54 protein-coding genes and 1 pseudogene (1 of these 55 only partly in view) are annotated in these 56,148 nt (G+C 66.1%); 28 read left to right on the forward strand and 27 right to left on the reverse strand.

The window, feature by feature from the left end; all coding sequences use genetic code 11:
• The 3 genes from FXF75_RS14095 to FXF75_RS23345 all read right to left on the reverse strand — a co-directional run.
• Window positions 1-1,783: the 5' portion of an LLM class flavin-dependent oxidoreductase gene (locus FXF75_RS14095; RefSeq protein WP_163522489.1), read on the reverse strand. Its footprint begins 1,127 nt before the window's first position; 1,783 of the gene's 2,910 nt are visible here — the first part of the coding sequence; the start codon lies at window positions 1,781-1,783; the stop codon falls past the left edge of the window.
• Window positions 1,784-1,908: 125 nt separating this feature from the next.
• Entirely contained in the window at window positions 1,909-2,721 is an 813-nt protein-coding gene (locus FXF75_RS14100; RefSeq protein WP_163522490.1) for a biotin/lipoate A/B protein ligase family protein, read from the reverse strand.
• 120 nt (window positions 2,722-2,841) lie between these two features.
• Complete coding sequence (locus FXF75_RS23345) at window positions 2,842-5,769, reverse strand: MEDS domain-containing protein (RefSeq protein ID WP_163522491.1); 2,928 nt, start codon at window positions 5,767-5,769, stop codon at window positions 2,842-2,844.
• 452 nt (window positions 5,770-6,221) lie between these two features.
• Here FXF75_RS23345 and FXF75_RS14110 point away from each other — a divergent pair, with 452 nt between their 5' ends.
• Window positions 6,222-6,698, forward strand: a complete 477-nt coding sequence (locus FXF75_RS14110; RefSeq protein ID WP_163522492.1) for a YbhB/YbcL family Raf kinase inhibitor-like protein — start codon at window positions 6,222-6,224, stop codon at window positions 6,696-6,698.
• 54 nt (window positions 6,699-6,752) lie between these two features.
• On the opposite strand, the gene FXF75_RS14115 is transcribed toward FXF75_RS14110, so the two are convergent.
• Window positions 6,753-8,582: an ABC transporter substrate-binding protein gene (locus tag FXF75_RS14115; protein WP_240334653.1), complete on the reverse strand. Its 1,830-nt coding sequence runs from the start codon at window positions 8,580-8,582 to the stop codon at window positions 6,753-6,755.
• A 275-nt stretch (window positions 8,583-8,857) separates the two neighbouring features.
• On the opposite strand from FXF75_RS14115, the gene FXF75_RS14120 reads away from it, so the two are divergent.
• Complete coding sequence (locus FXF75_RS14120) at window positions 8,858-9,772, forward strand: serine/threonine-protein kinase RIO2 (RefSeq protein WP_163522493.1); 915 nt, start codon at window positions 8,858-8,860, stop codon at window positions 9,770-9,772.
• Here FXF75_RS14120 and FXF75_RS14125 read toward each other — a convergent pair.
• Window positions 9,761-9,907: a DUF1328 family protein gene (locus FXF75_RS14125; RefSeq protein WP_163522663.1), complete on the reverse strand. Its 147-nt coding sequence runs from the start codon at window positions 9,905-9,907 to the stop codon at window positions 9,761-9,763. The two genes, FXF75_RS14120 and FXF75_RS14125, sit on opposite strands and share 12 nt — an antisense overlap.
• 335 nt (window positions 9,908-10,242) lie before the next feature.
• On the opposite strand from FXF75_RS14125, the gene FXF75_RS14130 reads away from it, so the two are divergent.
• Both FXF75_RS14130 and FXF75_RS14135 read left to right on the forward strand, forming a co-directional pair.
• Window positions 10,243-11,682, forward strand: a complete 1,440-nt coding sequence (locus FXF75_RS14130; RefSeq protein ID WP_309221824.1) for an Hvo_1808 family surface protein — start codon at window positions 10,243-10,245, stop codon at window positions 11,680-11,682.
• Window positions 11,683-11,848: 166 nt separating this feature from the next.
• On the forward strand, window positions 11,849-12,439 hold the full coding sequence (locus tag FXF75_RS14135; protein WP_163522494.1) for a 50S ribosomal protein L15e: 591 nt from the start codon (window positions 11,849-11,851) through the stop codon (window positions 12,437-12,439).
• Window positions 12,440-12,846: 407 nt separating this feature from the next.
• Here FXF75_RS14135 and FXF75_RS14140 read toward each other — a convergent pair whose 3' ends face one another.
• On the reverse strand, window positions 12,847-16,119 hold the full coding sequence (locus FXF75_RS14140; protein ID WP_163522495.1) for a type 2 lanthipeptide synthetase LanM family protein: 3,273 nt from the start codon (window positions 16,117-16,119) through the stop codon (window positions 12,847-12,849).
• Between the two features lie 226 nt (window positions 16,120-16,345).
• Here FXF75_RS14140 and FXF75_RS14145 point away from each other — a divergent pair, with 226 nt between their 5' ends.
• Both FXF75_RS14145 and FXF75_RS14150 read left to right on the forward strand, forming a co-directional pair.
• Entirely contained in the window at window positions 16,346-17,179 is an 834-nt protein-coding gene (locus tag FXF75_RS14145) for a molybdopterin-synthase adenylyltransferase MoeB (RefSeq protein WP_163522496.1), read from the forward strand.
• A gap of 112 nt (window positions 17,180-17,291) precedes the next feature.
• On the forward strand, window positions 17,292-17,861 hold the full coding sequence (locus FXF75_RS14150; RefSeq protein ID WP_163522497.1) for a DoxX family membrane protein: 570 nt from the start codon (window positions 17,292-17,294) through the stop codon (window positions 17,859-17,861).
• 30 nt (window positions 17,862-17,891) lie between these two features.
• On the opposite strand, the gene FXF75_RS14155 is transcribed toward FXF75_RS14150, so the two are convergent.
• A complete protein-coding gene (locus FXF75_RS14155; protein WP_163522498.1) occupies window positions 17,892-18,509 on the reverse strand; it encodes a hypothetical protein in 618 nt (205 codons plus the stop codon).
• A gap of 106 nt (window positions 18,510-18,615) precedes the next feature.
• Between FXF75_RS14155 and FXF75_RS14160 the strand changes: the two genes are divergently transcribed.
• Complete coding sequence (locus FXF75_RS14160) at window positions 18,616-19,011, forward strand: twin-arginine translocation signal domain-containing protein (RefSeq protein ID WP_163522499.1); 396 nt, start codon at window positions 18,616-18,618, stop codon at window positions 19,009-19,011.
• Window positions 19,008-20,291, forward strand: coding sequence for a hypothetical protein (locus FXF75_RS14165; protein ID WP_163522500.1), 1,284 nt, complete (start codon window positions 19,008-19,010; stop codon window positions 20,289-20,291). Before FXF75_RS14160 ends, FXF75_RS14165 begins: the two co-directional genes overlap by 4 nt.
• Before the next feature lie 11 nt (window positions 20,292-20,302).
• On the opposite strand, the gene gfo6 is transcribed toward FXF75_RS14165, so the two are convergent.
• On the reverse strand, window positions 20,303-21,394 hold the full coding sequence (gfo6, locus tag FXF75_RS14170) for a D-xylose 1-dehydrogenase Gfo6 (protein WP_163522501.1): 1,092 nt from the start codon (window positions 21,392-21,394) through the stop codon (window positions 20,303-20,305).
• A gap of 194 nt (window positions 21,395-21,588) precedes the next feature.
• Between gfo6 and FXF75_RS14175 the strand changes: the two genes are divergently transcribed.
• From FXF75_RS14175 to FXF75_RS14185, 3 genes are all read left to right on the forward strand, one after another.
• Complete coding sequence (locus FXF75_RS14175) at window positions 21,589-22,899, forward strand: alpha-amylase domain-containing protein (RefSeq protein WP_163522502.1); 1,311 nt, start codon at window positions 21,589-21,591, stop codon at window positions 22,897-22,899.
• A gap of 101 nt (window positions 22,900-23,000) precedes the next feature.
• Window positions 23,001-23,738 (forward strand): NAD(P)/FAD-dependent oxidoreductase, encoded by a 738-nt coding sequence (locus tag FXF75_RS14180; RefSeq protein WP_163522503.1) that lies wholly within the window; start codon window positions 23,001-23,003, stop codon window positions 23,736-23,738.
• 221 nt (window positions 23,739-23,959) lie between these two features.
• The gene (locus FXF75_RS14185; RefSeq protein WP_163522504.1) at window positions 23,960-24,964 is read left to right on the forward strand and encodes a hypothetical protein; all 1,005 of its coding nucleotides are present in this window, start codon (window positions 23,960-23,962) and stop codon (window positions 24,962-24,964) included.
• A 106-nt stretch (window positions 24,965-25,070) separates the two neighbouring features.
• On the opposite strand, the gene FXF75_RS14190 is transcribed toward FXF75_RS14185, so the two are convergent.
• Together FXF75_RS14190 and FXF75_RS14195 are read right to left on the reverse strand one after the other, a co-directional pair.
• Window positions 25,071-27,380 (reverse strand): amino acid permease, encoded by a 2,310-nt coding sequence (locus FXF75_RS14190; RefSeq protein WP_163522505.1) that lies wholly within the window; start codon window positions 27,378-27,380, stop codon window positions 25,071-25,073.
• Window positions 27,377-27,820 (reverse strand): universal stress protein, encoded by a 444-nt coding sequence (locus tag FXF75_RS14195; protein WP_163522506.1) that lies wholly within the window; start codon window positions 27,818-27,820, stop codon window positions 27,377-27,379. Before FXF75_RS14195 ends, FXF75_RS14190 begins: the two co-directional genes overlap by 4 nt.
• 209 nt (window positions 27,821-28,029) lie before the next feature.
• Between FXF75_RS14195 and FXF75_RS14200 the strand changes: the two genes are divergently transcribed.
• From FXF75_RS14200 to FXF75_RS14215, 4 genes are all read left to right on the forward strand, one after another.
• Window positions 28,030-28,773, forward strand: coding sequence for a winged helix-turn-helix transcriptional regulator (locus tag FXF75_RS14200; RefSeq protein ID WP_163522507.1), 744 nt, complete (start codon window positions 28,030-28,032; stop codon window positions 28,771-28,773).
• Window positions 28,774-28,996: 223 nt separating this feature from the next.
• Window positions 28,997-29,176: a hypothetical protein gene (locus FXF75_RS14205; RefSeq protein ID WP_163522508.1), complete on the forward strand. Its 180-nt coding sequence runs from the start codon at window positions 28,997-28,999 to the stop codon at window positions 29,174-29,176.
• A 33-nt stretch (window positions 29,177-29,209) separates the two neighbouring features.
• A complete protein-coding gene (locus tag FXF75_RS14210) occupies window positions 29,210-30,814 on the forward strand; it encodes a TrkH family potassium uptake protein (RefSeq protein WP_163522509.1) in 1,605 nt (534 codons plus the stop codon).
• Window positions 30,811-31,017 (forward strand): hypothetical protein, encoded by a 207-nt coding sequence (locus FXF75_RS14215; RefSeq protein WP_163522510.1) that lies wholly within the window; start codon window positions 30,811-30,813, stop codon window positions 31,015-31,017. Before FXF75_RS14210 ends, FXF75_RS14215 begins: the two co-directional genes overlap by 4 nt.
• Window positions 31,018-31,069: 52 nt before the next feature.
• Here FXF75_RS14215 and FXF75_RS14220 read toward each other — a convergent pair whose 3' ends face one another.
• Window positions 31,070-31,417, reverse strand: coding sequence for a hypothetical protein (locus tag FXF75_RS14220; RefSeq protein WP_163522511.1), 348 nt, complete (start codon window positions 31,415-31,417; stop codon window positions 31,070-31,072).
• Window positions 31,418-31,501: 84 nt separating this feature from the next.
• Between FXF75_RS14220 and FXF75_RS14225 the strand changes: the two genes are divergently transcribed.
• Entirely contained in the window at window positions 31,502-32,191 is a 690-nt protein-coding gene (locus tag FXF75_RS14225) for a TrkA family potassium uptake protein (protein WP_163522512.1), read from the forward strand.
• Between the two features lie 49 nt (window positions 32,192-32,240).
• Here the strand turns inward: FXF75_RS14225 and FXF75_RS14230 are convergent, their stop codons facing one another.
• Together FXF75_RS14230 and FXF75_RS14235 are read right to left on the reverse strand one after the other, a co-directional pair.
• The gene (locus FXF75_RS14230; RefSeq protein ID WP_163522513.1) at window positions 32,241-32,543 is read right to left on the reverse strand and encodes a hypothetical protein; all 303 of its coding nucleotides are present in this window, start codon (window positions 32,541-32,543) and stop codon (window positions 32,241-32,243) included.
• A 162-nt stretch (window positions 32,544-32,705) separates the two neighbouring features.
• Window positions 32,706-33,059, reverse strand: coding sequence for a co-chaperone YbbN (locus tag FXF75_RS14235; protein WP_163522514.1), 354 nt, complete (start codon window positions 33,057-33,059; stop codon window positions 32,706-32,708).
• Window positions 33,060-33,303: 244 nt separating this feature from the next.
• On the opposite strand from FXF75_RS14235, the gene mutS reads away from it, so the two are divergent.
• The gene (gene mutS / locus FXF75_RS14240) at window positions 33,304-35,916 is read left to right on the forward strand and encodes a DNA mismatch repair protein MutS (protein WP_163522515.1); all 2,613 of its coding nucleotides are present in this window, start codon (window positions 33,304-33,306) and stop codon (window positions 35,914-35,916) included.
• 54 nt (window positions 35,917-35,970) lie between these two features.
• Here the strand turns inward: mutS and FXF75_RS14245 are convergent, their stop codons facing one another.
• Window positions 35,971-36,768 (reverse strand): DNA polymerase sliding clamp, encoded by a 798-nt coding sequence (locus FXF75_RS14245; protein ID WP_163522516.1) that lies wholly within the window; start codon window positions 36,766-36,768, stop codon window positions 35,971-35,973.
• A gap of 120 nt (window positions 36,769-36,888) precedes the next feature.
• Between FXF75_RS14245 and FXF75_RS14250 the strand changes: the two genes are divergently transcribed.
• On the forward strand, window positions 36,889-37,458 hold the full coding sequence (locus FXF75_RS14250; RefSeq protein ID WP_163522517.1) for a hypothetical protein: 570 nt from the start codon (window positions 36,889-36,891) through the stop codon (window positions 37,456-37,458).
• A 15-nt stretch (window positions 37,459-37,473) separates the two neighbouring features.
• Here FXF75_RS14250 and FXF75_RS14255 read toward each other — a convergent pair whose 3' ends face one another.
• The gene (locus FXF75_RS14255; protein ID WP_163522664.1) at window positions 37,474-38,454 is read right to left on the reverse strand and encodes a DMT family transporter; all 981 of its coding nucleotides are present in this window, start codon (window positions 38,452-38,454) and stop codon (window positions 37,474-37,476) included.
• A 218-nt stretch (window positions 38,455-38,672) separates the two neighbouring features.
• On the opposite strand from FXF75_RS14255, the gene FXF75_RS14260 reads away from it, so the two are divergent.
• Window positions 38,673-39,467, forward strand: a complete 795-nt coding sequence (locus FXF75_RS14260; protein WP_163522518.1) for a winged helix-turn-helix domain-containing protein — start codon at window positions 38,673-38,675, stop codon at window positions 39,465-39,467.
• A 6-nt stretch (window positions 39,468-39,473) separates the two neighbouring features.
• On the opposite strand, the gene nucS is transcribed toward FXF75_RS14260, so the two are convergent.
• Window positions 39,474-40,208: an endonuclease NucS gene (nucS, locus tag FXF75_RS14265; protein WP_163522519.1), complete on the reverse strand. Its 735-nt coding sequence runs from the start codon at window positions 40,206-40,208 to the stop codon at window positions 39,474-39,476.
• Between the two features lie 90 nt (window positions 40,209-40,298).
• The gene (locus FXF75_RS14270; RefSeq protein ID WP_163522520.1) at window positions 40,299-40,889 is read right to left on the reverse strand and encodes a DUF6735 family protein; all 591 of its coding nucleotides are present in this window, start codon (window positions 40,887-40,889) and stop codon (window positions 40,299-40,301) included.
• Window positions 40,890-41,220: 331 nt separating this feature from the next.
• Between FXF75_RS14270 and FXF75_RS14275 the strand changes: the two genes are divergently transcribed.
• The 3 genes from FXF75_RS14275 (at window position 41,221) to FXF75_RS14285 (ending at window position 44,034) form a co-directional block, all read left to right on the forward strand.
• Window positions 41,221-42,597: a PQQ-binding-like beta-propeller repeat protein gene (locus FXF75_RS14275; RefSeq protein ID WP_163522521.1), complete on the forward strand. Its 1,377-nt coding sequence runs from the start codon at window positions 41,221-41,223 to the stop codon at window positions 42,595-42,597.
• Window positions 42,598-42,599: 2 nt separating this feature from the next.
• Window positions 42,600-43,247 (forward strand): PH domain-containing protein, encoded by a 648-nt coding sequence (locus tag FXF75_RS14280; protein ID WP_163522522.1) that lies wholly within the window; start codon window positions 42,600-42,602, stop codon window positions 43,245-43,247.
• A 154-nt stretch (window positions 43,248-43,401) separates the two neighbouring features.
• A complete protein-coding gene (locus FXF75_RS14285; protein WP_163522523.1) occupies window positions 43,402-44,034 on the forward strand; it encodes a hypothetical protein in 633 nt (210 codons plus the stop codon).
• Window positions 44,035-44,068: 34 nt separating this feature from the next.
• Here the strand turns inward: FXF75_RS14285 and FXF75_RS14290 are convergent, their stop codons facing one another.
• Entirely contained in the window at window positions 44,069-44,449 is a 381-nt protein-coding gene (locus FXF75_RS14290; protein ID WP_163522524.1) for a helix-turn-helix domain-containing protein, read from the reverse strand.
• A gap of 199 nt (window positions 44,450-44,648) precedes the next feature.
• Between FXF75_RS14290 and FXF75_RS14295 the strand changes: the two are divergent.
• The 3 genes and pseudogenes from FXF75_RS14295 to FXF75_RS14305 all read left to right on the forward strand — a co-directional run bounded on the left by FXF75_RS14295 (window position 44,649) and on the right by FXF75_RS14305 (window position 46,514).
• Window positions 44,649-45,668 (forward strand): annotated as a pseudogene (locus FXF75_RS14295) (AIR synthase family protein).
• 104 nt (window positions 45,669-45,772) lie between these two features.
• On the forward strand, window positions 45,773-46,099 hold the full coding sequence (locus tag FXF75_RS14300; protein WP_375335543.1) for a DUF5518 domain-containing protein: 327 nt from the start codon (window positions 45,773-45,775) through the stop codon (window positions 46,097-46,099).
• A gap of 100 nt (window positions 46,100-46,199) precedes the next feature.
• Complete coding sequence (locus FXF75_RS14305) at window positions 46,200-46,514, forward strand: ASCH domain-containing protein (protein WP_163522526.1); 315 nt, start codon at window positions 46,200-46,202, stop codon at window positions 46,512-46,514.
• Between the two features lie 302 nt (window positions 46,515-46,816).
• On the opposite strand, the gene hisE is transcribed toward FXF75_RS14305, so the two are convergent.
• The 5 genes from hisE to FXF75_RS14330 all read right to left on the reverse strand — a co-directional run bounded on the left by hisE (window position 46,817) and on the right by FXF75_RS14330 (window position 49,206).
• A complete protein-coding gene (hisE, locus tag FXF75_RS14310; protein ID WP_240334654.1) occupies window positions 46,817-47,164 on the reverse strand; it encodes a phosphoribosyl-ATP diphosphatase in 348 nt (115 codons plus the stop codon).
• Window positions 47,161-47,613, reverse strand: a complete 453-nt coding sequence (locus FXF75_RS14315; protein ID WP_163522527.1) for a bifunctional nuclease family protein — start codon at window positions 47,611-47,613, stop codon at window positions 47,161-47,163. The genes hisE and FXF75_RS14315 overlap by 4 nt, the downstream gene beginning before the upstream one ends.
• Window positions 47,614-47,649: 36 nt before the next feature.
• Window positions 47,650-48,267: a pyridoxal 5'-phosphate synthase glutaminase subunit PdxT gene (pdxT, locus tag FXF75_RS14320; RefSeq protein ID WP_163522528.1), complete on the reverse strand. Its 618-nt coding sequence runs from the start codon at window positions 48,265-48,267 to the stop codon at window positions 47,650-47,652.
• A gap of 52 nt (window positions 48,268-48,319) precedes the next feature.
• A complete protein-coding gene (locus FXF75_RS14325; protein WP_163522529.1) occupies window positions 48,320-48,916 on the reverse strand; it encodes a hypothetical protein in 597 nt (198 codons plus the stop codon).
• Window positions 48,917-49,041: 125 nt separating this feature from the next.
• Window positions 49,042-49,206 (reverse strand): preprotein translocase subunit Sec61beta, encoded by a 165-nt coding sequence (locus FXF75_RS14330; protein ID WP_163522530.1) that lies wholly within the window; start codon window positions 49,204-49,206, stop codon window positions 49,042-49,044.
• A gap of 198 nt (window positions 49,207-49,404) precedes the next feature.
• Here FXF75_RS14330 and FXF75_RS14335 point away from each other — a divergent pair, with 198 nt between their 5' ends.
• Window positions 49,405-49,671: a co-chaperone YbbN gene (locus FXF75_RS14335; protein ID WP_163522531.1), complete on the forward strand. Its 267-nt coding sequence runs from the start codon at window positions 49,405-49,407 to the stop codon at window positions 49,669-49,671.
• Between the two features lie 117 nt (window positions 49,672-49,788).
• On the opposite strand, the gene FXF75_RS14340 is transcribed toward FXF75_RS14335, so the two are convergent.
• Window positions 49,789-50,544: a YqjF family protein gene (locus FXF75_RS14340; protein ID WP_240334655.1), complete on the reverse strand. Its 756-nt coding sequence runs from the start codon at window positions 50,542-50,544 to the stop codon at window positions 49,789-49,791.
• Between the two features lie 132 nt (window positions 50,545-50,676).
• On the opposite strand from FXF75_RS14340, the gene FXF75_RS14345 reads away from it, so the two are divergent.
• Complete coding sequence (locus tag FXF75_RS14345) at window positions 50,677-51,120, forward strand: RDD family protein (protein ID WP_163522533.1); 444 nt, start codon at window positions 50,677-50,679, stop codon at window positions 51,118-51,120.
• A gap of 22 nt (window positions 51,121-51,142) precedes the next feature.
• On the opposite strand, the gene FXF75_RS14350 is transcribed toward FXF75_RS14345, so the two are convergent.
• Complete coding sequence (locus FXF75_RS14350) at window positions 51,143-52,624, reverse strand: carboxypeptidase M32 (RefSeq protein WP_240334656.1); 1,482 nt, start codon at window positions 52,622-52,624, stop codon at window positions 51,143-51,145.
• A 117-nt stretch (window positions 52,625-52,741) separates the two neighbouring features.
• Here FXF75_RS14350 and FXF75_RS14355 point away from each other — a divergent pair, with 117 nt between their 5' ends.
• Window positions 52,742-53,299 (forward strand): hypothetical protein, encoded by a 558-nt coding sequence (locus FXF75_RS14355; protein WP_163522535.1) that lies wholly within the window; start codon window positions 52,742-52,744, stop codon window positions 53,297-53,299.
• Between the two features lie 4 nt (window positions 53,300-53,303).
• Here the strand turns inward: FXF75_RS14355 and FXF75_RS14360 are convergent, their stop codons facing one another.
• Window positions 53,304-54,836: a carboxypeptidase M32 gene (locus FXF75_RS14360; protein ID WP_163522536.1), complete on the reverse strand. Its 1,533-nt coding sequence runs from the start codon at window positions 54,834-54,836 to the stop codon at window positions 53,304-53,306.
• A 61-nt stretch (window positions 54,837-54,897) separates the two neighbouring features.
• The gene (locus FXF75_RS14365) at window positions 54,898-56,040 is read right to left on the reverse strand and encodes a M20 family metallopeptidase (RefSeq protein ID WP_163522537.1); all 1,143 of its coding nucleotides are present in this window, start codon (window positions 56,038-56,040) and stop codon (window positions 54,898-54,900) included.
• Window positions 56,041-56,148: the final 108 nt, after the last annotated feature.

A 56,148-nucleotide genomic window follows, 5' to 3' on the forward strand; every position in this document is an offset into this window, starting at 1 on the left:
CGCGCTCCACGACGCCGACCGACGGGGCGTCCCGGAGGTCGGCCAGCGTCCCCTCGACCTGTCGTTTCACCTTGTAGACTTTGTCGGAGACGTTGCCGATAGCGGTGTCCTCCACGGCGGCGCGCGCGACCGGTTCGACGTTGTCGTCCCGATACGCCGCCCACCCGACCGCCCGGACCAGTTCGTCGGTCGCGGACTGGTCGTAGTCGGCGATGGCGTCCATCGCTCGCTCGGCCCGGGCGACGACCCCGGCCACGAGGTCGTCGGCGTCGAGCGACGCGTCCGCGTCGGCCGGAGCGTTGGGTCGGTCGGACGCCGAATCGGCAGACGCGGCCGACCGCTCCGGACTGCTCTCGGTGGACGCAGTGGACGCGCTCGCCGTCTCGACGCTCCCGCCGTCGGCGGCCGCGGCGCTCCCGGTCGTCGTCTCCTCGGTCGGTCCGGGGAACTGCTCGCGGAGGTACGGCGCGACGTCCTCGCCGAACGCGCGCAACTGGTCGTCCACCGCCTCGCCGCCGACGCCGTTGACCTCGAACGCCGGTTGGAAGTTCAGGCCGTCGAGTCCGCACTCCTCGACGATGCTCGACACCTCGTCCCTGATGTGGTCGGCGTCACCGACGATGGCGACGCCCTTCTCCACGAACAGGTCCGCCCCGTGTTCGCGCAGCGCCGCCGTCGCTTCCTCGTAGTCGAGTCCGGAGACCGCCCCGAGCAGGCCCAGCGGCGCGTAGTAGTTCCACTGGTTCTCCAGTCCGCGCTTCCAGCGGTCGAGCGTCTCCGCGTCGGCGGCGTCGGTGTTGAACACGTAGCGGGTGAGCGCGACGCCGCGGTTCCGTCGCTCGTCCCACCCGAAGGCGAAGGGTTCGCCGTCGTACTCCGGGCGGTGGTCGGGCCACCCCGCCTGCTCGGCGAACTGGTAGTAGGCACCGATGGCGTCTTCGAGCGCGTCGTTCGGCAGGCCGATGTAGAAGCCGTTGATACCGCGCTCGGCCGCGAACTTCATCGAGCGCGGCGAGAACGCGGGTTGCCAGAGTTGTGGGTGCGGTGACTGTTCGGGTTGCGGGTAGACCGACACCGCGTCGAGCGTCGAACCGCCCGAGACGACCTCGTTCGCCCCGTCGCTGGCGTAGAGGTCCGAGTCGGTCCAGTCGATGACGTCGTCGAGGTCGTACTCGCAGGCGTCGCTCTCGTAGTAGGCCTTCTCCTGTTCGTGATGCCACTTGGTCCCCTTCGGCGGGACGCTGTGGTACTCGCCGTCGTGGGAGAACACGTCCTCGGTCCACGCCTTCCGGACGATTTCGTACTTCTCCTCGAACGACTCGTAGTTCTGTGGCTGGTTCTGGACGCCGCCGCCCCAGTACTGCCCCATGAGTTCGGCTTCCCGGGGCTGGTACCCCCGCCCGATGCCGATTTCGGCGCGCCCGTCGCTGACCACGTCGAGGAGGGCGGCCTGTTCGGCGAACCGGACCGGTTCGTACCACGGTAGGATGCACGACGCCTGCCCGAGACGCAGCGAGTCGGTCCGGGCCGCGATTGCGGTCAGGGTCTGGAGCGGGTTGGTGCTGACCTCTTGGCCCATCGTCTGGCCGTGATGCTCCGAGAGGAACAGCGAGTCGTAGCCGAGGTCGTCGGCCAGCACGCCGTGGCGAATCTGGTCGCGCATGGCCTGCTTGGCGGCCTCGTGTATCTCTTCGACCGAGGCGTCGGGGACGAGGTGCCCCTCGTCGGTCCGTTCGAGCGGAAGACTGGTCGTCGCGTTGTGGAAGGTGCCGAGATGAACCACGATACGCGAACATCAAATCAGAGAGACTTATAATTTAGTATTAATTATATTACCAACCACGCTACCGTTAACCGTCGCCGTGATACGGTTACGGTTCTCCGACGCCCGACGCACCGAGCGGGCGGTCACTCGGTCGGGTCCTCGCGGTCTCGAACCCACGCCTCGCTCTCGAACTTCGCCTCGGCGCGGTCCCGGGCACGCTCCAGTTCGTCGTCGGTCCAACTCCCCTCGTCGGCGTCGGCCCACGATTGGAGGGCGTCCTCGACCGCACCGACCGCCTCGTCCCGGTCCGCGCCGGACTGTTCGGCGATGCTGGTCACGCGCTCGCGAAACTCCTCGGGCGCGGTGTCGGGTGCCGAGAAGGTCGAGAGGTGACGGTCGGCGTCGAGGTCGAACTTGAGCGACCCATGCTGGACGACCGCGTCTTTCCGGCGGTACTGGGCGTTGCCCGAGATTTTTCGCCCGCCGCCCGCGACCACGTCGTGGGCAGGGTGGAGTTCTCGCAGGTAACAGGCCGGTTGGTGAATCTCGGGGAGTTTCTCGTCGGTGAACCGCGCGTCGATGCCGAGTCGCTCGAAGGCGTCGAAGACGGGTTCGCAGAGCAGTTCGTACGTCTCCATCAGGTCGCCCGGCAGTTCGTCGGCGGGCGCGACGATGGAGTAGGAGATGTCGGCGTACCGGTCGTGGTAGATGCCGCCGCCGCCCGTGGGTCTGCGGGTGACGGTGATGCCCTCGCGGTCGCAGTAGTCCCACGCCACGGTATCGGAGTCCTGCCGGTAGCCCAGCGAGAGCGTGCTGGGGTCCCACTGGTAGACCCGAACGGTTCGAATCCCTTCCTCGGCCGCGGTCTGCGCGGCGATTTCGTCGAGAGCCATGTTCGTCGGGCCGCGTCTTGACTCCTCTCGAATCAGCCGCCACTCGCGGTCGGACAGCGCCATACCGGGGGTTCGCGCGAGGGGGCCAAGTGCGTTGCGAAGGCCCAGCGGTCGGTAATCGAGAGTCCACGAGGAGCGGAGTTCGTCCCGACGGGAACGGTCGGCGGTCGTGGTCAGTCGGCGTTACGTGACGTTCCGGAACTCGAACCGCGCACCGCCCTCGTCGCTCTCGGTGACGGCGCAGTCCCACTCGTAAATCTCGGCGAGTTTCTGGACGAACGCCAGTCCCAATCCCATCCCGCCGTTGCTGGCCGCCGACGTGTACCCCTCCTCGAACACGGCGTTCTTGTCGTCGTCGGGGATACCGGAACCGTCGTCCGCGACGTAGAATCCTGTCGGGAGTTCGCCGACGGTAACGGTGACGTCCGCGCCTCCGTGCTCGACGGCGTCCTCAGAACGCTGCGCGTTCTGATGGGCTGCATCAGACTCCGTCTGATGAACGTCATCGTCCCGAGGACGATTGCCCGTGGAGCCGTGCTCCACGGCGTCTTCGTGAGCCTGCGAGCGAGGACTCGTCGAACCGTGTTCGGCGGCGTTATCGTCCTGCGGACGATTGCCAGTGGAGCCATGCTCCACGGCGTTCTCGAAGAGATTCCGGAACAGGTGTTGTACGTACGTCTCGTCGGCCTCTATCGTGGAGTCGATGGCTACCTCCGAGGTCGCTCCGCGAGTGTCTATGTCGTCCCAGACATCGCGCGCGACGGTCCCGAGGTCGACAGCGCTGTGTTCACCGACCGCGTCGCGACCCCGGGTCAGCATCAGCATCACGTCGATGATGTCCTCGATGCGGTCGAACGCCTCGGTGATGTAGCCGACGGCCTCGGCGTTCCCGTCAGCCGGGAGCTGCTGGCCGTATATCTGGCCGATGTTGACCGGGTTCCGAAGTTCGTGGGCGAGCATGCTGGCGAAGTTCTCCAACCGCGCGTTCTTCTCTTCGAGTTGCACCTCGCGGTGGTTCCGGTTGAGTTCGTAGCTCACGCACTGGCCCATCAAATCGAGGAACGTCCGCTCGGCGTCCGTGTACGCCCGGTCTCGCGGCATCTCGGACGCGAAGCACAGCGTCCCGTACTCGTCGCCGCCGACCTCCACGGTCGTCGCGAAGTACGCGTCCAGTCCGAACCGTTCGTACGCGGCGTCGTCCGTCCACCCCTCCTCGGCGGCGTCCGTCACCGAAACCGCCCCGGACGAAGCGAGCAACTTCTCGCAGTAGGTGTCACACAGCGAGTCAGTGACACCCGACTGTATCAGGTCGTGGTCGCCAATCGCTTCCACGATTTCGAACGTGTCGTCGTCGTTCGTTCGGGTGAAGTACCCGATGTCGAAGTCGAAACGCTCGCTCCCCAGTTCGAGCAGGTTCTCGACCTTGTCTCCGAACGACACCCGTGGGTCTGCGATGATATCGTACAGTTCACGCTGGTACTGTTCGTGCTCTTTGCGCTCGGTGATGTCGCGGACGATAGCGAGCATCAGCTCCCGGTCGTCGAGTTCGATAGTCGACGCCGATATCTCCGCCGGAATCGCCCGGCCGTCCTTAGTCAGACACGACAGTTCGTCCGTCCAGCCGTGGCCGTTCGCGAACACGCCGTCGACGAACGCCCGGAATCGGCCCATCTCGTCGGGGTGGCAGTCGGACGGGCCGCGCGCCAGCAACTCCTCGCGCTCGTAGCCGAGCATCTCCAGTCCGGCGGGGTTCGCGTCGACGATTTCGTCGCCGAAGGGGTCGTTGACGAAGATGGCGTCGTTGCTGTTCTCGAACACCGCCTCGAACTGGTCTTTCGCCCGCCGAAGCTCTCGCTCGCGGTGCTGGCGTTCGAGTTCGTACTCTACCCACTGGCCCATCAGGCGGTGGAACGTGCGCTCCGCCTCCGAGAACTCGCTCTCACGCGGTTCGGTCGAGACGAACCAAAACGTCCGGTCGTCGGTCCCGTCGAGCGTGAGGTACGTGCCGAGGTACGTCCGGACGCCGAACTGTTCGTAGCAGCGTTTACCTTCGAACCCCTCGCCGACGGGGTCGGTGACCGCGACCGGGTCGGCGATTGCATCTCTCGAATTGAAGTCGGTGGTGACCTCGCAGTAGGTCTCCGAGAGGTCGGCGTTCGCTCCGGGGACGAGGAAGTCGTGGTCGTCGCTGACCGCCTCGACTTCGAAGAAGTCGGTCTCCGGGTCGACCTTGGCCAGTCCGCCGATGTCGAGATTGAACCGCTCGCACCCGAGGTCGAACAGCGCGTCGAGTTTCTCCTCGAAGCCGAGGTCCGGGTCGGACGTGATATCGTACAGTTCGCGCTCGTACCGCTCGCGGGTCCCGAGCGAGGCCTGCCCCTCGGTTCGGTCGAGGAGCGTCTCTAGTTTCCGTTCGTTCTCGCGGGCCAGATTGTCGGGGGCGAAGTACTCCTCGGGAGGGGTGTAGAAGTCGTTCGGACAGGCGGTCTCGTCGTAGACGAGGTACGGGTGCGTGTTGATGACGTCCTCGATGACCGTCGGCGGGAGTTCGGTTCGGTCGTACTGGCACAGCGCCATCCCCGCCTCCCCGTCGAGGAGTTCGTTCACGTGGGCCTCGCAGGCCATGAACTTCCGCTGGGCGGCGTCGTCGCCGACGAGCCACGTCTCCTCGGCGGTGACGCGGAACCCCTCGTACTCGTCCTGTGCCGCCTCCGCGACGGTTCCGAGACTGTCACGAGCGCGCTCGACGTCGAACTCGCCGTCACTGAGGTACATCTCCTCGACGGAGTGGAACGAGAGCTGTCCTGCGTCGAGCGCGTCCTCGACGTCGACACCGTCGGACCGTAGGGCGTCGATTATCTCCTCCCGCGAGCTATCGTCGACGATGTACATGCACCGCTCGTCCCGCGCGAGACCGTCTGCGACGAACGGCACCACGGTCGCTAACTGCTCGGCGCGGTCTTCGTAGACGAGTGCGAGGTGGTCGGCGTGTTCGTGTCCGTCGAGCGGTTCGACGGGGCCGCGGAACCCGGCGGTGGACTGGAGGGCTTCGAATCCCGCGTCGGAGGCTGTCGACGGCTTGCGGTCGGACCTCCCGATGTGCTTGCTCACGTTCCACCCTCCGGATGGAGACGTCGCGTCGTCGGCCGGACCGTGTTCTGGCGGCCGCACGTCGTGGTAGAGTAGTCGAGGTAATCTCTCGTAGTGTGGACCCTTACGGGCGTTCGTGCCGCTGTCCCGTTATCCGCCCATGTCCCATCCATTACTCGTGGGGATGCACGCGAAAAGTAAAAGCTCACTGCACGCCAATCATCTGTCGTTACGCCGAGTCCGGATGCCGTCGCCGCTTCCTCGCACCGGATATCCCGACAGGAAGAATTAAGTGTTTTAGGCCCGCCTAAACTCATATGGGACGGAAGCGAAACGGACGAACGAAGACGTGGGCGTACGTGTGTGCCACGCTGTTCGGGGCGAGCGGAGACGACGACGCCGACGGCTCCGACGCGCGGTAGGCCACCACGGCTATCACTACCGACGCCGAGATACCGACGGAGGAGACAGCTATGGCGGACCTCTCGTTTCGAACCTCGGCGTTCACCCACGGCGAATCGATTCCCGAGAAGTACACCTGCGAGGGCGAGGACGTTTCCCCGGAGTTGACAGTCGGCGGCGCGCCCGACGACGCGGCGGCGCTCGCGGTCGTCGTGGACGACCCCGACGCGCCCGCCGGGACATTCACCCACTGGTTGCTCTGGAACCTGCCTCCTGACACGGTCGAAATCGAAGAGGGCGTCGAACCGCGCGAGGAACTGCCGGACCTCGGCGGCGCGCGGCAGGGGGAGAACGACTTCGGCGACGTCGGCTACCGCGGTCCCTGTCCGCCGGAGGGCGACGGTCCCCACGAGTATCGGTTCACACTGTACGCGCTGGACGAGGAGTTGGACGCGGAGGGTGGCGCGCTCCGCCCCGAAGTACAAGACGAACTCGACGCGAAGACCATCGACTCCGACCAGTTCACCGGGACGTTCTCGCGGGAGTGAGACCGCGTCGAACACCGGGCCGGGACGAAAGAAGTGGTCCCACCGACGCGACCGCTACTGTCCGCCGTTCGGTTCGTTCACCGTCGCGTCGTTGAACATCTGGCGACTCGTTCCGGCCGCGCCGAACTTCGGAATCTGGGCGTAGTCGTACCAGAACCGCTGGTCGGTCTGGTGGTAGACGTTGAGGAACACCGTGTCCTGCCAGTTGGCCTCCTCCATCTTGATGTACGCCTCGTTGCGCGCCTGCTCGGCCTCGTCGGTCGGTGCGGGGTTCTGCTGGACCGTGGTCCAAGCCCGTCTGGCGCGTTCGGACGCCTCGGTCCCCGACCAGTTGACGTACGAGATGGGCGCGCTCTGGGAGGTGTCGGTCAGCGGCGGGTTGAGCAACTGCAGGAAGTTGTCGGGCGCGGGCCAGTCCATGACCCACCCCAGCGAGTACGCCTGCAGGTTCCCGTTCCGACCGCGCTTGAGCAGGGTCGAGAACGGCGCGGTCTCGATTTGCATGTCGATGAACGCGCTGGAGAGTTTGTCGCGCAGGAGCTGGCCCACCTGCGGCCACGTGTTGGAGCGCTGGTAGACCGTGAACGTGAACTGGTACCGGTTATCCGGCCCGTAGCCCGCCTCTCGCATCACCTGTCGCGCTTTCTGGAGGTCGGTCTGGCGATAACTGTACGGATACTCCTGCTGGGCGTGCTGCTGATAGGCGTCGGGTCCGCCGGGGTAGATGGCGGGCGGCGTGAAGTGGAACGCGGGTCTCCCTCGGCCCTTGAACACCTGCTCGACCAGTTGCTCCTTGTTCATCGCGTACGCGGCGGCGTGCCGCGCGGCCTGTTCGACCCGGTTCGTGTTGAACCCGATGTAGAACGTGTTGATGGTCGGAACCGCGAGGAAGTTGAGCGTCTCGCCGTTCCGAACCGGCCCGTACGTACCGACCTCGCGGCCGCGCTCGTCGGTCTTCTCGACTTCGACCTTGTTCGGGTTGTAGAACTCCGTCGGGATGGAGAACGCGTCGGCGTTCTTGTTCATCGCGTAGGTGTACCGCGCGTTCGCGTCCGACATTATCTGCCAGTGGACCCGCTCGACCTCGGCCTTGTTTCCGTAGTAGTTGTCGTACCGCGTGACCGACGCCTCCGTGTTCGGTTGCCACGACTCGAATTTGAACGGTCCGCACCCGACGGGTTGACTGGTGGCGAACTCGCTGTATTCGAGTTCCCCGTTGTACCCCTGAATGTCACCGACGATGCCTTCGGGCACGGCGGCGAACGCCGTGTACGCCAGCATCTCCAGCGTGGCGTGGAACGGCTCCTCCAGTTGTATTCGGAGGGTTCGGTCGTCCACGGCCGTGACCGACAGCGTGTCCGGTTGGTAGTTCCCGTCGGCGTCGACGGAGTGTTTGACGCCGATTGATTCGAGGATGAAGTAGGCGCGCCGCGACTCCGGCGACTGGGCCAACCGCTCGAAGGAGTAGACGAAGTCCTGAGCGGTGACTTGCGACCCGTCGTGGAACGTCGCACCCTCCTTCAGCGTGAACGTGTAGGTCCTGAAGTCGTCGGACACCTCGTAGTTCTTCGCCAGCAGCGGTTGGACCTCGATGTTCCCGTTCGGGTAGTTCATCAGGGCGTCGAAAACCTGCTGGATGACCTCTCCGGAGGCGGTGTCGGTCGCCTTGATTGGGTCGAGGGTACTCATCGTGGAGTTGATGAGGTTGAGCGTGCCACCCCCTCCCTGACCCTGCTGGGTCGTCGTCTGTTGAGCGTCCGCCTCTCCCGTGAACGCACTCCCGAGCGCGACGGCCGACGCCGCACTGCCGGTCGCTTCGAGGAAGGACCGGCGGCTCGTGTCTTGTCCCACCATGACAACGAGGAGCACGGCTTCGAGTTCCATTTATCCCCGTGTCCGTGAGTAAATACGAATCGCTTGGTAAAATCGTCTCTCGCCACAGTTTTTCGGCGGCCGGTCCGCGAAACCCTAATCGGCCCCAAATACTACATTTTGTATCGCAGTAATAAGTTTATACGTGGTGGCCGCGCACCGGACGTCGAATCGGGTAACGACCGGCTACCCCATCAGTCCGCACGCCAGAAGCGTTGAGGAACGGCTTCGCGGTCGAAGCGCGAGTTGCGCGGGGCTTTTACCGGCCGGGCGACTACGTGACGGTGATGGTCCAGAACGTCGCGGGCATGCTCTCCGAACTGGAGGTGGAGGACTTTCACTTGCTGTCGGGCATCGAACAGGGGATGCGCTTCTCGGAGTGGGTCGCCCGCGAGAAGATTCCCGAATTCTCGCGGTTGACCGCCGAGGAGGTCGACTACCGCATCGACAGGTGTCTCGACCGGGAACTGGTCGAACGCAAGACGATACAGTACGAGGGCTACAAACTCAAGTTCGAGGGGTACGACGCGCTGGCGCTCCACACCTTCGCGGAGCGCGACACGCTGGAGGGGTTCGGTTCGCCCCTCGGCGTCGGCAAGGAGAGCGACGTGTACGAGGTCCAGTCGTACAAACCGCTCGCGCTGAAGTACCACCGCGAGGGCTACACCAACTTCCGCGAAGTGATGAAAGAGCGCGACTACACCTCCGACCGCGAACACGTCTCGTGGCTCTACACCGCGCGGAAGGCCGCCGAGCGCGAGTACGAGGCGCTCGAAGCGCTCTACCCCGACGTGAAGGTCCCCCGCCCGATAGACCACAACCGCCACGCCATCGTGATGGAGAAGATAGACGGCGTGGAACTCTCGCGGACGAAACTCGAAGACGAGCAGGTGGTGCCCATCCTCGACCTAATACTGTCGGAGATGAGCGACGCCTACGCCGAGGGCTACGTCCACGCCGACATGAGCGAGTACAACGTCTTCGTCAACGCCGAGGGCATCACCATCTTCGACTGGCCGCAAGCGACCCCGACAGACCACGAGAACGCCGAGGAGTTCCTCGAACGCGACGTGGACAACGTGGTCGGCTACTTCCGGCGGAAGTACCCCCAACTCGTGCCGGACGTGGACGTTTCCGCACTCTCGGCGACTCTCGCGGACGGAACGTTCGGGTCCGCCCGCGACCACGCGTCAGAAGACTAACGACACGACCGCCAGCACGAGGAAGAGTATCACCAGCCACTTGGCGACGTCCATCGAGAGTCCCGCGACCCCGCCCGCACCGAGCGCTCCGGCGATGATGGCGAGAACGAAGAAGGCGATGGCGAGTTCGAGAATCGCCATGCTATCGACCCCCGAGATACCGCGTCAGTTGCTCGGCCGTTCTCACACGTCGGATAGTTCCGAACATGTCTCTGCGTTTCTCGTCCACGCGCTTAGTTATCAGGTGGCTAATCCTCGCGGGTCGGCCGAGGACGCCGGGACCCCCCGTGAAACGGTCCGAAACGGTAGACGACAACGCGTGGTTTCTCGGGTCTCGGCGGCCCGAAGCCACTTCTGACGGACGATGGTACACGTTTGCGGATTATGCGAACTCCGTTAGCACTCGCACTGCTCGTACTCGTCTCGGCGACGACGACGTTCGTCGCGTCCCGGCCGGTGCGGACGCCCGCGTGCAATCGGACGCGGCGCGGGCGCAGGACGGCGCGCCGCCGGACCCCGAGTCCGACGTACTCGGATGGGAGAACGGCTACTGGTACAACGAATCGCTTAGCATCGTTCGCGACGACGGGATAAACAAGTCGGAGCGACAGAAAATCGTGGCGCGGGCGATGGCGCGCGTCGAGCGCATCAGGCGACTCGAATTTCGGAAGAAGGTCCCGGTGAGGGTGATTCCGCGAGAACAGTTCCAGAACCGGAGTCAGGACCCGGTAGAGGACCGCAGGCGGACGTTCGACAACGTGAAGTTCGAAGCGCTGTTCATGGTCAACGAGACGACGAACTCGCTGGCCGTCCAAGAACGCAACGCCGGGTCCTCCATCGGCGGATTTTACAGTCCGACCGAGGACTCCATCGTCGTCATCTCGGAGACCAGACCGCCGAAGGTGGACGAACTCACGCTCGCCCACGAACTCGTCCACGCGCTCCAAGACCAGCACTTCGACCTCACGGAGTTCAACCGCTCGACCCGCGAGGAACACAACGAAATCGACGGACTGGTCGAGGGTGACGCGAACTACGTCCAGTACCGCTACACCAGAAACTGCAATCAGAACTGGAGCGGCACGTGCCTCGAACGGACGGGACGGGCCGGTGGCGGGAACGGGACGCTCGCCAACGCCGGTATCTACCTCCTGAAGTACCAACCGTACAGCGACGGGCCGCCCTTCGTCGCCGCGATTCGCAACGCGTCGGGATGGGACGGCGTGAACGCGCTCTACGAGGACCCGCCCAACAGCACCGAGCAAGTGATTCATCCCGAACTGTACGGCGAGGACCTCCCGAGCGAGGTCGAGTTACGGGACGAGAGCAACGAGGACTGGCGCAGAGTCAAATTGGAAGACAGAGGGGTCAACTACGCCGAGTTCGGTGAAGCCGGACTGTTCACGATGCTCCTCTACCCCAGTCTCACGCAGGAGGGGACAGAGACGGTGATTCCCAGGGAGTCGTTCGCCACCCGGAACCCCGGCACGAACCAGAACACCCTCGACGCGTACAACTACAGCCATCCGGCCACGGCCGGGTGGGACGGCGACAAACTCTACGCGTACGTCAACGAGAACGTCCCCGAGAACGAGACTGGCTACGTCTGGAAGACCGTCTGGGACTCCGAGAAGGACGCCCGCCAGTTCGCCGAGGCCTACCGGAAACTGCTGAACATCCACGGCGCACAGCAGGTCGAGGGGCGACCGAACGCGTGGGTCATCCCCGACGACCGCGAGTTCGCCGACGCCTTCCACGTGGAACGGCGCGGAGACACGGTCGTCGTCGTGAACGCGCCGACGGTGGACCAGCTATCGGGGGTCTACGCCGACGTGACGCCCGAGGCGGAGTCGAACGCCTCCAGTCGGAGCCGAGTCGCCCGAGCGCAGGACCCAATCCGAAGTGCTTAAACGCCGACGACGAGAATTCACGATAACTCGCTGGCAGACGGGCACCAGCGGGCACCTGTGGGCCGCAGGCGGGCGACACCGCTCGCGTGCGGCCGCAGGACGGGATGTGGCCCCCGGGACGTCGGGTCTCGCGGGCTGAACCACGCAACGCCCGTGGTGATAAACCATGGCAAAAAGTTTCTACTCCCACATCAAGGACGCGTGGAAAGACCCCGGCGACGGCGACCTCGCCGAACTGCAGTGGCAGCGCAAGCAGGACTGGCGCGACCAAGGCGCTATCGAGCGCATCGAACGCCCGACTCGCCTCGACAAGGCCCGCGAACTGGGCTACAAGGCAAAGCAGGGCGTCGTCCTCGCCCGCGTCAGCGTCCGCAAAGGCTCGGCCCGCAAGGAGCGGTTCAAGGCGGGCCGACGCTCGAAGCGGCAGGGTGTCAACCGAGTCTACCGACGCAAGAACCTCCAGCGCATCGGTGAGGAGCGCGCCAGTCGGAAGTACCGCAACCTGCGCGTGCTGAACTCCTACTGGGTCGGCGAAGACGGCAGCCAGAAGTGGTTCGAAGTGATTCTGCTGGACCCGGAGCATCCGGCCATCGAGAACGACGACGACCTCAACTGGATTTGCGACGACTCCCACAAGGGCCGGGCCTTCCGCGGCCTGACCAGCGCCGGAAAGAGCAACCGCGGACTCCAGCAGCGCGGCAAGGGCACGGAACACACCCGCCCGAGCAACAACGGCGGTCAGGGTCGCGGGAAGTAACGTCTACTCCATTTCGTTCCATTCTTCGGCCGGTATCGGACCCGACAGCGGCGGGAGAACATGTAATCGTGGGTCGCTACGCGACCGTCGAAAAGAACTCGGTCCGAGGACTCGGAGCCGCCTGATTTCGGTTCAGTAGCAACAGGGGTCCGCGCACGTGTACGACGGACAAGCGGCGGCACCATCGTCGAAGTCGTTGTTGGTGTCGAACTCTGCGTCGAACTGGGAGCGAAGGTCGTCTCGGTTCATGAGTATCACTTAGGCACCTGTTACCACGGCGCCCATAGAGACGGTTACTCCGGCCATACTTGAATTTTTCTAATACTTAATTTATTAATTTAATATTTGAACGATTCAGGCGTTTTCTCTGTTGTGTTACTAAACGCGGGAGCAGAGAGTCCGAGAAGTCACTCCCAGAGGAGAGCGCAGGGGAGCGCCTCGGGGTTGTTCGCCCGCAACATCGTGTATCCGATTCCCGAGAGTCCGAGGAAGAACGTCGGGTCGGGCACTTCACGGGTCTTCGCGTGGACGCAGTACGTTCCGGTTTCGCGCTTCCGGGCGAGGACGCCGCCGAGGAGACTACGCGCTTCACTGGACCGGCGGCCGAGTCGCTGCTCGGTTTCGAGCAGGAACTCGGCCCGACCGGCGTTCCCACAGCAGAGGTGGTCGAGGTCGTGGAGGTCTCCGGACGGGAAGCTTTCGACCGCGCGTTCGAGACCCCGCTCGGCCCGGTCGTCGGTGACGTACTCCGTCATGCCGAGGCGAGAGAGACCGACGCCGCTCCGACCGTGACACCACTGGTCGGGGAACTGCGTCATCTGTTCGACGTCTCGGTAGTTGGGCCAGTTTTGCTCCGACTCGGAGAACGCCCGCGACTCGAATTCGAGCGCTTCCAGCGCGGCCTTCCGGTATTCGGAGCGACCGGTCGCGTCCGAGAGACGGACCAGCGCGTACGCGATGCCGCCGACTCCGTGCGCGAACCCGACCAGCGGCGTGGTCTCGTCCACGGTCTTCCAGACGGGAACGCCACCCTCGGACTCGACGCGCGAGTCGAGGAGGTGGTCGCCACATTCGACCGCGGCCTCCAGCAACGCGAGTGACTCCCGCCGGTCGTACAGTGCGAGCAGGCCGAGAATCGTGCCAGCGCTCCCGCCGACCACATCGTAGGTCTCGTCCACCTCGACGACTTCTGGCGTAAGCAAATCGGCCACCTTCGTCGCGTCGGCCAAGAGGTCGGCGTCTCCCAGCAGGTCGGCGGTCACTCCGAGACCGTAGGCAACCGCGCCGATACCGGTCGTGCCACCGGAGTTCCGTGGTGTAAGCAGGTCGTCGTCCGACCGAAGCGCGTCGCGGACGGGACCGACGGCGTCGAGCGCGAACTCCCGATATCGTTCCTCGCCGGTCACGCGGTAGAGACCAGCACCGAACAGTCCGATTCCGCACCGGCCGATGTACAGCGACCCGTAAGCCGGTCGGAGCGAGAACGGGTCTCGGTCGTCCTGACTCCCGGTCTGTGGCTCTATCGAGGCCCAATGATACGTCCCGTCCTCGGTCTCGAACGCCGCCCCTTCGACCCGGTCGAACAGGTCGGTCGCCTCGCGTTGGAGTCGTTCGCCGTCCACCGATTCGTAGCCGACCGACGACTGAGTTCCGGGAGTCGCATCCGGGTTCGGGACTGCGGCGAGGCTACCGCGGACGAGTTCGACCTGCTCGCGCATGTCCGACCGGGAAGCCGACTCGATACGACGCCGAGCGCGACTGATTCCCGACGCGTCGGCCTCGACATCTATCGGCGATTCCCGAATTCGGAGCGCGGTCTCATCGGTTCGGCAGGTGAACCGCGGCGGGTCGAGGCGCTTCAGCACCCGCATCTCGGCGTCGCAGAGCGGCCACGGTTTCGGGTCGCCGATTCGCCCGTTGCAGAACGGGACGGCCAACTCCTCCATCTCGATGCCGAACCGCGCCCCGTCTTCGAGACACGACCGAGAAGTCATCGACTTGACGAGGGCGCCGTACTCCAACGTCGGTCGGTAGACGACCCGATTTTCGACCGACTCGAACGCGTCGAGGAGACCGATTTCGTCGGCCAATCGCCCATCGTCGTGCAACTCCAGCACGGTCTCGTAGGTCGTCTCGAAGCCGTCTACGATGGTGTCCAGATACTCGTCCGGTGAGTGCGGTTCGCCGTCCACGGTCGGCACGTTCTCGCTCCGGTCCACGCTCGGTGACTCCTCTACGACCGACATCACGTCGGTGTCGGCGGCCACGATACGGGGATAAGAGGACCCCTCGCGTTCGACTTCCTCCCCGGAGACGGCGATGCCCGAAGTCGCTTTCAGCATCTCGAAATCGAGGTCGGCGCTGGCGTTCCGGACGCCGTAGGGGAGAAGCAGCGTCAAGAGGACGCTATCGTCTCTGAGCGCTCCGACCCCGGTCCGCGACGGCCGTCGGTGCGACCCGACGTAGGGATGGAGGACGGTTTCGGCGTCCACCAGCGTCGGGTGTTCGCCCGCCGTGACGAGGTTCTCGATTTGGCAGTCTCGGAATTCGAGGAAGTAGGCGACGCAGACGAGCGCACCTGCCCGCTGGTAGTAGCGTTCGACGGCCTCACGGTCGGCGCAGTCGTCGCGTTCGACCCACTCCATCCACCCGTAGCCGTCGCCTGCGACGTACGTCGGCGTCTCGAAGTCGGGAACCGAAAGGTAGTCGTTCAGGCGGTCGAGTATGCGATAAAACGTCTCTCCAGCGGTGACGCTCCGGGGCTTGTACGCGACAGTAACGCCGGAATCGAACGCTATGCGCATCACCGCGCGGCCATCACCGTGGGTGTCGTCGGCGAGCGGTTCGAGGGTCGTCACCGCTCCCAGTTCGCCGGTCACGCCGAACTCGTCGGCGAGTCGGTCTCGGTCGGCGCGCAGTCGACGGGAGAACTCCCGAAGATGTTCGTCCCATTGGCGAATTTGCGTGGCGAGCAATCGGGCGAACACCGGATATCGCTGACAGAGTTCGGCCAGTCCGCCGGTGAACAGGTGGTTCACGAACTGCTCGTAGTATTCGGTCGGCGGTTCGTCGAACTCGTCCGGGTCCGCAAACGCCAATTCGCGGTCGTGAGACGCGACGAACGTCTTGAACTCGACGTAGAGAACCCGCAGAAACCAACTCTCGAACCGATTCCGGAGCCACTCTGCCATCGTTCCGATGGCTTCCGCAGAAAGCGCGTCCCGAACGGGGTCTTCGGGGAGTCGGTCGCGGGCGTACGCCGCGACTGCGGCCGAGAGTTCGGCGAAGCGCCGTTCTCGCTCTCGTTCGTCACCAAGTTCGCCGTTCGACCCCCGGTCCGGGCCGAAACTCTCGGGCAGGTCGTCGGGGTCGAACTCCTGTACCACGCCGACGAGTTCTTCGAGGCGTTCGACCCACTCGGGGAGCGGTTCGTCCTCGGCCAGTTTCTCCGACCGAATCGACTCCCGACAGACGTCTTCGGTCACTTCGAGGCGGTCGAGTCGCTGGCTAAATGCCTCGTCGTCGGGAAATCGCTCGCGCCATTCCTCGAGGAGTTCCTCCACCTCGGACTCGTCCCGGCCGGTCGGTTCGAGTGCGTCAGGGTCGGCTAGCCGTTCGTGGAGCGTCCGTGCACGTCCGGCGAGGACGCGCTTCTGCTCGCTATCGAAAACGTCGTTCATAGCCTCTCACTCCCGGTATTTTCGTTCGGTATCGGGGACACGGAGGAAATATTACAGGGTAGAAATAAGTAAATTTCTCTAGTTAGAACTTTTCTACGTGCCGTCAGAGTGAGGGGAATATTCGCTCGCGGCGGAGAGGGTTAGCGCGGAGACTTCGACCGGTGAATCCGGGAGCCTCCGAATCTCCGACCGCGGATTTATACCTGAAAGCGCCTAACCCCCGGCTATGAGTCTCTCGCTGGACCCGACGCAACTCGACCGCTACTCCCGGCACATCATCATGGACGAGGTGGGACCGGAGGGCCAGCAAGCCCTGCTCGACGCCGCCGTGCTGGTAATCGGCGCGGGCGGACTGGGCGCGCCGGTCGTCCAGTACCTCGCGGCCGCGGGCGTGGGCACACTCGGCGTCGCCGACGACGACGAAGTCGAACTGAGCAACCTCCAGCGCCAGATAATCCACGGCAACGACGACGTGGGCCGCCCGAAAGTCGAGTCGGCGGCCGACTTCGTGGCCGACCTCAACCCCGACGTGGACGTGCAGACCCACGAGGTCCGAGTCGAACCCGACAACGTGGAGGACCTCGTCGCCGACTACGACTTCGTTGTGGACGCCACCGACAACTTCCGGACGCGCTACCTCGTCAACGACGCCTGCACGCTCTCGGGCACGCCGTTCTCCCACGGCGCTATCTACAAGTTCGAGGGGCAGGTCACCACGTTCACCACGGAGGGACCGTGCTACCGGTGTCTGTTCCCCGAAGCGCCCCCCGAGGGGATGGTCGCCGACTGCGCGAGTACCGGCGTGCTGGGCGTCCTCCCCGGCACTATCGGTAACATTCAGGCCACCGAGACGGTCAAGTACCTGCTCTGCGAGGGCGCAGGTCTCGACGCGGCCGAACTGCTCGACGGCCGGATGGTGTTCTACGACGCGATGGCGATGTCGTTCGAGGAAGTCGAGTTCCGTCAGAATCCCGACTGCCCGGTCTGCGGCGACGACCCCATCGAAACGCTTTCGCAGGTGGAGTACGCCGAGGAGTCCTGCCCGGTGAACGCCGACTGAGAGCGCGCGACCGAACTGGTTCGCCACAGGATTTACGCTTCTCTACTTCTGGGAATCACTGTCTGTTTATATGCCTTCTCCGGCCGTCGATTCGAACGTAAGGTGAACGACGATGGCAACTACAGAAATCAACACCCGAGTCAACGAGTTCGAGAGCACGGTCGGCGGCGTCACGGTCCGGGGCGAGGCCCACAGTCTGAGCGCGTGGTTCGTGCTGGCGCTCCGACTCATGATGGGGTACGCGTTCCTCCACGCCGGACTCGACAAACTGCTGGCGGCGGAACCCTTCAGCGCGACCGGCTACCTGCTGAACGCGGTTCCGGAGGCGAGTCCGCTCTACGAGACGTTCCAGTGGATGGGCCAGACTCCGTGGTTCGCCGACTTCCTCGCGATTGCCGTCCCGTGGGGCGAGACGCTCGTCGGTCTCGCCCTGCTCGCGGGTCTCCTGACCCGCCTCGCGGCGTTCTTCGGCGCGTTCATGATGCTGCTGTTCTACTTCGGCAACTGGGACGTCGCCCACGGCTTCATCAACGGCGACTTCGCGTACATGCTCGTGTTCCTCTCGGTCGCGGCGTTCGGCGCGGGCCGCATCCTCGGACTCGACGCCGTCGTCGAGAACTACGACCTCGGCGGCCGAACGCTGGTCGAGACGTACCCGCGACTCCGGTACGTCCTCGGCTGAACACCCGTAATTTTTGACGAGAGGTACTGGCTACGGTTCGGCCACGCGCACCGTGAACGTCCATTCGTACTCCCGTCCATCGACGCGGTAGGTTTCGCCGAACCGATACTCGCCCGGCGGCATACAGTGGTCGTTCTTCGGATAGTCCCACAGTTCGTAGGTCCGGGTGAGCGTCTCGCCAGCGTCCACGTCGAGTTCGACGGGACCACACGGTTCGCCGACGAAGAAGTCCATCTCCGACGGTCGCCAGCACTCCTCGGCGGCCGGTTCGAACGCCTGTTCGTCCGAGCGCAGGAGGACCAACCGCGCGTCGCCTCCGCTTTTAGAGGCGGTGTGCTCGTCGGCGGGCGGACACGACTCGTAGCCCAGCGTCAGTCGGCGGTCGCCGCGGTTCGTCAACGAGAGTTCGACCTCGGCGGTATGGTCGTCGGTGACCGTCGGTTCGACGGCCTCGACGGACGGTTCGAGGTCGAGTTGCGCGAGTCGGCCGGTTTCGAGCGATTCGACTGTTACGGTCCTGAACGCGTCTTCGGGCGGGGTTCGAGGCATCGTGGTCTGGTTCTGCGAGCGGAACCTCCGGAGGTTCGTACAACCGCCGAGAGCGACGAACCCCGGGCCGAGCGCACGGAGAACCCGTCGCCGGTTCATACCCGGATATCCACCGCTATCGACATAAGCGGTGGAGATAGGCCAAACAGCGATTGTAGTAACCGGAGGACATAATATTTGATAACCAACTGTTTTCAGACGTAGTATGTCTGGAAATAACGGGAACGAAGGCCGAGACGACGAACAGACCGGAAGCCGACGGCGATTCCTGAAGCGAGTCGGTGGCGCAGGCGTCGCGGTCTCGTTCGGTGCGTCCGTCCCGAAATCCGCCACTGCGGCCGAGACCTCCGAATCGCAATCGTCGGTACAGAACGTGGTTCCCGTGCAATCGACCGGGAGGACCGCATCCGTGAATCCCGAAGACGTGCCGAGGGCCGACGAGAGCGACTACCAAGGCGACTTCGAAGTCCCGACCATGCTCACGATGAGTCCCGCGGAGTACCGGCGGATACAGGAGCGAGTGCAGCGCGGAGACTTCCCACAGCCGCCCGAGAGCGCGGTCCAGCGAGTCCCCCGGGAGAACGGAGGTGACGGCGAATGAACGTCAGCAACGAGTACAAGGGGTTCGACTCGACCGACACGGGCTACCGACCGCCGGACGCCGGTCTCGCCGCAGGGCAGTCCAAGAACGTACAAGCGATAAACAGCCTATGGGGTATCTTCGACCAAGGGACCGGCAACCGCGAGTGGGACACCACGCTGACCGACTGGTTCTCAAACGTCATCCCCGACCCCGACAACACGAAGGTGTTCGACCCCAGAGCGACCTACGACTACGGCGCAGACCGATACATTCTCTGTGCGGTCGGGAAGGACAACAACACCGACGAGGGGTTCTGGCTGCTCTCGGCGTCTGACACGAGCGACCCGTACGACTCGTGGTCGAACACGCGAATCGACCTCTCGTCCAGCGACTACTGGGTGGACTTCCCGGGTCTCGGCGTAGACGAACACGGCATCATGCTTACCGGGAACATCTACGAGAGCGGGAAGGGGTTCCAGTACGCCTCCATCGTCGTCGTGGACAAGTCGGAACTCTACAATCAGGACAGCTACACCTACTGGCGGTACACGGAGGTGCAGAACCCCGACGGGTCGCAGGCCGCGACGATTCAACCCGCGGACGGACTCACCTCCGCGTCGAAGCAGTACCTCGTCAACAGCCAGTCCGGCGGCGGAGACACGTTGAGCCTCTACAAAATCACGAACCCGGCCACGAGCAACCAGTACCTGAACAGCTACAGCGTCAGCGTCAACTCCTACAGCGCACCCCCAGAGGCCGAGCAACCCGACACGACGACGAGCCTCCGCATCAGCGACGCCCGGTTGCGGAGCGCGACGGTCTACGCGAACGGGTCCGTGTGGGCGACTCACCACGTCGGCTACGACTGGGGTGACAGCGACACCGAGGCCATCGTCGCGTGGTACGAGGTAGACGTGTCGAGCGAGTCGGTCGTCCAGCAGGGCGGGTTCGGACTCGACGACAACTACCTCTTTTTCCCGTCCATCGCGGTCAACCCCAGCACCGACGACATGATGATAACGTACAACCGGACGAACGAGAGCAGCATCTACCCCGGCGTCAAGGTCGCCGGGCGGGAGTCGAGCGACGACTCCGGGTCGATAAAGGGGTACACGAACGTCAAGAGCGGCGAGTCGGCCTACGACCCCTCGTCGAGCGACCCCGAGCGGTGGGGCGACTACACCGCGATGTCGCTGGACGCCAGCGACCAGTCGAAGTTCTGGCTGTACGGCGAGTACGGTCTCGATTCGAGTAATCAGGACGAGTACGGAATGTGGACGGCGCGGGCGAACTGGTAACCCCTGAGCGTCTACTCGCCGCGCCCCCGTAGCTCCACCACCGACCCCTTCTCCGTGCTCTCGTAGACCGCCTCTATCGCCTCCATGTCTACGAGTCCGTGCCGACCGTCGGGGAGAATCTCGCCGTCCGTCCGGAGTTGGTGGGCGAAGTAGTCGAACTCCTCGCGCATCTGGTCTACCTGTTCGTAGTCCACGTCGGCCCGAGTGCCATCGACTTCGAGCGCGAACTGCCGGGGCTTACGGTCGAAGAACGCGGGTTCGACGTTCACCTCGCCCTCGGTCCCGACGACCTTCAGGTGACTCGACTCGGCGGCGCGCTGACTCGCGGAACAGGCCGCTAGCGTGCCGTCGTCGAATCGGACTTGGAAGGTGGCGGCCTCGTCGGGCACGTCCGAGAACGCCTCGTCGTCCGAGCGCGCGAACGCCGAGACCGCAACGGGGTCGGCGTCGAGGACGAACCGCGCCGTGTTGAGCGGATAGATACCGAGGTCCATCACCGAAGTGCCGGGTCCCGAGAGGTCGGGGTCGAGACGCCACTGGTTCGGGTTCGGATTCATCTCCAACAGGTTCTGGGACATGCTCCCGTGGACGAGGACGGGGTCGCCGATAGCGCCCTCGCCGACGAGTTCGCACGCCCGCCGGACCGCGGGTTCGGTGTGCATCCGGTAGGCGACCATCAGCGGTACGTCGGCGTCCTCGCAGGACTCGACCATCCGCCGGGCGCGCTCCGAAGTCGCCTCCATCGGTTTCTCGCAGAGGACCGCCTTGCCGAACTCGGCGGCCGACTCGACGAACGCGAGGTGCTCGGCGTTCGGCGTCGCGACGTACACCGCGTCGTACACGTCGGTGGCCGCGCCGTCGTGGAACTCACCGTAGGTGAGCGCGACTTCGGCGCTCTCGACGCCGTCGGCCACGCCCTCGGCCTTCCTGCGGTCGCCGCTGACGACCACGGTCGTCTCGCACCAGTCGCTGTCCTCGGTGACGGGGATGGCCTCCTCGCGTGTCCACCACCCCAGTCCGACCATCGCGAATCGCACGGGTTCGAGGTCCGATTCCGTCTGCCAGTCGCGGCGTCCGAACGACGAGAGGTCGTTTCCGTCCATGGCGGACCGTCACGGTCTGCCCGGACGTAGCTTTCGACGGGGGCAAAGCGGACACCAAGCATCGGGTGCGAGCGGGACCGACGAGCATCGGCTTCGGACGGATTCGAAGTGGTATGAATTAACGTGACTAGCATCCGAACGTTAAACCCAGCGTAAGAAAATGTTATACTATTTCTTCATAGATTGAGCATCGGATGGAACGAAGTACCACCGAGGACGGACCCTCGCGGAGGAACGTGTTGAAGGGAATCGGCGCGCTGGGCGCGGCCGCCGCGGGCGCGTCGCTGACCGCCGGCAACGCGAGCGCACTCGGTTCGGGCGCGATGTACCAATACTACCACACCGACTGGGCGACCATCGAGAGCGACCTCTCGACGATTGCCAGTCGAGGCTACGACGCGATACAGGTTCCGCCCGCGCAGTTCAGTCGGGTCTACAAGCACGAACGGGAGTACACGGGCGAGAAGTACGACCCGCCGCTGGGCTACCAGCCCATCGACCTGCTGAACTTCGACAGCGAGTTCGGGACCGAGTCGGAGTACCGGTCGATGGTGGACGAGGCCCACAGTCAGGGACTGGACGTCGTCGCCGACGCCGTCGTCAACCACATGGCCGCGGGCGGCGACGCCTTCGAGCGGACGGTGACGCTCGACGACATCCCGCAGTTCGGCAGCGACGACTTCCACCCGGAGTGCAGCATCGACTACTCCAGCGACTACTCGGTCGAGGGGTGCTGGCTCGTCGGCCTGCGCGACCTGAAACAGGAGTCGTCGTACGTCCGCGGCGAACTGAAGAAGTACGTGGACAAGTACCGTAATATCGGCGTGGACGGTATCCGCTGGGACGCCGCCAAGCACGTCCCCGAGTCGTTCTTCGCCGACTACGCCAACCAGTGGGCGAGCGACCTCTACACGGTGGGCGAGGTCATCCCCGAATCGTACGACGGCAAGTCGAAACTGGACTACCTGCAGGGGTACGCCGACACCGGGATGTCGGTCACCGACTACACGCTCTACCACGTGATGAAGAACGAGGTGTTCTACGGTCCCGGCGGCGACATGAGCAGGTTGGCCGGGGCGGGGTTCGTCAACCGCGACCCGTACAACGCGCTGACCTTCGCGGGCAACCACGACAGTCCCGACCCCGCCCAGTCGCTGCTCGCACACGCGTTCATCCTGACCTACGAGGGGTACCCGCGCGTCTACAGCGAGGACTACGGCGTCGGCGACGACTCCATTGGGAACCTGCTGTGGATTCGGAACAACCTCGCCGGCGGCACGGCCTACGACCGCGTGACCGACGCCGACGTCTACGCCTTCGAGCGGTACAACAACCTGCTGGTCGCCATCAACAACTCCACGAGCTGGCAGACCCGCACGGCCTACACTAGCTGGCGGAATCAGGACCTCAACGACTACACCGGCGAACAGAACAGTCGCGCCGACGGGAACGGAAACGTCGAGGTGTCCGTCCCGCCCGAGGGGTACGTCGCGCTCGCACCGTAGTCGAGAGTATCAGAGACGAAGACGGTCCCCGACGTTCGCCGGGACCGTGCGAACTTTCGAACACGCTATTTGGGACCCCCACCGAGATAGAATCGAGAACCATGCCACACGAGACGTACGACGTGCTTATCGTCGGCGGCGGCGTCGCGGGCCGCTCGGCGGGCGTATTCACCGCGCGACACGGATACGACACGGTCGTCCTCGACGCCGGCGGGTCGATTCTCCGGCGGAACGCCGCGCTGGAGAACTACCCCGGCTTCCCCGCGGGCGTGGACGCCCGACTGTTGCTGGAGATGATGCGCGAGCAGGGCGAGCGCGCCGGTTGTGAATACAAGGAGACCGAAGTCACCGGGGTCGAGGCGACGGACGACGGGTTCGTGACCGAGACGGCCGACGGCGACCGCTACCGGTCGCGGTACGTCGTCGCCGCGACCAAGAACGCGACAGACTACCTCGAACCGCTCGACGTGGAACTGAGAGAGCGCGGGAAGACGTTCGTGGAGACCGACGAGAAGGGACGGACCACCGTCGACGGTCTCTACGCCGCGGGGCGACTCGCCGGGAAACCGCATCAGGCCGTCGTCGCCGCCGGGCACGGGGCCGAAGTCGCGGTGACGCTGCTCGAAGACGACGACCGACCCTTCTACCACGACTGGGTCGCTCCGGAGGGGTACTTCACGGGTCGCGGCCGAGAGGTGCCGCCCGGGTGTGAAGAAATCGACGAGGACGAGCGCGAACGCCGTGAGGCGGAGTCGCTCTCGGCGATGCGCGAGTACTTCGGCGAACCCTACTCGGACGAACCGGAGACGCACCCGAGCGTGGAGAGCGACGACGAGTAGTTCGGCCCCCGAGCGAGGTCATCGTGACCACCGTCTCCGTCACTGCCACGGCAGGCGTCGCGGACGCGTCGTAGTCGTTCCAACGCATACATACAGGCGCGACGACGAGAGTCGGACATGGACACTCGTTCGTTCGCTCGCGCTGGGAGCCTCTGTGGCGCGCTCGGCGCGGTGCCGGTCGCTTCGGCCCACGGCGGCGAGGCGGCCCCGCCGATGCCCCAGTGGATGGCGCTCGCGGTCCTCGTCGTCGGCGTCGGCGTGACCGTCGGCGGCGCGTACGCGCGTCACCGGACGACGCGACGACCGCGCTCGTCGTCGCGTTCGCCGGTATCGTGGTGGCCGCAATCGGTGCAGTCGGTCTGGTCCAACTCTCGCCGGTCGAGACGCTGGCGACCAGCCAACCTCCCATCTCGCGGGCGTGGTACGGCCCGCTGACGCTGGGTATCGGTCTCGCAATCGTGGTCGGGAGCCTTATCGTCGGTCGGATGCGCTGGCCCAGCGACCCCCGGTACGCCGCGCTCGGGATGTTACTGGGCCTGTGGGTCGCCTACCCGGTCCTCGTGCCGAGACCGCTGACGAACCCCGTCGGCTACCTGGTGGCTCTGGCCGTCCCGGTGACGGTCGGGTACGTCGTCCGGCGGGACTGCTGGGACCTGCTGGCGCGGGCGCTTTCCGACCGCGCCGCCCGGTGGTTCGGCGTCGGCACCGGCGTCGTCGCGGGCCTGTTCTTCATGTTCTCGATGGGGATGCTGACGTTCGTGCCCGAGGTCGGCAGCGGCGTGAACCTGAACCGGAGTTTCGTCACGACCTCACAGGTCACCAACCCGCTGGTCTACTGGCCCGCCGTCGAGTTCCACTTCCACGACTTCGTCGGCACCACGCCGCTCAGCGGCGTCGTGTCGGTGGGAATGGCGATGCTCGTCGGTCTCGTCGCGGTGCTGGTGGGACTGAACGCCGCCCTCCTCGCCTATCAGTGGCGAGCCAACGCCGCGAGCGGTGGCGCAGAGGCGACCGCCGGGTCCGCGGCCGTGGCCGCGCCCAACGCCTGCTGTTGCTGCGGCCCGGTCATCTCGGAGTTGGCCGTGGTGTCGGTCGGGCCGTCGGCGGCCGCGCCGCTCTACTGGCTGTTCGTGGACCTGGCTTCGCCGGTCGGCGCGCTGTTCTTCGTCGTCAGCGTCGGCCTGCTGGCCGGGAATCTTGTGCGGACCGGACGTTCACAGAGCTAGCGCTGAGTCGCGACTCGGAAGGGTAACGCGCGCTGGAAAATCGGTAATCGGCGATTGCCCGCTCGGAACCGAAACGAGGGTCGGAGCCGGAGCGTGACCGGCGCGATTAGGAGTTCAAGCGGTCTATCACGCCTTCGCGGACGCTTCTTGCCGTCTCTTTCGGCCCGCGAACCATCGCGACGGTGGCGTCCACTCGCTCGCCTATCGTCTCCGGAATCGACCCGAACAGCGCTTGGGAGACCGACCCCGAGCGCGTCGCACCGACGCAGACCGTGTCGTACGCGGCGACCGCGTCGAGCAGCGTCTGCTCGATATCGTCGCCCACGACGACTTCGCTCTCGTAGTCCACGTACTCGATACCGGCGCGCTCGGCGACGTCCGCGATGACGGCTTCGCCGCGCTCGCGCGGGTCCTCCTCGTCGTCCGGACGCTGGGCGTTGAGCAGGGTGAGCGACCCCTCTCCCGGACTGGTATCGACCAGTTCCGCGCCGCGACGAGCGGCGACCGGAGCGTGCGGGCCTTCACCGGCGAGCGCGACGACGTCCCGCACCACGTCTTGGCGCTCGGTCGTCGCCAGTTTCGCCAGCGTCACCTCGCAGGGCGCGTGCTGGACGACTTGGTCGATGTTCGACCCGAGGATGTGTTCCCGGGCGCTCCGGGACCCCTTCCAACCCATCAGCACGTGGTCGGCCCGCTCCTCCTCGACGACGTCGAGAACGACGTCACCGACGTCGCGGCCGACTATCGCTCGCGTCCGGAGACCGATGTCGAGGTCCTCGGCGATGTTCTGGGCGGCGTCGAGTAGTTCCTGCTGGCGCTTGACGCGCTCGTTCTCGAACTCGAGGTCCTGCGACAGCGACGTCTGCTGGGGCACTTCGATGACGTTGACCGCGATGATTTCGGCGTGTTCGTCCTCGTGGGCGTGGGCGTTCGCGGCCGCCAACCAGAGCAGGTCGCGCTCGGTATCGGGGTTGGCGACGGGGACGACGACCCGATAGTTGCCTTTGCCGTCGGCGGCGGTCGTCGGTTCCGGCGCGATGGCCTCGCCGACGAGGCTCTTGCTCGGAGCGCGGTCGCTCGCGTACCCGTAGTACCAGAGGACCCCGACCAACACGATGGCGACGCCGATGGCACCGACGGGCGTCAGCGCGAACGGGAGCGTGACGCCGAAACCGCCGAACGCCAGCGTGAACGGTTCGAGCGAGACCGACATCTGCGCGAGGACGGCGAGACAGCCGAGCATCCCGACCACGGGGACGACCGGGTAGAGGACGCTCGGAATCTGGAACGCCGGGTCGTAGTCGTCCGGGTCGGCCCGCCGCATCACGACGACCGCGACGTGGACCAGCGCGTACGTGACGAGATACGAGAAGGAGGCGACCTCCGCGAGCGTCCCGATGGGGACGCCGCTGGCGATGAGCGCGAGGATGACCGCGCCGGTGGCGACGATGGCGCGGTACGGCGTGCGGAAGCGCTCGTGGACCTGATTGAGCCAGTTGGTGAGAATCTTGTCCCGGCCCATCGCGAAGTTGACGCGCGCCGCCGACAGGATGGAGGCGTTCGCGCTGGACACCGTGGCGAGGACCGCCCCGACGACCATCGCGACCGCGCCGATTTCGCCGAGGAACTGTTCGGCCACGCGGGCGACCGGAATGTTCGAGGTGGCGAGCGCGTCGATGGAGAGGGTGCCGGTGCTGACGAACATCACCAGCACGTACATCAGCGTCGGCGTGACGACCGCCGCTATCATCGACAGCGGGAGGTTCCGACTCGGGTTCTTTATCTCCTCCGCGCTGGTGGCGATGACCTCGAACCCGATGAACGTGACGTACACCGTCCCGGCGGTGGCCGCGACTGCGGGCCAACCGTTGGGGTTGAACGGGTCGAGCGTCTCCATGTCCACGTTCAGGACGCCGAACGCGATGAAGACGATGATGAGACCGACCAACGCGAGAACGATGACGTTCTGGAGCGCACCGGTCTCCTTGACGCCCCGGTAGTTGACGCCGGTCAGGATGGCCGCCATGACGAGCGCCGCGATGGCCACGCCGGTCGAACCCATCGGGACGAAGTACGTGAGGTACTGGCCGAACCCGAGCATGTAGAACGCCGACGCGAACATCAGTCCGGCCCACATGCCCCATCCGACGATGCTCCCGAAGAAACTCCCGAGCGACCGGTTGACGTAGTAGTAGCTTCCGCCGGCCTTCGGCATCCCCGTGGCGAGTTCCGACAGCGAGAGCGCGGCGAGCAGTGAGACGATACCGCCGATGGCGAACGAAATCATGCTCGCGGGACCCGCCGCCTTGGCCGCGATGCTCGGCAGGACGAAGATGCCCGCCCCTATCATCGTGCCCAGACCGATGGTGTACGCTTCGAGGAAACCGAGGTCGCGGGCGAGTTCTTGGTCGGTCATCCGTTCGCCTCCGCCTCGTCCGGCAGGACGACGACCGGTCGGTCGGCGTTCTGGACGAGACCAGTCGTCGTGTCGCTCGTCAGGAGTTTGAGCCACCGACTGCCGCCTCGAGGGGTGAAGACGACGGCCGACGCGTCGAACTCGTCGGCCGCGTCGAGTATCGTCTCGGCGACGTCGGTGCCGTAGAGGATTCGCGTTTCGAGGTCGATTCCGTCCGCCGCGAGGGTCTCCCCGACGACCGCGAAGATGTCGCGCGCCGCCTCCTCGCGCTGTTCGACGGAGGCCTTATCGGGCGCTCCACCGGCCTTCTCGACGACGTGGACGGCCAGTACCTCACCGCCGCCGTCTCGGAGTCGAGGAAGCACCTGCTCGCAGGTCGCCTCGGCGTCCTCCTCCGACGCGACCGGCAGGACGATTCGTTGTAGTAGTGTGTCCGTCATACGTAACCTCTCTCGGTAGTCGGGGGTTATCCTCCGATAGGATATAAGTATGGTTTTGCAGGCACCCATCACACTCGGAGAAATTGAGGATTCCTAAATTCCACCGAGTATTCAGTATCAACGTATCGACAAAACCAGCATCACACCGCCGAGCGGCGACGATACCCGAAGTCGGAAGCGGTTTACCCCCGCTCGCCCACGTCCGAGACATGAGCGTTCGCTTGGACGAGATAGACAAGCGCATCCTCTATCACCTCGCTCGGGACGCACGCGGTATCTCGGCCCCGGACATCGCGGCGGAGGTCAACGTCTCGGCGGGTACGATACGGAACCGAATCCAGCAACTCGAAGCGGAGGGCGTGATAGAGGGGTATCACGTTCGTATCGACTACGAGCGCGCGGAGCGTCGGCTGACGAACCTCTTCATCTGTTCGACCGACGTTCCCGACCGCGAACGCATCGCCAAACAGGTCGCGGACATCCCCGGCGTCATCGGCGTCCGCGAACTGATGACGGGACGGGGGAACCTCCACGTGACCGCCGTCGGCGAGGACATGGCGGACCTCTCGCGCGTCGCGCGCGACCTCGCCGCCCTCGGCATCGACATCGAGGAGGAGAACCTGATTCAGCAGGAGTACCGCGGCCCCTACGACGCGTTCGGTCCGCAGGACGGACCCGAGGGCCACTCCATCACCGACTTCATGAACCTCTCGGGCGGTGCGGAGGTGGTGGAACTCACCGTGACCCAGTCGGCCCCGATAGCCGGACTCACCCTTCAGGAGGCGAACGAGCGAGGTATCATCGATTCGGAGGCACTCATCATCTCGATAGAGCGTGACGAGCAGATGCTGACGCCGAAGGGAGACACCAAGATGAACCCCGACGACGTGGTGACGCTCTTCTCGCGGACCGGCATCGACGACGAGACGATTTCGGCGTTCAGCGAGCGGTAACGCCCTCCCTCACCGAACGGCGGTTTTCTTGACGGACGCATCAACGTTCGCGAAGGCGGTCAGTCTACGTACCGTCCATCGTCCGACGGCCGATTGGGACCGGTGACTTCCGACACCGGTCACCCGCCGTCAGCGCATAAGCCCCACTACTGGATACTGACCGAATTTATAAATAGAGTTTTGCAATCAGAATCTTTAAGCCACCTCCGGCAGGTCGTCCGTAGTGACAACAGTCCCGACGGGACCGCGGAACCACCACGACGCCAACGATGAAATCGAACACGAGTACCCACCCGATATCGGAACCCGTCGCCAGAATCACGACCGACCGTCCCCGGACGACGGTTCCGGCGACGCCCGACTGCGGAGGTGCCGGTCGTCGGGCACGCGCTGGGGCAAGTGACGATGCGCCCCGAACGGAGGGGTGTGCGGAGAGATGAACGCTCAGTTCGAGACAATCGGCCGCGACCTCGGACGGATGCTACAGGCGCTGGCAGTGCTCACGTTCGTCTCGCTCGCGATTCCGCTCGTCTGGGGCGAGTACTACGCGATACCGCCGATGGTGGTCTCCGGAGGAGTCCCCCTCGCGCTCGGGTGGCTACTCACGGAGCGATACGCCGACGCCGACGACCCCGGAAAGCTCCACGGGATGACCATCGCGGCGTCGGGGTGGTTCCTCGTCGCGCTGTTCGGGTCGCTCCCGTTCCTGCTCGTCGCGTGGACGGTCCACTTCGACCCGGGAGTGCTCGGTGCCCCAGACTTGACCGGGCGGGCGGCCTCGACGCTCGCGGCGTTCCGCAACCCGCTCAACGCGTTCTTCGAGTCGATGTCGGGGTTCACCGGAACGGGGTTGACGATGACCGACGACGAGAGTTCGCTGCCCCACACGCTCCAGTGGTGGCGGTCGTTCATCGAGTGGGTCGGCGGGGTCGGCGTCATCGTCCTCACGACGGCCATCCTCGCCCGGCCCGGCAGCGGGTCGCTCACCCTCTACGAGAGCGAGGCCCGGTCGGAGAAGATTCACCCCAGCATCGTCTCGACGGTTCGCACGATATGGTGGATTTTCCTGCTGTTCACGTTCGTCTCCATCCTCCTACTGTGGCTGGCCGGGATGCCGATGTGGGACGCCATCAACCACGCGATGACGGGTCTCGCCACCGGCGGGTTCTCCATCACGGACAACAGCATCGCCACCTACGACAGCGTCGCCATCGACTTCGCGCTGCTGCCCGTCATGGTCCTCGGGAGCATCGCGTTCCCGGTTCACTACCTCGTCCTGCAGGGCGACCTACGGAACCTCTATCGGGACCTCCAGACGCGGTGGGTGTTCCTCTACTTCGCCGCCGGGACGGTCGGTCTCACCGCGATGCTGTACGCCAACGGCGTGTACGACCCCGGGTCGATGACGCTCGGTGCCGTCACGCTGAACGGGACCCTCGCGTCGCTGTTTCAGGCGTTCCGATACGGAGCGTTCCAGTTCGTGTCGGCGGCCTCCTGCACCGGGTTCCAGACCGCGGGGTCGCTCGGGACCGACTGGTCGGCCCAGTCGCAACTGCTCGTCTCCGCCGGGATGGTCGTCGGTGCGGCCGCCGGGTCGACCGTCGGCGGCATCAAACTCGTCCGCGCGATTACGCTGGTCGAGGGGACGAGGTTCCGAATTCAGGACGTCTTCTATCCGCCTTCCGCGATTCGGACGTTCAGCCTCGACGGTCGGGACCTCTCGGAGACGGAGGCGTCCAAGGAGTTCGAGGAGGCGGCCATCATCACGTTCCTCTGGTTCGTGTTCCTCGCGCTGGGGGCGTTCGTTCTGCTGGTCGTGCTTCCGGTCGGCGGAACGGACGGGTTCACGCTGGAGAACGTCCTGTTCGAGGTTGCGAGCGCACAGGGGAACGTCGGCCTGTCGTCGGGCATCACGGGACCGGCCATGCCGACGCCCGCCAAGGTGATGTTCCTGTTCAACATGTGGATTGGACGACTCGAAATCATCCCGGTGTTGGTGTTGCTCCGGGGCGCGTTCACTCGATTTGGAGGGTACAAATGAGCGCAGACGACCTACCGCTCGTGGGCGGCCTGTTCGACGCGGGACCCGACGACCGGACCTTCGACGCGTTACTCCTCGCCGGGCCACTGCTCATCGTCGTCGTCGCGGTCGCCGACCGGTCGTTCCTGACCTCACTCCTCGCCGTAGGCTACCTCGTCGCGTTCGTGTCGCACACCGTCTCCAACGGTCTCTCGTCGCAGTGAACTGCCGAAAATCAGCGAGCGCGTACCCGACGGTCCGGTCCTCTCTCGGGACTTATCGCACGGGACCGAGGAACTGCCAGTGGAGAGACGGTCCCTCTCCGTCTTCCGGATGCTTCTCCACTCGGACGTGGTAGAGGTACGGCCCGTGCGGACACTCCTCGCAACCCTGTGCGCACGGTTGGCGTTTGACGACCTTCGTGTAGCCGTCTCGCTCTTCGACGTCGAGAATCTCTTCGCCGGGCCGCGCTTCGAGCAAGTCCGCCACCGTCGGTGGTCGAGGCAAGAGCGATTCGGCGTGCGAGATGACGGCGCGGAGTTCGGACTCGGTCAGGTCGGAGAGACGTTCCGCGAGGTCGTCGGAGAGCGAGGAGTCGGGTCGATTGTCGGGGTTTTGGGACATGCTCCGGATATCGGAGTCATCACACTTAGAGTTACGGAATCGCAATCAGCTACTTTTATAACATTCTGTGTTCCTCAAGCTAGCATGTACTTAATTATCGTCGGCGCAGGCGATATCGGCTCTCCGCTCATCGAACTCGCCAGTAGGGAGAGCCACGACGTCGTCGTCGTCGAGCGCGACGAGGAGGTAGCCACCGACGTCTCCCAGAACTACGACTGCCTCGTGCTGAACAGGGACGCGACGACGATGGACGCGCTCGAGGAGGCGGGCGGCGACCGTGCGGACGCCATCATCAGCACGACCGAGTCCGACGCGACGAACGTCATGGTGATGTTACTGGCTCGGGAACTCGAAATCCCCTCGCAGGTGTCGGTCGTCCACGACCCCGAGCACATGAACCTCTTCCGACAGTTGGGCGTCAACGTCCTCGAAAATCCTGAACAACTCATCGCGGAGTACCTCTACCGGGCGGTCCAGCGACCCTCCGTCAAGGACTTCATGCACCTCTCGGGCGACGCGGAGATATTCGAGATTACCGTGGGCGAGGACAGCGCCATCACAGGGCAGAGTCTCGCCGCCGCCGACCAGAACGACGTTCTGCCGGACGACGTCCGGGTCGTCGCCATCGAGCGCAATCAGTCGGTCCTGCTTCCGCAGGGCGACACCGAAATTCGGAGCGGCGACCTCGTGACGGTGTTCTCGAAGCGCGGGGTCGACTCCGAGATAATCGAGACGTTCGTCGGGGAAGCGACACCGCCGTCCGCGGTCAGTTGAGTCGAATCGTCACCGACGGCCGGGAGGTCGGCATCGTTCGTCGCCTCGGTCACCGCCGAAACAGGGCGGCGGCACCGCCAAATACAAGAACGACGACCACTACCGGGATGTGCCACTCGTCGGTCACGACCGACGGACCGACCGCGGAGAGCAGTAGCGAGACGGCGACGCCGACGATAGCCGCGGTTCCCAGCGGTCTGAGGTTCAGGTCGCCGTCGTAGAGGAGCGCGACGGCGACGGCGACGAGACCGATAGCCAGCGCTATCCACTCGTCGCGCGACGAGAGGACGCCGTGGGGAACGCCGAACACGCCCTCGTTCGAGGGAAGGGCGAACACCAGATTCTCTACCATGGTCGTGCGCCGTGAACGACTGGCGTCTCCGGGAGTACGCCCGCCACCGACAAAAGCCCTCGCGGAGCAGTCGGCGGGGTTTCGACGGGGCAATCGACAGGATTGCTCCGAGAAGTTCGCGTTCCGAAAAGCACCGGAAATCCGTTTCCGAGACGAACTGTGCTACTGCGAGTCGCCCCTCGATTCCACGAACTCGACCACTGCCTCGGTCCCTCGAAACCCCTCCGCCATCCGCCCGACGAGTTCGCCGTCCTCGAACAGGAGCAGGGTCGGGACGCTCCGAACGTCGTACGCCTCGACGAGCGACAGGTCGTCGCGGGGGTTCAGCATCCCCACGGCGGCGTCGGTCGCGCGAGCCACGTTCCCGACGACCGGTTCGATGGCCTGACAGAGCGAACAGCCCTTGGTGTAGAAGTCCACCAGCGCGAGGTCGTTGTCCGCGACGAAGGCGTCGAGTTCGTCGGCGTCGCGGAGGTGGACCGGCTTGTCCGCGGTCGTTGCGTTCTGGTCGTTCACGCGTACCCATACGGTGCCAGCGCCGGTTAGCCGTTCCGCTCTCGGCGGCTTCTGGTGGTTCTTCTTCGACCGTCGTCAGATAGGCGGGCGAGTCGGTGATGTGACGGTGGGAAGAGGAAAGACCTTGCTACTGCTCCAGCAGAGGTGACCGGACAGCAGTCGGACGACAGTGCGGGCGACGGGGTACCACCCCGCCGTCGGCATCCGATTCCTATTTTTGGCTCGGGCCACTCTACTATCACTCATGGACGCGGCGCTGGGGCCACCCGAGAAGATGGCCGAGAACGAGGACGACCTGACGCCGATGATGAGTCAGTACTTCGAGTTGTGCCGGGAGTACGACGACTCGCTCGTGCTGTTTCAGGTGGGGGACTTCTACGAGACGTTCTGCGAGGCCGCCGAGCGCACCGCGCGACTGCTCGAAATCGCGCTGACCAAGCGCGAGGACTCGACCGGGACGTATCCGATGGCGGGCATCCCCATCGACAACGCCGAGTCGTACATCGAGACCCTGCTGGACGCGGGCTACCGCGTCGCCGTCGCCGACCAAGTGCAGGACCCGGAGGACGCTACCGGGGTGGTCGAGCGCGCGGTCACGCGCATCGTGACCCCGGGCACCCTGACCGAAGACGAACTGCTCGACACCGAGGACAACAACTTCGTTGCCTGCCTCACGGAGGACCCCGACCGCTACGGGGTCGCCCTGCTCGACGTCTCGACCGGCGACTTCTACGCGACCAGCGCGCGCCGCGAGGAGTTGGTCGCCGACGAGGTGAGTCGGTTCGCCCCGGCGGAGGCCATCACCGAACCCGACGCCACCGCCGACCCGTTCGACGCCGACTGCATGGTCTCGCCCTACGACGCCGAGGCGTTCGACCCCGACGCCGCGGCCGAGCGGGTCGAGCGCTACTTCGGGTCGCCCGACGCCCTGCTCGCGGCCGACGTTGAGGTCCGGGCCTGCGGTGCGTTGCTGGCGTACGCCGAGTACACTCGCGGTGGAGAAGACGGGCACCTCGACTACCTCAACCACCTGACGCGCTACGAACCCCGCGAATACATGCTGCTGGACCGGGTGGCGCTCGCCAGCCTCGAACTGTTCGAGCGCCGGACGGTCCACGGCGACGCCGACGTGACCCTGCTCGGGGTGCTGGACGAGACCTCGTCGGCACTCGGGAGTCGGAAACTCAAGGACTGGCTCCGGCGTCCGCTGCTCGAACCCGACCGCATCGAGGCCAGACTCGACGCTGTCGAGGAGTGGACCCACGACGTGCAAGCCCGCGAGTCGGCCCGGGACCTGCTCCGGGACGTGTACGACATCGAGCGCCTCATCGCCCGCATCTCGCGAGGCCGGGCGAACGCCCGCGACCTGCGCTCGCTGAAGGCCACCCTCGACGTGGTGCCCGAGTTGAAGGCCGCGATGGCCGACTTCGAGTCCGAACTGCTGACCGAACTCCGCGGGAACCTCGACGAACTTGCCGACGTTCGGGACCTCGTCGAGCGCGCGATTCGGGAGGACCCCGCGCGGGAAATCACCGAAGGCGACGTGATAAAGCCCGGCTACGACGACGAACTCGACGAACTCCGGGCGACCGAGCGCGAGGGCAAGGCGTGGATAGACGACCTCGAAGCCGAGCAGCGAGAGCGGACCGGCATCGACTCGCTCAAGGTGGGCCACAACTCGGTCCACGGCTACTACATCGAGGTCACGAACCCCAACCTCGACGCGGTGCCCGACGACTACGAGCGCCGCCAGACCCTGAAGAACTCCGAGCGCTTCTACACGCCCGAACTCAAGGAGCGCGAGGACGAGATTCTGCGGGCCGAGAACCGGGCCGACGACCTCGAACACGAACTGTTCCGCGAGGTGCGGTCGTCGGTGGCCGCCGAGTCCGAGCGCGTGCAGGCGGTGGCGGACGCGCTCGCGCGACTCGACGTGCTGGCCGCGCTCGCGGAGGTCGCGGCCACGCGGGACTACGTCCGTCCGGAAATCGGCGGGGACGGCATCCACGTCGAGGGCGGCCGCCACCCAGTCGTGGAACGAACCCAGCAGTCGTTCGTCCCCAACGACACCCGCCTCGACGCCGAGGACTCCTTCGCGGTCATCACCGGCCCGAACATGTCGGGGAAATCGACGTACATGCGACAGGTCGCGCTCGTCACCGTCCTCGCCCAGACCGGGAGTTTCGTCCCGGCGGCGAGCGCCCGCATCGACCCGGTGGACCGCGTCTTCACCCGAGTCGGCGCGAGCGACGACATCGCCGGGGGTCGCTCGACGTTCATGGTCGAGATGACCGAACTCGCCTCGATTCTGGAGAGCGCCACCGACGACTCGCTGGTCCTGCTGGACGAGGTGGGCCGCGGGACGAGCACCACCGACGGTCTCGCCATCGCCCGCGCCGTGACCGAACACGTCCACGACGAGGTGGGCGCGCTCACGCTGTTCGCCACCCACCACCACGAACTCACCCGGACCGCCGCGGACCTGCCGCGGGCGTTCAACCTCCACTTCTCGGCCGACCAGACAGACGAAGAGGTCGTCTTCGACCACGACGTGCGCCGGGGCGCGGCCACCGCCTCCTACGGCGTACAGGTCGCTCGCGAAGCCGGTGTTCCGGACGAGATAGTCGAGCGAGCGCGGGAGCTACTGGCCGACGCGGAGTCTGCGGACGTGGAGGCCGACGGAACGGAGGAAACCGAGGCCGACGAAATCGGGGGAGTCGAATCCGAATCGCCGCGAGCCATCGCGGACGGTGCGCAGGACGAACTCGCCGCGCGACTCCGCGAGGTGGACGTGGCGACGATGACGCCGCTGGAGGCGATGAACGAACTGGCGGAACTGAAGCGCGAAGTGGAGTAGGTAATCTCGTTTTCGAGAGGTCAGACAGAAGTGCAGTAGCGCCGACGACCGTGGTCACCGCCGAGAGATGCGGGGCGCGACGAAGTACGCTACCGACCCCGCCTCGTCGGCGAACTCGTACTCGATGGCGACTGGCTGTTCGGTCCCGAGTCGGAGGTCGACGTCGAGGTCCGAGGGCATCGCGCGACCGATGACCGAGAGGTAGTCGAGCGAGAACAGCGACCGGGCCTCCCCGGGCCTCACCTCGACGAGGTCGTCGGCCGTCAGTACGAGCGACACGTCGTCGGTGTCGCCCTCGGCCTCGACGAAGAAAGCGTCCTCCTCGGCGTCGATGCCGAGGGCGAGGTGGTCCGAAACCATGTCCGCGGCCCGGACGGCCCAGTCGAAGTCGTCGGTGTCGGCGACGACGCCCCCCGCGAAGTCGAAGTTCTCGCTGGGCCGGTCCGGGGGCCGTCGAATCGTCTCCGGGTCGATGAGCGTCAGCGCGTACTCGAGACCGCCGAACCGAATCTCCAGCGTGCGGGTCTCGTGGTCGAGTTCGAGGTGAACCGACTGGCCGCTGTCGGCCATTCCCACGACGTCGCCGAGTCGGGAGAGGTCGACGCCGCTCCGGACGCCGGTCGCCTCGTAGTCGTCGAACGCGGCCCGTTCTAAGGTGAGGTCCACCGACGCCACCGTCGCGGGGTCCATCCCCCACATCCGGACGCCGTCCTCGTCGAACGAGAGGTGACACTCGTCGAGGAGCGCGGCGACGAGGTCGACGGCGGTCTGAATCGCGTCGGCGTTGACAGTCGCTCGGAACGACCGAGTCGGTGCTTCGGGGGCGTCGGCGTCTGAAACGGACTCGCTCATTGTGTCGCGTCGAAACCATCATCGACGGAACCTATAAGAGTTTTGCCGAATGGGTCGGTTATAATCCGAAATGCGTTATCTCTATAAGTGGTAAGCCCATTCTATAATCCATATCCGATTATGTCCGAGAACGAGCGGGACCGTGGAATCCTGAGCCGGGCCGACAGAGCGTACCTCCGCGGAGAGGCCGACCACGCGAGCGTCCAGTCCGAGCGGAACGCGCGCGGTCGCATCCGAGAGCGAATCTACCACGCACTGCTGGACTTCGAGGTACTCGTCGAGCACCTCTCGGAGCGAGACCGTGAACTCGTTACCGAGAAGCGACTCGGGGACATCGACGGGACGGAGGCGTTCGACGCCCTGGTGTCTGGGGTCGCCTTCCTCTACCGGGCGACGAAGGACACGGACATCGAGTTCGAGACGGTGCTCAACGAGGCGGTCAACCTCGCGGAAGTGAACGACGACCGGGCCGCCACCGTGGACCTCGACCTGACGTTCCAGTCGCTGACCGCCGAGCAGTTGCGCCACAAACTGGAGCGGGGCGAAGACCTGTCGCTCACCGAGGTCGCGTACCTCCACGAGAGCGACGAGGTCGGGATGGACGAGTTGGCACGGTACTTCCGGAACGCAGAGGACGAGACGCCGGCGGTCGACGACGGCCGGATTCAGTCGAAAGTGACCAACTTCTGACTCGCACCCGGTCGGTCAGTCGGACTCGCAACCGCACTGCTCGTCGGTCGGTCGCCCGCCGTCGGTCAGCGCGCGCTCCGCCGGCGGGGACCGGAAGCGCCCCAGCACGTCCATCGACTCGCTGCCGATTACGGCGAATCCGGCGAAGATGGTGAGGAACCCGGCGACCGCGAGCGCCGAGATGTCCTCGCCGAGCAACGCCCACCCGCCCAGCGACGCCACGACCGGCACGAGGTAGAAGACGAGATTCGCCCGAATCGCGCCGGTGACGTCGAGGAGTCCGAAGTAGGCGATGTACGCCAGCGCACCGGCGAAGAGAGCGACGTACCCGAGCGCGGCCAGCGCCTCCGGCGTCCACGAAATCGACGCGGCCGACTCGCCCGCCGACCAACTCAGGAGGTGACAGAGCAGCGCGCCGAAGGGGAGACCCCACGCGGTGCGGACCGTACTCGACAGGTCGCCGTCGGCCCACCTGATGAGGACGCTCCCCAGCGCGCCGCTCACCGCGCCCGCGAACAGAATCGCCTTGCCGACCGCGTCGCCGCCGAGCAGGTTCGCGGGGTCGGGGCTGACGACCAGACCGACGCCGACGAGACCGAGGAGCATCCCCGCGGCCCCGCGCGCCGAGAGACGCTCGTCCGAGAGCAGGACGGCCGCGAACACCGGCGTCAGGATGGGGTTCAAACTGAAGACGATGGAGGCGACGGCGCTGGAGGCGTACTGCTGACCGACGAACAGCAGGGCGTTCGTCAGACCGATGGCCAGAATCCCGGTGGCGAGGATGCCCGCGACGTCGCCGCGCGTCCGCGGGAGCAAGTCCTCGCGCGAGGTCGTGAGCGCCGCGTACCCCAGCAGCGCCGCGGCCGCGACGTCGAACCGGAGCGCCACGAACAGCAGGGGCGGGAAGTAGGCGAGACCGGCCTTCGCGGCGACGAACGTGCCGCCGAAGAGGACGCTGGCGACTGCGAAGAAGAGGAGAGTGCGGCGTTCGACCACGGTCACGCCACCTCCTCGCGTATCGCGTGCGCCGGACCTGCGAGGTGCGACGCGTCGAGAGAACGAATCATACGACACGGTAGGAGCGCCGGGGTTATAGTTTCGTTTAGAAACTGTTTCACGGTAAGAAACGACGGTGAGTCGGCGGACGTCGGTCGAGGCGTGAAATCCTTTCACGGTACGAAAGCGATTTACCGCGAGCGCTTCGACTGTCGGTCATGGAGTCCGCGCTGGAGGAAATCGAGTTCCTCGCGCTCTCGCCCAATCGAGTCGAAGTGCTGCGCCTCCTCGCCGCCGACCGGCGGACGCGGAGCGACCTCGCGTCGGCCACCGGGGCGTCGCAGGCGACCCTCGGCCGCATCCTCGGCGACTTCGAGGAGCGGTCGTGGATACGCCGCGAGGACGGCGAGTACGCGGCGACTGCGACCGGACGACTCGTCGCCGAGGGGTTCACCGACCTGCTGGAGATTCTCGAAATCGAGAGCGACCTCCGGGACATCGTGCGGTATCTGCCGACTCACGCGATGGACTTCGACCTCCGGCGACTCGCCGACGCCACCATCACCGTTCCGAGCCAGATGCGGCCGAACGCGCCGGTCCAGCGCGTCCTCGACCTGCTCGGCGACGCGGAGGAGGTCCGGGCGTTCTCCCACGCGTTCAACGAACAGAGCCTCGGACTGATTCGCGACCGGACCGTCGCCGGAGACGCGACGTTCCGGGGCGTCCTCTCGCGGAGCGCCATCGACGCGCTCGCCGACGACTCGGGGTTGCGCGAGCAGTTCACGTCGCTGCTCGACGCCGACGGCGCGGAGATACGCGTCCGCGAGGAGGGGATTCCGCTCGCGGTGACCGTCGCCGACGACGCGGTCCACCTGCTGCTGCGCGACGAGAACGGCGTCCTGCAGGCGTCAGTGGACACCGACGACCGGGCGGTCCGCTCGTGGGCGCAGGACACCTTCGACCACTACTGGCGGACCGCGACGCCCCTCGACGCCGAGGCGTTCTCGACCTGACCGGCGTCACTCCGGCGGGCCGAGCGAGACGAACTCCAGTCCCTTCTCGGCGAGCAGTTCTCGGGCGCGCTCGGTCACCGAGGGCGCGACCAGAAAGCCGCGAATCTCGGCGTCGGCGTGGAGTTCGCGGTCCAGCGCCTCCACGTACCGCGATAGCTGACCCGCCGCGTCCGGGCCGACGCGCTTGCGCTTGAGTTCCACCACGACCGTCGCGCCGTCGCGGTCCTTCCCGTAGATGTCCACCGCCCCGGCGGGCGTCTCGCGCTCCGTGGCGAGCGGTCGGAACCCGGCCTCCACGAGGTCGGGGTCGTCGAGGATGCGCTGGCGGAGGTCCTCCTCGGTGCCCTGTAGCGCGAGGTCGTTCCGGTCGGTCACGTCGAACGTGGATAGCTGTTCGACCCGCTCGAACGCGACGACCAGTCGCTCCTCGGGCGAGGTCCGGCGACTGAGAATCCGGAACTCGCCGTCGGCGACGCTCGCCTCGTGAGTACACCCCGGCGGTTGCCAGTTGACCGGTTTCTGGCCCTCGTCGGTGTGGACCAGCGCAGTGCCGTCGGGCTTGAGGACGACCAGTCGGTCGCCGGGACCCAGCGTGCTGGCGGCCCGGCCCTCGTACTCGACGGTACACCGACCGAAGACGGTCACGAGGTTCTCGGCGGCGACGGCCGCGGCGACGCGGTCGCGGGCCGTCTCGGGGTCCGGGCGGTGGAGGGTGGATGAGTCGCCGTCTGCGATTGTCACTGGGTCCGCGTAGGCGGCGAACGCACTAAAGCGGCCCGCGTTACGGTGCGGAGAGTACCGCGCAGTCGCCGGGGGTCTGCTGTCCGACGGTCAGTCGGGGAGTATCACCGTCCGGTCGTCGGCCCGCGTCTCGACGCGCCGGGCGAGGTACTCCGCGGCCTCCTCGCGGGAGAGCGCACCCCAGTCTACCGCGTCGCCGACGACCGCTTTCGTCCCGCAGAACCACCCCGAGAAGCGGTCGTCCTCCTCGGGGCGGGCCTCGACCAGCGCGCCGTGGCCGACCGTCTCGCTCCGCTCGACGGTGTCGCTGTCGGCTTCGAGACCGAACCAGAGGACGTGGAACGGCGTCGTCTCGTAGTCGATTTCGACCCGGTAGAACGCCTCGTGGTGGAGGAAGTCGAGGGCGTTCGCGGCGATGTGGGACAGCGAGCGGTCGGTCGCGACGGGGGAGGGGTCCACGGCGAAGGGGGTGTCGGCGGCGTATGGCGACTCCGCCGTGAGTCGGTTCGCGAGCGCGAAGTCGGCCCCGCCCCAGTGCGAGCGGTGGAGGTCGTAGGTGGCCGGTCCGTCGTCGGCGGCGTCTGTCGAGTCGGTCGTGTCACCGTCCGAGTCGGCGGGGTCGGTGTCGTCGCGTTCATCGTCGCCCTCACGGCGGTACGCGAGGAGTGCGCGGTGTCCCATCGGCGGGTTTCGTCCCGTCTTCGGATTTAAAGCTACGCTCGGCCCGGTGGCGGTTCGCACGACGTATCTGCCCCCGGAACTGTCATAATATCTTGTACTATTCGTTCTCGTATACAGTAACCTTCTTATCAGAAGACTTCTTTACCACGGTTGGAAGTACATCGCTATCGTCGCTATCGCCGGAGAAGAGTCGATGGCGTCGGGAGCCACAATTCGTAATGGAGCTATCAGGACGTCCCCCCGAGGAATACTGTCGTGCGTCGAACAGTACTGCACTTCGATATTTATGAGAACTAATGTCAATACGGACGGGTGTACGCGGAGGGAGCTGTTGACCGCCGCGACGGGAGTCACGGCCGCGCTCGCCGTCGGACCGACTCCGGCGGCGGCGCAGGCGGTTCCAGACTGGACGGCGACTCTCGGGGGTGTGCCCGGCGAGTGCATCGTCCGCGGGAACACGGTGTTCGTCGCGGACGCGTCGGGGAGCGTAACTGCCTTCGATACCGCCGACGGAGCGGTCCGCGGCACGACCGCCACCGGCAAGGACTTGGTGAGCGTCGGGGCGAGTGACGCGTACGTCGCCGCGGGTGCCAAAGACGGGTCGCTGTACAGCATCGACCGCGAATCGATGACAGCCAATTGGCATCGGTCGCTGTCGGCCCACGTGAACGGCGTGACGGTCGCCGGAACCGTGGCCTACGCCGTGACCGAGGACGGGGAGTGTTACGCCATCGACCTCGACTCGGGCGAGACCAAGTGGCGCGAGACGCTGTCTGGCGAGAACCCCGCTACGCCGGTCGTCGGCGAGTACGTCTACGCTCGGTCCGGCGGCGAGGCCTCGTCCGGCGCGGTCTACGCGTTCGACCCCGATTCGGGCGCGACCGAGTGGCAGACGTCGATAGCGAGCGGCGAGAACGCGTACGCCATCGACGCCGACCTCGCGCTCTCGCCCGACGGACGACACCTCGCGGCGAACTACCTCCGAGGGGAGGAGGTCGCGGGCGTCACGCTCTTCGACGCCGCCGACGGGACCGAACAGTGGAGCGCGCGCTCCGACGGAAATGGCGCGGGCGCGGTCGCGGTCGGTGCCGACCGCGTCGTCTACGAGGGCGACCAGCGCGTCTTCGGTCACGACCGCGCGACCGGCGAACGGAAGTGGCAGTCGGGACAGGGCGTCGCGGGCGGCCTGACCTACGACGCGGGCCGCCTCTTCTACGTCGCCGACTTCGGCGACCAAGAGGCGGTCCGCGGAACGAGGAGCGACACCGGCATCGTCACGTGGGAGACCGAGAAGGAGTACCTCGACATCTGGGGCGGTGACGCCAGCGCGACCCACTACTACTCGCTCGACGAGGACGGTATCAAGGCGTACCGCAGGAAGAAGACGGGCGAGACGACGACCGAGACGACGGAATCGACGACCACCGAGACCACCCGAACCGGCGGTGGAACCGACGACGGGACTGAGAGCGCAACGACCGCTCGGGCGACGACCGAGCGAACCGAGACGCCGAGTTCGACCACCGCCTCGTCAGCGACCACGGAGGCCGCACTGCGCGACGCCACGACGGTCGCCGGCGATGGTCGGGGACTGTTCGTCGCGGGCGACGGGGTCCTGCGCGGGAACGTCTCGACGTGGATGCTGACGGTCTCGGGATTCGCCCTGTCGGTCCTCGGACTGGTGTACTCGATGCGGAAGGAGAACTAACGATGGCGAGAGGGAAACCAGCACTCTGGAGCGCGCTCTTCGGTGGCCTGTTCGTCGCCGCGGGCGTGTACGTCAGCGGGAGCGCAGTACCGTACAACCATCTGGCCTCGTACCCCCTGTTCGCACTCGGGGCGCTCGTGGTCGTCGGGGGTCTCTACGTCCACGCGGTCGCTCCCGAGGAACCGCAGATGCACGACGGCGAGACCGTGACGGAAAAGTTCCACCCGACCCTCCGGGTGGCGTTCGTCAAACTGTTGGCGGGCGTCGTCCTGCTGGGGGTCGGCGGCTACCTACTGGTCGGCACGCAGGTTCCGTACGCCTACCCGTTCGCCTGCGTGGCGCTCGGCGCGTACGTCTTCGCGGTCGGTCTCTGGCGGTTCTGGGCGAACTCGCTGACGACCTACTACGTGACGAGCAATCGGTTCATCAAGTCGTTCCGGTTCCTCGGTAACCGCCGCCGGAACGCCTTCATCGGGGACGTGAGGGGCGTCGAGGCCAGTCGCGGCTTCCTCGAAACGCTGCTGGGCATCGGCCACGTCCAAATCGCGACCGCCGGGAAGACGGCCGCCACGGTCATCAAAGCCCGAAACATCCCGAATCCGGACGAACTGGAGGAGTTCCTGCTTCGCGGAATGAACGAGCGTCAGTAGTGTCGCTGTGGGGCTATCTGACTCTCGCTCGGTGGGCCGGTTCTGAGCGCTCCCGACTTCGATTCTGGTGTCTTCGGCATCAGTCGGCGTGAGAATCAGCAACCGTCGCGAGTGACGACCGAACGTATTAGTTACATAACCGACAAGGCAACTCATGGTCTCGGCGAGCCACTCCGAGTCGGTCGAAAGGGCAAGTCACCTGCTGAGCGCACTCGCCGTCCTCTCCGCCGGCGCAGCTGGTGCGATTCTGCTCTCGGCGGGACCGCGCGCGGACGTGTTCTTCACCGGCTGGGTGCTGGTCGCGGTCGGTCTCGCGCTCGTGGGTGGAATCAGCGCGTGGACGAATCGGACGCCGCTCGTCTGGGTCGCCGCGCTCGCGTTGACCGGACTCTCGGTCGTCGGGATGTGGTCCATCGGTCTCTTCCTCGTGCCCGCGGCGCTGCTCCTGCTCGGGTCCGCCGCCCTCTCACACCGAGTCGGGCCGCGCGAGGAGGTCCGAACGGCGATACTCGCCGACCCGCCGTCACCCTCGAAAAGCGCGGCGAAGGCGGCGTCCGGAGCCGGTTCCGTGGCCGTCGGCGCGTGGCTCGTGTACGCGAGCGCCGTGGAGGGAGGTCTGTTCGAGGCCTGCGCGACCGAGACGCTGGCCTGTACCCTGGAGAACACGCACTGGGACGCGGTCGGAACAACCGTCGTCGGACTGCTCGCGGTGAGTCTCGGCGGATGGCTGCTCTGGAAACAGGTCTACGCTGCGCACCTCCTCGTATCGGGGACGTCGAACTGGTGAGGACTGGGCGAGAACGAGGAACGGATGGCCGAACTCACGCGATTGCTTCGTCCTGCTCCTCGGCGGCGTCGAGGTGCTCCATCCCCCAGTCACGCATCTCGAAGATGAGCGATTCGAGCGATTGGCCGTGTTCAGTCAGCGAGTAGTTGACCCGAACCGGCTTCTCGCTCACGATTTCGCGGTTCACCAACTGCTTGTCTTCGAGGTCTTCGAGGCTGTCCGACAGGACCTTGCTGGAGATGCCGCCGACGTCGGCCTTGAGTTCGTTGAACCCCATCGGCCCGCCTTCGAGCAGGCGGTGGACGATTACGGGATGCCACTTCTTGCCGAGGAGCGAGGCGGTCGCGGTGATGGGACACCAGTCCTTCCCGGCGCACCACACCGGCAGTCGGTTGCTCGCGTCGGTGTCTGTCATGGTCGGGGCTACTCCGGCGACTCGTAAAAAGTTACCTCTAGCCATCTAATTACCGAGGGTAACTGACCGGGTAGGGGTCAGGGAGCGGACGCTGGCGCAGTAACGCCGAGGCACTGTGGTCAGTTCTATCGAGCAGTAGTTAAGGAACGCGGCCGCCGAACCACCACCGATTTGGTGGAACCGGCGCAACCTCTCGGTAATGACCGACCTCGGAAAGGTGGACCGCGAGTTCTTCGACCGGCGCATCTACCCGCACCTCGGTGCCGAACGGGACGACGTGAGCCTCGGCCCCCAGCACGGGGTCGATTTCGGCGTCGTGGAGGTCGGCGGCGAGGCGGTCGTGCTGGCCAGCGACCCCCTCTCGCTGACCCCCGCGCTCGGGTTCGAGAAGGCGGCGTGGTTCGCGGTCCACGTCGCGCTCTCGGACGCCGCGGTGTCGGGCATCCCGCCCTCGCACCTCGCGGTCACCTTCACGCTCCCGCCCGAGATGACCGACGACGAGTTCGGCACCGTCTGGGAGACGTTCGACCGCGTGACCGGCGAGTTGGGCGTCAGCATCGTGACCGGACACACCGCCAGATACGGCGGGTGTCGGTACCCGTGGGTCGGCGGTGCGACCACCCTCGCGGTGGGCGACCCCGCCGACCTCGTGCGACCCGACGGCGCGAGTCCGGGCGACCGCCTGCTGGTCACGAAGGGTCCCGGCGTCGAAGTCGCGGGGTCCTCGTGACGCTGTTCGAGGACGCGGTGGACCTCCCGGAATCGACCCTCGCCGACGCCAAAGAGCGGTTCTGGGACATGAGTCCGGTTCGGGACGCGCTGACCGCCGCGGCGGCGGGGCCGGTCACGGCGATGCACGACGCCACCGAGGGCGGCCTCCGGGGCGCGCTGGTCGAACTCGCGCGGGCGGGCGGCGTCCGCCTCGACGTGGACTCGGACGCGGTCCCCTACCTGCCGGGGGTCCGCGAGTCCTGCGAGTTCTTCGACATCGACCCGTGGGCCGCGACCAGCGAGGGGACGCTGGTCCTGACCGTCGAGTCCGAGGGCGTCGAGAGCGTGCTGGCCGCGCTCGACGCGGAGGGAATCCCGGCGGCCGAAATCGGGGCGGTGCGCGACGGTGAGGGCGTCTTCGTGGACGGCGAACAGGTGGAACCCCCCCGAGGTGGACCCCTCGTGGGCGGTGTTCGAGGAGTACGCCGAGAAAGTCGGACTGGAGTGAGACGCGGCTTCTCGGGGTCCGGCTCGAACGCTTATGCGTCCATAGAACGTACGAGAAGGTGCTCTATGACCAACTGGTACGCAGTCATGGTCGGGTTCGTGGTCATGACCCTCCTCGGCGTCGTCGGACTCGCCGTCCCCGGAGTGGGGCAACTCGCGGCCGGTCTCGTCGGCGGATTCGTCGCCGGGTACGTGGCCGGAGGCGGCGCGGGGCGCGGCGCGTGGCACGGCCTGCTCGCCGGGTCGCTCGGCGGCATCCTCGTCGCGCTGATATTCGGCGTCGCTGTCAGCGCCCTCGGTGCGGTCGGACTCGGCCCGCTCGGTCCCGTCCTCGGCGGTGGCGTCTTCCTCGTCGGCGTCGTCATCGCGCTCACGATGGGACTCGAAAGCGCGCTCGCCGGGGCGCTGGGCGCGTGGATAGCCGGGAAGTAAATTCGGGAGCGGACTCCGACGCCACGACCGGACCCAGAACGGGACCGGAAATTGCGCCTGTACGCGAATCGTTTTCCCGGTCGGGTCCGAACCGTGTGGCATGGCGACAATCGACGCCGACGACCTGCTCCCGAACGAGCGGATGCGCCGGGGCGCACAGGACGGCCAGATTACCCAGATTCACCGCGGCGACCAGTACGCCGAGGAGGGCGACCAGTTCGAGGTGGACGGCGAGTCGTTCGAGGTCGTGGAGGTCAGCGAGCGAACGCTCGGCGACCTGACCGACGAGGACGCCCGCGCCGAGGGGATGGCGGACTTGGAGGAGTACCGCGAGATACTGAACCGAGCGCACGAGAACTTCGAGTGGTGCGACGACAGCGAAGTGGTCCGCCACCGGTTCGAGAAGGTGGAGTAAGGGTTTTCGGCGTAATGGGTTCTCGATACGGTGGCGTTTCTTGATGTCGTGGAGTTTCTGAGTGAAGGGGCGATGTGAAGCTAGCTACTGCCGGTACAACTGAGTCTCCGCACCGCAACCGCGGACCTCACGCCTCCCCAACCGACTGCGCTTCTCGGTCGCTGCGCTCCCTGCGATGCTCACCCTCGCGCATATCGGCGGACCACGAGGGTCCGCCAGCGCGCGCCGACCGCACGACGAAAAACTGGAGAACGAATCTCGGGTGGAGAACGAGAACTGTATCCAGAGGGAAGGAAGTCCAATCAGCGCCGCTCGCGCAGTTCCGCCCGCAGGTCCGCGAGGTCCATCTCCTTCATCGACAGCAGCACGAGCAGGTGGTAGACGATGTCGGCGCTCTCGTGGGCTATCTCCTCGCGGTCGTCGTCCTTCGCGGCCAGCAGGAGTTCGGTGGTCTCCTCGCCGAGTTTCTCCAGCACCGCGTTCTCGCCCTTCTCGTGGGTGAACAGCGAAGCGGTGTAGGAGTCCTCGGGTAGGGTCTCCTTGCGGTCCTCCACGACCGCGAACAGTTCGTCCAGCACGGCGTCGGTCGCTTCCGAGTCGGTGGCGTCGCCCACTCCATCGGACGACTCGCCGGTCTGGTCTCCGCTCATGGGTTTAGTTCCGCGACCTCCCGGATGTCCTGCAGTTGGTCGAACTCCTCGCGGTCGCGCCGCCCCGACTCGAACACGTCCGGTTCGACCTCGACCGGGGCGTTGGTCCGGGCCGCGAGCGCCAGCGAGTCGCTGGGCCGGGCGTCAACCACGGTGTCGCCGCGGGGCGTATCGACGTGGAGGTCGGCGATGTAGGTGTTGTCCTCCAGCGACGAGACGACGACGCGGGTGACTCGCCCGCCGAGTTCCTCAACGAGGTCGAGCGTCAGGTCGTGGGTCAGCGGGCGGCCGATGTCCTCGGCCTCCATGCCGCGAGCGATGCTGACGGCTTCGTCGAAGCCGATGAAAATCGGGAGTACACCGTCCTCGTCGTCTGCGGCGAGTACGACGACTGGGACCGGCCCGTCGTCGGTCATCGCCACGCGCACCGCGTCGATGTCGGCGTTCATACGCCACCCGACGGCGGCCAGAAAGAAAAGTCTGCCCTACTTGCCGGGCGCCGTGGGGCGCTCGGCTACGTCGCTCTCGAAGAGCGCGAGGCCGTGAATCCGGGAGTCGGGCGTCAGTTCGGGGTGGAACGAAGTGCCGACCACCGGACCGTCTCGGACCGCGACCGGGCGGCCGTCCCACTCGGCCAGCACCTCGACGCCCTCGCCGACGTCGGCGATGACCGGCGCGCGGATGAACACCGCGGGGAAGGGGTCGTCCAGTCCCGACACGTCGAGCGGTGCCTCGAAACTGTCTTTCTGCCTGCCGAAGGCGTTGCGTTCGACGGTCACGTCCGCGACGCCGAGGGTCTCGACTCGGTCGTCCCCGGCGTCGGTCGCGGCCACGATGAGGCCCGCACAGGTCGCCAACAGGGGCTTGCCCGCCTCGACGTGGGCGACTATCTCCTCGGCGATGCCCTCGGCGTGGAGCAGTCGCGAGATGGTCGTCGATTCCCCGCCCGGCATCACCAGCAGGTCGCAGTCCGGGACCGTCCCGTCGGTCCGAATCTCGACGACCTCGGTCTCTCGACCGTACTCCGCGCCGGCGCGCCGGAGGGCGTCGGCGTGTTCGCTCACGTCGCCCTGCACCGCCACGACGCCCGCTCTGAGAGTCATGTCCGTTGCTACGGATTCGGGGAGCAAAAGTGGCGCGCCTCGGGACGCCGGCCTACTCCTCGTCGCTCGTCCGGGACCCGAACAGCGTCCCGAGGCTGAGACCGTACACGAGGTGGCCCGCGTGGAAGACGAGGCGCTCGTCCACCTCGGGGTCCATGTCGAGGACTCGCCCCAACACGACGCGTTCGCCGAAGACCGAGAGCGCGAGCGCGTAGACCGTCCCCCAGAGCAGACCGATTACTTCGCGGGAGGCGGTCTGGCGGTGGTCGTCGTCCGTCGAACGGTCGGACTCGTCTCCCGTGGGTGAACGAGGGGAACTAGCCGGACTCCCCGCGTCGAACGGCGTCAGCGCGCCGAAGATGGCTCCGCCGACGGTGCCGTACAGCAGGTGGAGCGCGAGCGCGATTATCGGATGGTCGTCGGGGTCGTCGCCGGAGACGAACGTCGACCAGAACCGCGCGGTCGGCGGTAACGAGCGAGAGACCGGGAGCCGGTACGCTGTCATCACGAGCGTGGCGACGAACCCGGCTCTCGTTCCCTCGGCGATTCTGGCGGCGAGTCGAGGGGCGAGTCCGGTGGCGCTCGTCGAGTCCGCATCGACGCGACGGTCGCGCTCCGGGTCGGCGGTGCTGGCGAACGGGACGCGCATAGGGGAACGCCGACGACGATTGGGATAGCGCTGACGGCCGTCTCGACGGCGCGAAATCGGCACGATGACGACGGACTAAAAGTGAAGAGTCGAAAGCCGCGACGTCGAATCGGTGCGTTCGCCGACTACAGTCCGAGGACGTTCAGGACTTCGATGAAGACGCCGAAGAGGACGCCGAAGGCGACGATGGTCTTGGGGTCGATGCGTATCGCGTTGCGGTCCTCGGCGTCGAAGTACCGGACGAGTCCGGCGCTGGACATCAGTCCGCCGGAGTTCTGGCCACTGCTCATGTTCGACGCTGCGTTCGCCGTTCGCGTAAACCTTTCGGAGTGGGGTGGTAGGGTCGAAACGCCGAATCGGAGCAGTTCGGTGCCAACGGGGTCGAATCGAGGGTCGTCTGACCGGCGGGGCGGTCGGCGGGAACGCGGCAAAGTCGCGTCGGTGGGAAACCCTTATGCGCGCGGCGAAGATACGTTCGGAAGAACACGATGACTGTCACACTGAAGGACTTTTACGCGGATTGGTGTGGGCCGTGCAAGACTCAAGACCCGATTCTCGAAGAGATGGAGGGCGACTGGGACGGCGTCGAATTCGAGAAGATAGACGTAGACGAACACCAAGATGTGGCGAACGAGTATCAGGTCCGTTCCATCCCGACCATCGTCGTCGAGAACGACGACGGCGTCGTGGAGCGGTTCGTCGGGGTCACTCAGCGTGACGAACTCGAAGACGCCCTCGAAGAGGCCGGCGCGTAACCGTCCGAATCAGCATCTTTTACGGAAGACTCGTCATCCGAGAGTGACGACACCCGCCAGAGTACGGCGGTCCTCGATTACGAGAGTCGCGACCCCGAGACTCCGACGGTCGCCGGACTACGGCGGTCGCTGGAGTCGCTCGCTGGGCGGGCGACCGTCGTCGCCATCGCTCGCGGCGGCCTCCACCTCGACCGCGGACTGCGTCCAGCGGCGGTTCGGCGAGGCGAGAACGCTGACCTCCGGACTGTAGTAACAGATGGGGTCGGCGTCGGGCGTCTCGAAGTCGTTGGCTCGGAACAGCGAGTTCTCCTCGACGGTCGCGTCGGCGTCGTAGAGCGGCCACTTCGGGTGGTGAACGTCGGCGTACCGAAGCCGTCCGCTCGGCGATTCGGTGTAGTAGCGGTGGCGTTCGGTGAGGAACTCGGCCAGCGACCCGCGCTCGGTCTCGAACCGCTCGCCCTCCGGCCCGTACGTGGCGTCGAACCTCGCGGGTCGCGCTCCTGGATGGTGGCGTCTGCTCTCGAACCGGACCCGGTCGTCGCGGGACTCGACCGAGATGGACGCGAGGTAGTACGGCAGGAGGTGAGTGAGTCGCGCGCCGAGGACCGTGAACGGGTCGGACACGTCGAGGTTGAAGAAGTAGATGGCCGGTCGCCACTCGCGGGTGACGTAGGTGCGGAGGTTGACCTCCGGAATCCGGATACCGGTTCCGGCCGGAAGCCAGCGGGGGCGCACGTCCACGTTGACGAACGCGACGACCGAGAGCCACGCCCGCCCGTCGTACGTGTCGAGCGAGACCGAGTCGGGGACGTGCGGGGCGACGACGCTCGGGTCCGCCGACCAGTTGGCGAACAGCACGTCGCGCCACCCCATATGAAGCCAGACGACCATCGTTGGAGTCCGTGACCGTTCGTCGCGTTCGACGCTCCGTCGGCCAATAGTCGTTAGGGCCTCCGAGGAGTTCCGGCGAGAAGATTCATCGGGGTCGCGGTCGTCGGAGGAGTCGTGCAGTCCGCCCACGTCGAGACAGCGACGGTTCGGGAGCGCGTCACCGCCTACCTCGCGGACGCGGTGGTCGTCGGGGCGACGGTGGTCGGCGTCGCGGTCGGACTGGGAGATTCGCGCCGCGAACGCCGCCGACTCGGGGCACTGCTCGGACTCGCTGTCGCCAACCTGTACCACGTCGTCCTCGAAGGAACCGGCGGACAGACGGCGGGCAAACGCGCGGTCGGTATCGCCGTCGCGGGCGACGACGGGGAGCGCCCGTCCTACGCCAGCGCGGCGACGCGAACCGCGTTCCGATTCGTTGACTGGCTTCCCGTCGGCTACCTCCTCGGACTCGCCAGCATCGCGCTCACCGAGCGCCGCAAGCGCCTCGGCGACCTCGCCGCGAACACGGTGGTCGTCCGAACCGATTCCGACGCAGACGCTGACGAGCGCGGTGCGTAGCGAGAAACCGTCGCTCCCGGGGTTACAGGTCGTAGATTTCGCCGAACTTCTCCTCGGCGTAGTCGAGGAAGTAGTCGGCGGTCAGTTCCTCGCCGGTGGCCTGCCGAATCAGTTCGTCGGTGGTGTAGCGCTGGCCGTGGCGGTGGACGTTCTCGCGGAACCAGTCGTGGAGCGGTTCGAAGTCGCCTTCCCGAATCAGGCCGCGGGGGTCGTCGAGTTCGTCCTCGATGGTCGCCCAGAGCTGGGCCGCGAGGACGCTTCCGACCGTGTAGTTCTGGAACCGGGCGAACCCGCCGGTCCAGTGGATGTCCTGCAGACAGCCCTCGGCGTCGGAGTCGGGCCGGACGCCGAGGTACTGTTCCATCTTGTCGTCCCACGCGGCCGGAATCTCGCTCACCGCGAGGTCGCCCGAGACGAACTCGCGCTCTATCTCGGACCGCAGGATGATGTGCATGTGGTAGGTGAGTTCGTCGGCCTCCACGCGAATCACGTTGTCGGCCTCCACCCGGTTGGCGGCCCGGTAGGCCTCCTCGGGCGTCACGTCAGAGAGTTCCGGAAAGTGGTCTTTCACGGTCGGCAGGAACAGTTCCCAGAACTCCTTCGTCCGACCGACGTGGTTCTCCCAGAACCGCGACTGGGACTCGTGGACGCCGTGGGAGCGCGAGTCGCCGAGTGGCGTCCCGTAGGCGTCGTCGCGCAGACCCAGCGCGTAGGTGGCGTGGCCGAACTCGTGGATGGTCGAACTCAGCGCGCCGAGGAGGTCCGACTCGTCGAACCGGGTCGTGATGCGGGCGTCGAACTGAGTCCCCGAGGTGAACGGGTGGGTCGAGGTGTCGAGGCGTCCGCGGTCCCAGTCGTAGCCCAGCAGGTCCAGCGCCGCCTCCGAGAGTTCTCGCTGCGTGTCGGTGTCGAAGGTTCCATCAAAGACGGGCGGCACGTCCTCGCTCGCCCGGATGTCCTCGATGAGCGGGACGAGTCCGTCCTTCAGTTCCTCGAAGATGCGCTCTACGGTGTCGAGTCCGAGGTAGGGTTCGCCGTCCTCGAACATGACCTCGTAAGGGTCGCGGTCCGGGTCGATGTGTTCGGCCCGTTCGATGCGGAGGTCCAGCAGTCGCTCCAGCGTGGGTTCGAACGCCGAGAAGTCGTCGTTCGCCTTCGCCTCCCGCCAGTCGTCCTGTGCCTCCGACTGGAGGCGGGTGTGTTCCTCCACGAGGGACTCCGGTATCTTCCGTTCGCGGTCGTACTCGCGGCGAATCTCCCGGACGACCGCTCGCTGTTCGTCGGTCAGGTCTTCGTCGGCGGCGGCGTCGAGCAGTCGGCCGGTCTCGTCGTCGGTCAGTTTCTCGTGGGTGACCGCCGAGAGCGCCGAGAGTTGCTTCGAGCGGGCAGGCGTCCCGCCTTCGGGCATCGTCACCTGCTGGTCCCAGTAGAGGACGCCGCCGCTGTCTCCGAGCGCGGAGATTCGTCCGAATCGGTCGAGGAGGTCGTCGTACGCGTCGGCCATACACTCACCTCGCATTCCCGACGTATCAAAATGAGGGTGGCGGCGAGAGCGTGGGGGTAGTCACCAGTACGCGTCCTACACCGAACGCTTAAGGTGATAATTAGTCAACGTTTTCGCATGCACTCCCGAAGACAGGTCCTCGCGGCGGGATGTCTCGCGCTGGTGGGCGGGTCCGGCTGCAGTCGAGTCCGAAACGCCGTTTCGACCGACAGCGACGACGGAACGACCGAAACAGACGGAACCACCGCGAGTGGTGAGACTCCCTCCAGTGACGAACCGACCGCGGACGACGGGACCGCCACCACCGACGCGAGCGCGTTCCGAATCGTCGTCGCGGACGGCGACCGCGAAATCGAACTCGTGACCGGCGCGGACGTGGCCTCGGTGGACGAGGTGGAACCGGCCAGAACCGGCGACGGCTATCGCCTCCCCGTGACGCTGACGGACGAGGGGACCGCGGACTTCGCCGACGGACTCGAACGAGCGGGCGCGTTCGAGAACCGCGACGACCACCCTCTCCGGACGTACTTCGAGGGCGAGATGCTCTACGAGGCGACACTCGCACCGGGCTTGGCTGACAAACTCGAATCCGGGGAGTGGAGCGGCGAGTTCCTGTTACACGTGAGCGAGCAGAAGACGGCGCGAGAACTGAAGCAGGCGCTCGAAGGGAACTGACGCTCTACTGGTAGTCGTCCAGTTCGTAGAGGTCGCCGTACTTCGACTTCACGTAGTCGAGGAAGTAGTCGGCGGTGTACTCCTCGCCGGTGGCCTGCCGAATCAGTTCGTCGGTCGTGTAGCGACTCCCGTGGCGGTGAATCTCCTCGGTCAGCCAGTCGTGGAGCGGTTCGAAGTCGCCCGCCGCGACCTTCTCGTCGAGGTTCTCGATGTCGTCCTCGGCGGCGTCGAACAGTTGGGCCGCGAGGACGCTCCCGAGCGAGTAGGTCGGGAAGTAGCCGAAGTCGCCGTGGCTCCAGTGGATGTCCTGCAGACAGCCTTCGGCGTCCGAGTCGGGCCGGACGCCAAGATACTCCTCGTACTTGTCGTTCCAGACCTCGGGCACGTCCTCGACGTCGAGGTCGCCGCGGATGAGGTCGCGTTCGATTTCGAACCGGACCACGATGTGCATGTGGTAGGTGAGTTCGTCGGCCTCGACCCGGATGAGGTTGTCCTCGTACACCTCGTTGGCGGCCTCGTACACGTCCTCGACGCTCGCGTCGTCGAGTTTGTCGGGGAAGCGCTCCTTGACCTTCGGCAGGAAGCGCTCCCAGAACGCCTCCGACCGGCCGACGTGGTTCTCCCAGAGGCGCGACTGGGACTCGTGGACCGTCATGTCGCGCGAGCTACCCAGCGGCGTCCCGTAGTGTTCGCGGGGGAGACCGAGCGTGTAGGTGGCGTGGCCGAACTCGTGGACCGTCGCCATCAGCGCGCCGAGGGGTTCGTCGGGGCTGAACCGGGTCGTGACGCGGGCGTCGAACTGGTTGCCCGACGAGAACGGGTGGGGCGCGGTGTCGAGGCGGCCGTGGTTCCAGTCGTAGCCGAGGGTGTCGAGAACGTCACGGGCGAGGTCCTCCTGCGTGTCCGTGTCGTACTCGCCGTCGAACGTGTCGGTAGCGAGGTCGGCGTCGCTCTCGCGAATCGCGTCGACGAGCGGGACGAGTTCGTCGCGCAGGCGCTGGAGGACGCGCTCGGCGGTGTCGATGCCGAGGTAGGGTTCGTAGTCCTCAAACAGCACTTCGTAGGGGTCGCGGTCGGGGTCGATGTGCTCGGCCTGCTCGCGCTTGAGTTCGACCAGTTTCTCGAGGGTGGGCGCGAACGTCGAGAAGTCGTCCTCCTCCCGGGCCTCCTTCCAGACGGGCATCGCCTCCGAGGAGACCTGCGAAATCTCCTCCACGAGGTCTTGGGGCACTCGCGCGGCCCGGTCGTGTTCGCGCCGGACCTCGCGGACGACCGCTTCCCGCTCGTCGGTCAGGTTCTCGTCCTCCAGTTCGTCGAGCATCTCGGCCATCTCGTCGGACGTGAGAATCTCGTGCGTCACCGTCGAGAGCGCCGAGCGCTGCTTGGAGCGGGCGGGCGTCCCGCCCTCGGGCATCATAACCTCCTGGTCCCAGCCGAGGACGCCCCCGGCGTTCCTGAGGTTCGTCAGTCGCTCTACCCTGTCGATGAACTCCGAGTAGGTCTCGGACGCCTCGTCGGCGGCGGCTTCGCTTGCCATCGGGGAGGGCTACGCTGTCAGGCGTTATCAAAGCGCGGATTTCGAATCGAAACGACGCCCCTCAGAACCGCTCGGCCGCGCCCCGATAGATGTCGTAACAGCGTTCGACGACCTCGATGCTCGCGCTCTCCGCGTCGGTGTGGGCCTCGCCGGGTTCGGCGACGCCGCAGACCACGCAGGTCGTGCCCGCCTCGGCCAGCCACCCCGCGTCGGTGGCGTGGGGCTTCGAGACCAGTTCTGGGTCGGCCGCCTGCGCGTCGCTCGCGGCCGCCAGTACGGTCTCGGCGAAGTCGGCGTCGTCGCACCGCATCGGCGGGAGGTCCTGTTCGACGGTCCACTCGACGCCCGCCACGTCCTCGACGCGCTCCAGCGGCGCGCGCTCGCCGGGGACGGTTCGCTCGTCCACCGTCACCTCGCACGACTCGGGGATGACGTTCCACGCGCTCCCGCCGTCGATTTCGGTCACTGCGACGCTCCCCCTGACCTCCTCGCCGAGCACCTCGACCGCGGGGAAGTCGAGGTCCCGAATCACGTCCACCGCGTCGCAGGCCCGGTAGACCGCGTTCTCGCCCGCCTCGGGTTCGCTGGCGTGGGCGGCCGACCCGCGAGCGGTGACGGTGCTCCCCCGGCGACCCTTGTGGGCGACCGCCACGTCGGTCACGCCCTGGGCGGAGTAGCCAGTCGAGCCTTCGCCCACGATGGCGTAGTCGGGCGCGAAGCCGTCTTCGATGGCCGCTCGCGCACCGACACCGCCCTGCTCCTCGCCGACGAAACTGGCGAAGACGAGTTCCGGGGGCGAGTCACCGTCGGAACCGCCGCGGTCGGCGTCGTCGGACTGCGTCCGACTGCCCGCGGTGTCGCCCGCCGCGGCGTCCCTAAACGCCAGCATCGCGGCCGCCACCGCGCCCTTCATGTCGGCGGTGCCCCGTCCGTGGAGTCGGCCGTCGCGCTCCTCGACGACGTACTCGCCCGTCGCCGTGGTCTGGGAGTCGGCGGGGGGCACCACGTCGTGGTGGCCGACGAGTGCGAGCGAGGCGGCGTCGGCGGGGCCGCGTCGCGCGACGACGTTCCCGGCGTCGTCGCGCGTCACCTCGGCGTCGGTCTCTTCCCTGAGCCAGTTCTCCACGTAGTCGCCCGCCTCGGTCTCGTCGTCGTGGCTCGGAATCGAGACGAGTTCGCGAGTCAACTCGACGACTTCGCTCATGTGTCGGCCGTGGACCGCGAGGCGCTTCAAAACGTGGGTCGCGGAACCGCGACACTCCGGTTGCCGTTCGGTAGCGACCGTATCCCCGGTAGTGAACGAGGACGCTCG

Source organism: Halorussus sp. MSC15.2, assembly GCF_010747475.1.
Lineage (GTDB): Archaea > Halobacteriota > Halobacteria > Halobacteriales > Haladaptataceae > Halorussus.

Coding starts and splice junctions, on each gene's coding strand:
- FXF75_RS14100 (WP_163522490.1), bottom strand. CDS start 2,721: ATGGCGCTGTCCGACCGCGAGTGGCGGCTGATTCGAGAGGAGTCAAGA.
- FXF75_RS14110 (WP_163522492.1), top strand. CDS start 6,222: ATGGCGGACCTCTCGTTTCGAACCTCGGCGTTCACCCACGGCGAATCG.
- FXF75_RS14115 (WP_240334653.1), bottom strand. CDS start 8,582: ATGGAACTCGAAGCCGTGCTCCTCGTTGTCATGGTGGGACAAGACACG.
- FXF75_RS14120 (WP_163522493.1), top strand. CDS start 8,858: ATGGTCCAGAACGTCGCGGGCATGCTCTCCGAACTGGAGGTGGAGGAC.
- FXF75_RS14135 (WP_163522494.1), top strand. CDS start 11,849: ATGGCAAAAAGTTTCTACTCCCACATCAAGGACGCGTGGAAAGACCCC.
- FXF75_RS14140 (WP_163522495.1), bottom strand. CDS start 16,119: ATGAACGACGTTTTCGATAGCGAGCAGAAGCGCGTCCTCGCCGGACGT.
- FXF75_RS14145 (WP_163522496.1), top strand. CDS start 16,346: ATGAGTCTCTCGCTGGACCCGACGCAACTCGACCGCTACTCCCGGCAC.
- FXF75_RS14150 (WP_163522497.1), top strand. CDS start 17,292: ATGGCAACTACAGAAATCAACACCCGAGTCAACGAGTTCGAGAGCACG.
- FXF75_RS14155 (WP_163522498.1), bottom strand. CDS start 18,509: ATGAACCGGCGACGGGTTCTCCGTGCGCTCGGCCCGGGGTTCGTCGCT.
- FXF75_RS14160 (WP_163522499.1), top strand. CDS start 18,616: ATGTCTGGAAATAACGGGAACGAAGGCCGAGACGACGAACAGACCGGA.
- FXF75_RS14165 (WP_163522500.1), top strand. CDS start 19,008: ATGAACGTCAGCAACGAGTACAAGGGGTTCGACTCGACCGACACGGGC.
- gfo6 (WP_163522501.1), bottom strand. CDS start 21,394: ATGGACGGAAACGACCTCTCGTCGTTCGGACGCCGCGACTGGCAGACG.
- FXF75_RS14175 (WP_163522502.1), top strand. CDS start 21,589: ATGGAACGAAGTACCACCGAGGACGGACCCTCGCGGAGGAACGTGTTG.
- FXF75_RS14180 (WP_163522503.1), top strand. CDS start 23,001: ATGCCACACGAGACGTACGACGTGCTTATCGTCGGCGGCGGCGTCGCG.
- FXF75_RS14190 (WP_163522505.1), bottom strand. CDS start 27,380: ATGACCGACCAAGAACTCGCCCGCGACCTCGGTTTCCTCGAAGCGTAC.
- FXF75_RS14195 (WP_163522506.1), bottom strand. CDS start 27,820: ATGACGGACACACTACTACAACGAATCGTCCTGCCGGTCGCGTCGGAG.
- FXF75_RS14200 (WP_163522507.1), top strand. CDS start 28,030: ATGAGCGTTCGCTTGGACGAGATAGACAAGCGCATCCTCTATCACCTC.
- FXF75_RS14210 (WP_163522509.1), top strand. CDS start 29,210: ATGAACGCTCAGTTCGAGACAATCGGCCGCGACCTCGGACGGATGCTA.
- FXF75_RS14215 (WP_163522510.1), top strand. CDS start 30,811: ATGAGCGCAGACGACCTACCGCTCGTGGGCGGCCTGTTCGACGCGGGA.
- FXF75_RS14220 (WP_163522511.1), bottom strand. CDS start 31,417: ATGTCCCAAAACCCCGACAATCGACCCGACTCCTCGCTCTCCGACGAC.
- FXF75_RS14225 (WP_163522512.1), top strand. CDS start 31,502: ATGTACTTAATTATCGTCGGCGCAGGCGATATCGGCTCTCCGCTCATC.
- FXF75_RS14230 (WP_163522513.1), bottom strand. CDS start 32,543: ATGGTAGAGAATCTGGTGTTCGCCCTTCCCTCGAACGAGGGCGTGTTC.
- mutS (WP_163522515.1), top strand. CDS start 33,304: ATGGACGCGGCGCTGGGGCCACCCGAGAAGATGGCCGAGAACGAGGAC.
- FXF75_RS14245 (WP_163522516.1), bottom strand. CDS start 36,768: ATGAGCGAGTCCGTTTCAGACGCCGACGCCCCCGAAGCACCGACTCGG.
- FXF75_RS14250 (WP_163522517.1), top strand. CDS start 36,889: ATGTCCGAGAACGAGCGGGACCGTGGAATCCTGAGCCGGGCCGACAGA.
- FXF75_RS14260 (WP_163522518.1), top strand. CDS start 38,673: ATGGAGTCCGCGCTGGAGGAAATCGAGTTCCTCGCGCTCTCGCCCAAT.
- FXF75_RS14270 (WP_163522520.1), bottom strand. CDS start 40,889: ATGGGACACCGCGCACTCCTCGCGTACCGCCGTGAGGGCGACGATGAA.
- FXF75_RS14280 (WP_163522522.1), top strand. CDS start 42,600: ATGGCGAGAGGGAAACCAGCACTCTGGAGCGCGCTCTTCGGTGGCCTG.
- FXF75_RS14285 (WP_163522523.1), top strand. CDS start 43,402: ATGGTCTCGGCGAGCCACTCCGAGTCGGTCGAAAGGGCAAGTCACCTG.
- FXF75_RS14290 (WP_163522524.1), bottom strand. CDS start 44,449: ATGACAGACACCGACGCGAGCAACCGACTGCCGGTGTGGTGCGCCGGG.
- FXF75_RS14300 (WP_375335543.1), top strand. CDS start 45,773: ATGACCCTCCTCGGCGTCGTCGGACTCGCCGTCCCCGGAGTGGGGCAA.
- FXF75_RS14305 (WP_163522526.1), top strand. CDS start 46,200: ATGGCGACAATCGACGCCGACGACCTGCTCCCGAACGAGCGGATGCGC.
- hisE (WP_240334654.1), bottom strand. CDS start 47,164: ATGAGCGGAGACCAGACCGGCGAGTCGTCCGATGGAGTGGGCGACGCC.
- FXF75_RS14315 (WP_163522527.1), bottom strand. CDS start 47,613: ATGAACGCCGACATCGACGCGGTGCGCGTGGCGATGACCGACGACGGG.
- pdxT (WP_163522528.1), bottom strand. CDS start 48,267: ATGACTCTCAGAGCGGGCGTCGTGGCGGTGCAGGGCGACGTGAGCGAA.
- FXF75_RS14325 (WP_163522529.1), bottom strand. CDS start 48,916: ATGCGCGTCCCGTTCGCCAGCACCGCCGACCCGGAGCGCGACCGTCGC.
- FXF75_RS14330 (WP_163522530.1), bottom strand. CDS start 49,206: ATGAGCAGTGGCCAGAACTCCGGCGGACTGATGTCCAGCGCCGGACTC.
- FXF75_RS14335 (WP_163522531.1), top strand. CDS start 49,405: ATGACTGTCACACTGAAGGACTTTTACGCGGATTGGTGTGGGCCGTGC.
- FXF75_RS14340 (WP_240334655.1), bottom strand. CDS start 50,544: ATGGGGTGGCGCGACGTGCTGTTCGCCAACTGGTCGGCGGACCCGAGC.
- FXF75_RS14350 (WP_240334656.1), bottom strand. CDS start 52,624: ATGGCCGACGCGTACGACGACCTCCTCGACCGATTCGGACGAATCTCC.
- FXF75_RS14355 (WP_163522535.1), top strand. CDS start 52,742: ATGCACTCCCGAAGACAGGTCCTCGCGGCGGGATGTCTCGCGCTGGTG.
- FXF75_RS14360 (WP_163522536.1), bottom strand. CDS start 54,836: ATGGCAAGCGAAGCCGCCGCCGACGAGGCGTCCGAGACCTACTCGGAG.
- FXF75_RS14365 (WP_163522537.1), bottom strand. CDS start 56,040: ATGAGCGAAGTCGTCGAGTTGACTCGCGAACTCGTCTCGATTCCGAGC.